This is a genomic window from Mesobacillus boroniphilus JCM 21738, from assembly GCF_000517385.1.
Classification (GTDB): domain Bacteria; phylum Bacillota; class Bacilli; order Bacillales; family Cytobacillaceae; genus Mesobacillus; species Mesobacillus boroniphilus.
Window position 1 is genome coordinate 1 of sequence record NZ_BAUW01000007.1, and the last position, 56712, is coordinate 56712.

58 protein-coding genes, 1 tRNA gene, 10 pseudogenes and 2 other annotated features (1 of these 71 only partly in view) are annotated in these 56712 nt (G+C 41.3%); of the genes and pseudogenes, 18 read left to right on the plus strand and 51 right to left on the minus strand.

The annotated features are described in order from the left end of the window. Positions 1-201: 201 nt before the first annotated feature. Positions 202-519 carry a hypothetical protein gene (locus JCM21738_RS03575; protein WP_023627773.1) on the minus strand — a complete coding sequence of 106 codons (318 nt, stop codon included), beginning with the start codon at positions 517-519 and terminating at the stop codon, positions 202-204. A 181-nt stretch (positions 520-700) separates the two neighbouring features. Here JCM21738_RS03575 and JCM21738_RS03580 point away from each other — a divergent pair, with 181 nt between their 5' ends. The 5 genes from JCM21738_RS03580 (at position 701) to abc-f (ending at position 3979) form a co-directional block, all read left to right on the plus strand. Further along, the gene (locus tag JCM21738_RS03580) at positions 701-976 is read left to right on the plus strand and encodes a hypothetical protein (RefSeq protein WP_035208900.1); all 276 of its coding nucleotides are present in this window, start codon (positions 701-703) and stop codon (positions 974-976) included. A gap of 31 nt (positions 977-1007) precedes the next feature. Further along, positions 1008-1541, plus strand: a complete 534-nt coding sequence (gene yidC, locus JCM21738_RS03585) for a membrane protein insertase YidC (RefSeq protein ID WP_369385613.1) — start codon at positions 1008-1010, stop codon at positions 1539-1541. Next, on the plus strand, positions 1517-1822 hold the full coding sequence (locus JCM21738_RS27025; RefSeq protein WP_369385615.1) for a YidC/Oxa1 family membrane protein insertase: 306 nt from the start codon (positions 1517-1519) through the stop codon (positions 1820-1822). Before yidC ends, JCM21738_RS27025 begins: the two co-directional genes overlap by 25 nt. Before the next feature lie 436 nt (positions 1823-2258). Beyond that, entirely contained in the window at positions 2259-2435 is a 177-nt protein-coding gene (locus JCM21738_RS27030; protein WP_369385616.1) for an ATP-binding cassette domain-containing protein, read from the plus strand. A gap of 20 nt (positions 2436-2455) precedes the next feature. Beyond that, on the plus strand, positions 2456-3979 hold the full coding sequence (gene abc-f, locus JCM21738_RS03590) for a ribosomal protection-like ABC-F family protein (protein ID WP_035208903.1): 1524 nt from the start codon (positions 2456-2458) through the stop codon (positions 3977-3979). Between the two features lie 80 nt (positions 3980-4059). Here the strand turns inward: abc-f and JCM21738_RS03595 are convergent, their stop codons facing one another. From JCM21738_RS03595 to JCM21738_RS03650, 12 genes and pseudogenes are all read right to left on the minus strand, one after another. Then, positions 4060-4461, minus strand: coding sequence for a fluoride efflux transporter FluC (locus JCM21738_RS03595; RefSeq protein ID WP_369385617.1), 402 nt, complete (start codon positions 4459-4461; stop codon positions 4060-4062). Further along, complete coding sequence (crcB, locus tag JCM21738_RS03600; protein WP_023627768.1) at positions 4406-4795, minus strand: fluoride efflux transporter CrcB; 390 nt, start codon at positions 4793-4795, stop codon at positions 4406-4408. The genes JCM21738_RS03595 and crcB overlap by 56 nt, the downstream gene beginning before the upstream one ends. 24 nt (positions 4796-4819) lie before the next feature. Then, positions 4820-5404 carry a GNAT family N-acetyltransferase gene (locus JCM21738_RS03605; RefSeq protein ID WP_023627767.1) on the minus strand — a complete coding sequence of 195 codons (585 nt, stop codon included), beginning with the start codon at positions 5402-5404 and terminating at the stop codon, positions 4820-4822. Between the two features lie 120 nt (positions 5405-5524). Continuing rightward, positions 5525-5731, minus strand: a complete 207-nt coding sequence (locus tag JCM21738_RS03610; protein ID WP_023627766.1) for a DUF6501 family protein — start codon at positions 5729-5731, stop codon at positions 5525-5527. A 69-nt stretch (positions 5732-5800) separates the two neighbouring features. Next, entirely contained in the window at positions 5801-5959 is a 159-nt protein-coding gene (locus tag JCM21738_RS24145) for a hypothetical protein (protein ID WP_156315499.1), read from the minus strand. Between the two features lie 152 nt (positions 5960-6111). Further along, positions 6112-6780 (minus strand): SOS response-associated peptidase, encoded by a 669-nt coding sequence (locus JCM21738_RS03615; RefSeq protein ID WP_023627764.1) that lies wholly within the window; start codon positions 6778-6780, stop codon positions 6112-6114. A gap of 105 nt (positions 6781-6885) precedes the next feature. Continuing rightward, on the minus strand, positions 6886-7155 hold the full coding sequence (locus JCM21738_RS03620; RefSeq protein WP_023627763.1) for a hypothetical protein: 270 nt from the start codon (positions 7153-7155) through the stop codon (positions 6886-6888). A 173-nt stretch (positions 7156-7328) separates the two neighbouring features. Then, entirely contained in the window at positions 7329-8423 is a 1095-nt protein-coding gene (locus JCM21738_RS03625) for a threonine aldolase family protein (RefSeq protein WP_023627762.1), read from the minus strand. Next, the gene (locus tag JCM21738_RS03630) at positions 8416-8943 is read right to left on the minus strand and encodes a GNAT family N-acetyltransferase (RefSeq protein ID WP_023627761.1); all 528 of its coding nucleotides are present in this window, start codon (positions 8941-8943) and stop codon (positions 8416-8418) included. The genes JCM21738_RS03625 and JCM21738_RS03630 overlap by 8 nt, the downstream gene beginning before the upstream one ends. An 8-nt stretch (positions 8944-8951) precedes the next feature. After that, on the minus strand, positions 8952-10592 hold the full coding sequence (locus tag JCM21738_RS03635; protein ID WP_031308523.1) for an AMP-binding protein: 1641 nt from the start codon (positions 10590-10592) through the stop codon (positions 8952-8954). 152 nt (positions 10593-10744) lie between these two features. After that, positions 10745-11314 (minus strand): FAD-dependent oxidoreductase, encoded by a 570-nt coding sequence (locus tag JCM21738_RS03640; protein WP_023627759.1) that lies wholly within the window; start codon positions 11312-11314, stop codon positions 10745-10747. 323 nt (positions 11315-11637) lie between these two features. After that, positions 11638-12770, minus strand: a pseudogene (locus JCM21738_RS03650) (MBL fold metallo-hydrolase). Positions 12771-13052: 282 nt separating this feature from the next. On the opposite strand from JCM21738_RS03650, the gene sda reads away from it, so the two are divergent. Together sda and JCM21738_RS03660 are read left to right on the plus strand one after the other, a co-directional pair. Beyond that, on the plus strand, positions 13053-13187 hold the full coding sequence (sda, locus tag JCM21738_RS03655) for a sporulation histidine kinase inhibitor Sda (RefSeq protein WP_023627756.1): 135 nt from the start codon (positions 13053-13055) through the stop codon (positions 13185-13187). Between the two features lie 290 nt (positions 13188-13477). Continuing rightward, positions 13478-14386 carry a nuclease-related domain-containing protein gene (locus JCM21738_RS03660; RefSeq protein ID WP_023627755.1) on the plus strand — a complete coding sequence of 303 codons (909 nt, stop codon included), beginning with the start codon at positions 13478-13480 and terminating at the stop codon, positions 14384-14386. Between the two features lie 243 nt (positions 14387-14629). Here JCM21738_RS03660 and odhB read toward each other — a convergent pair whose 3' ends face one another. The 5 genes and pseudogenes from odhB to JCM21738_RS03685 form a co-directional block, all read right to left on the minus strand. Continuing rightward, positions 14630-15922 carry a 2-oxoglutarate dehydrogenase complex dihydrolipoyllysine-residue succinyltransferase gene (gene odhB / locus JCM21738_RS03665; protein WP_023627754.1) on the minus strand — a complete coding sequence of 431 codons (1293 nt, stop codon included), beginning with the start codon at positions 15920-15922 and terminating at the stop codon, positions 14630-14632. Next, a pseudogene (gene sucA / locus JCM21738_RS03670) lies at positions 15909-18764 on the minus strand (2-oxoglutarate dehydrogenase E1 component). Before sucA ends, odhB begins: the two are co-directional and overlap by 14 nt. Before the next feature lie 271 nt (positions 18765-19035). After that, positions 19036-19272, minus strand: coding sequence for a hypothetical protein (locus JCM21738_RS03675; RefSeq protein WP_023627752.1), 237 nt, complete (start codon positions 19270-19272; stop codon positions 19036-19038). A gap of 200 nt (positions 19273-19472) precedes the next feature. After that, positions 19473-20531, minus strand: coding sequence for a tRNA 2-selenouridine(34) synthase MnmH (mnmH, locus tag JCM21738_RS03680; protein ID WP_023627751.1), 1059 nt, complete (start codon positions 20529-20531; stop codon positions 19473-19475). A gap of 143 nt (positions 20532-20674) precedes the next feature. Further along, entirely contained in the window at positions 20675-21253 is a 579-nt protein-coding gene (locus JCM21738_RS03685) for a CBS domain-containing protein (RefSeq protein ID WP_023627750.1), read from the minus strand. Between the two features lie 387 nt (positions 21254-21640). On the opposite strand from JCM21738_RS03685, the gene JCM21738_RS03690 reads away from it, so the two are divergent. Continuing rightward, positions 21641-22240 (plus strand): SAM-dependent methyltransferase, encoded by a 600-nt coding sequence (locus JCM21738_RS03690; protein ID WP_023627749.1) that lies wholly within the window; start codon positions 21641-21643, stop codon positions 22238-22240. A gap of 93 nt (positions 22241-22333) precedes the next feature. Here the strand turns inward: JCM21738_RS03690 and trpA are convergent, their stop codons facing one another. The 9 genes and pseudogenes from trpA to JCM21738_RS03730 form a co-directional block, all read right to left on the minus strand. Continuing rightward, positions 22334-23107 carry a tryptophan synthase subunit alpha gene (gene trpA, locus JCM21738_RS03695; protein ID WP_031308519.1) on the minus strand — a complete coding sequence of 258 codons (774 nt, stop codon included), beginning with the start codon at positions 23105-23107 and terminating at the stop codon, positions 22334-22336. Next, positions 23107-24309, minus strand: a pseudogene (gene trpB / locus JCM21738_RS03700) (tryptophan synthase subunit beta). Before trpB ends, trpA begins: the two are co-directional and overlap by 1 nt. Further along, positions 24310-24927, minus strand: a complete 618-nt coding sequence (locus JCM21738_RS03705) for a phosphoribosylanthranilate isomerase (protein ID WP_023627746.1) — start codon at positions 24925-24927, stop codon at positions 24310-24312. Next, positions 24917-25711 carry an indole-3-glycerol phosphate synthase TrpC gene (trpC, locus tag JCM21738_RS03710; RefSeq protein ID WP_023627745.1) on the minus strand — a complete coding sequence of 265 codons (795 nt, stop codon included), beginning with the start codon at positions 25709-25711 and terminating at the stop codon, positions 24917-24919. Before trpC ends, JCM21738_RS03705 begins: the two co-directional genes overlap by 11 nt. Before the next feature lies 1 nt (position 25712). Further along, positions 25713-26737: pseudogene (trpD, locus tag JCM21738_RS03715) on the minus strand (anthranilate phosphoribosyltransferase). Continuing rightward, a complete protein-coding gene (locus JCM21738_RS03720) occupies positions 26721-27323 on the minus strand; it encodes an anthranilate synthase component II (RefSeq protein ID WP_023627743.1) in 603 nt (200 codons plus the stop codon). The pseudogene trpD and the gene JCM21738_RS03720 overlap by 17 nt, the downstream one beginning before the upstream one ends. Then, complete coding sequence (locus JCM21738_RS03725) at positions 27307-28443, minus strand: anthranilate synthase component I family protein (RefSeq protein ID WP_369385618.1); 1137 nt, start codon at positions 28441-28443, stop codon at positions 27307-27309. Before JCM21738_RS03725 ends, JCM21738_RS03720 begins: the two co-directional genes overlap by 17 nt. Positions 28444-28448: 5 nt before the next feature. Beyond that, positions 28449-28700, minus strand: coding sequence for a hypothetical protein (locus tag JCM21738_RS27035; protein WP_369385619.1), 252 nt, complete (start codon positions 28698-28700; stop codon positions 28449-28451). A 58-nt stretch (positions 28701-28758) separates the two neighbouring features. After that, positions 28759-29014: a binding site (T-box leader), on the minus strand. Between the two features lie 59 nt (positions 29015-29073). Further along, positions 29074-29322: a binding site (T-box leader), on the minus strand. A 61-nt stretch (positions 29323-29383) separates the two neighbouring features. Continuing rightward, complete coding sequence (locus tag JCM21738_RS03730; protein WP_031308517.1) at positions 29384-30025, minus strand: MOSC domain-containing protein; 642 nt, start codon at positions 30023-30025, stop codon at positions 29384-29386. Positions 30026-30188: 163 nt separating this feature from the next. Here JCM21738_RS03730 and JCM21738_RS27640 point away from each other — a divergent pair. Then, positions 30189-31459: pseudogene (locus tag JCM21738_RS27640) on the plus strand (MFS transporter). A 297-nt stretch (positions 31460-31756) separates the two neighbouring features. Here JCM21738_RS27640 and JCM21738_RS03740 read toward each other — a convergent pair. The 7 genes and pseudogenes from JCM21738_RS03740 to JCM21738_RS03765 form a co-directional block, all read right to left on the minus strand. Beyond that, entirely contained in the window at positions 31757-32257 is a 501-nt protein-coding gene (locus tag JCM21738_RS03740) for an alpha/beta fold hydrolase (RefSeq protein ID WP_243462884.1), read from the minus strand. A gap of 242 nt (positions 32258-32499) precedes the next feature. Next, positions 32500-32589 (minus strand): putative holin-like toxin, encoded by a 90-nt coding sequence (locus tag JCM21738_RS27040; RefSeq protein WP_369385620.1) that lies wholly within the window; start codon positions 32587-32589, stop codon positions 32500-32502. A 160-nt stretch (positions 32590-32749) separates the two neighbouring features. Then, entirely contained in the window at positions 32750-33550 is an 801-nt protein-coding gene (locus JCM21738_RS03745) for a DUF2935 domain-containing protein (RefSeq protein WP_023627738.1), read from the minus strand. Between the two features lie 405 nt (positions 33551-33955). Continuing rightward, positions 33956-35813 (minus strand): annotated as a pseudogene (locus JCM21738_RS03750) (PTS fructose transporter subunit IIABC). 15 nt (positions 35814-35828) lie between these two features. Beyond that, positions 35829-36739 (minus strand): annotated as a pseudogene (gene pfkB / locus JCM21738_RS03755) (1-phosphofructokinase). Continuing rightward, positions 36736-37488 carry a DeoR/GlpR family DNA-binding transcription regulator gene (locus tag JCM21738_RS03760; RefSeq protein ID WP_023627735.1) on the minus strand — a complete coding sequence of 251 codons (753 nt, stop codon included), beginning with the start codon at positions 37486-37488 and terminating at the stop codon, positions 36736-36738. The pseudogene pfkB and the gene JCM21738_RS03760 overlap by 4 nt, the downstream one beginning before the upstream one ends. Positions 37489-37663: 175 nt before the next feature. Beyond that, positions 37664-38295: pseudogene (locus tag JCM21738_RS03765) on the minus strand (LysE family transporter). A 169-nt stretch (positions 38296-38464) separates the two neighbouring features. Between JCM21738_RS03765 and JCM21738_RS03770 the strand changes: the two are divergent. Continuing rightward, positions 38465-38548 (plus strand) — tRNA-Leu (locus JCM21738_RS03770). Positions 38549-38756: 208 nt separating this feature from the next. Here JCM21738_RS03770 and JCM21738_RS03775 read toward each other — a convergent pair. Next, complete coding sequence (locus JCM21738_RS03775; RefSeq protein WP_023627733.1) at positions 38757-38963, minus strand: cold-shock protein; 207 nt, start codon at positions 38961-38963, stop codon at positions 38757-38759. 413 nt (positions 38964-39376) lie between these two features. Between JCM21738_RS03775 and JCM21738_RS03780 the strand changes: the two genes are divergently transcribed. Both JCM21738_RS03780 and JCM21738_RS03785 read left to right on the plus strand, forming a co-directional pair. After that, complete coding sequence (locus tag JCM21738_RS03780; RefSeq protein ID WP_023627731.1) at positions 39377-39997, plus strand: LysE family transporter; 621 nt, start codon at positions 39377-39379, stop codon at positions 39995-39997. A gap of 430 nt (positions 39998-40427) precedes the next feature. Then, complete coding sequence (locus JCM21738_RS03785) at positions 40428-40739, plus strand: DUF6509 family protein (protein ID WP_023627730.1); 312 nt, start codon at positions 40428-40430, stop codon at positions 40737-40739. A gap of 32 nt (positions 40740-40771) precedes the next feature. On the opposite strand, the gene JCM21738_RS03790 is transcribed toward JCM21738_RS03785, so the two are convergent. The 3 genes from JCM21738_RS03790 to JCM21738_RS03800 form a co-directional block, all read right to left on the minus strand. Next, a complete protein-coding gene (locus tag JCM21738_RS03790; protein WP_023627729.1) occupies positions 40772-41119 on the minus strand; it encodes a hypothetical protein in 348 nt (115 codons plus the stop codon). A gap of 87 nt (positions 41120-41206) precedes the next feature. After that, complete coding sequence (locus tag JCM21738_RS03795) at positions 41207-41704, minus strand: metallophosphoesterase family protein (protein WP_023627728.1); 498 nt, start codon at positions 41702-41704, stop codon at positions 41207-41209. An 86-nt stretch (positions 41705-41790) separates the two neighbouring features. Beyond that, a complete protein-coding gene (locus tag JCM21738_RS03800) occupies positions 41791-42294 on the minus strand; it encodes a hypothetical protein (protein WP_052019556.1) in 504 nt (167 codons plus the stop codon). 158 nt (positions 42295-42452) lie between these two features. Between JCM21738_RS03800 and JCM21738_RS22195 the strand changes: the two genes are divergently transcribed. Next, positions 42453-42680 carry a hypothetical protein gene (locus JCM21738_RS22195; protein WP_023627726.1) on the plus strand — a complete coding sequence of 76 codons (228 nt, stop codon included), beginning with the start codon at positions 42453-42455 and terminating at the stop codon, positions 42678-42680. A gap of 2 nt (positions 42681-42682) precedes the next feature. Continuing rightward, on the plus strand, positions 42683-43204 hold the full coding sequence (locus tag JCM21738_RS27045) for a molybdopterin-dependent oxidoreductase (protein ID WP_369385625.1): 522 nt from the start codon (positions 42683-42685) through the stop codon (positions 43202-43204). Here the strand turns inward: JCM21738_RS27045 and ku are convergent. Next, positions 43101-43956, minus strand: a pseudogene (gene ku, locus JCM21738_RS03810) (non-homologous end joining protein Ku). The gene JCM21738_RS27045 and the pseudogene ku sit on opposite strands and share 104 nt — an antisense overlap. Before the next feature lie 137 nt (positions 43957-44093). Here ku and JCM21738_RS03815 point away from each other — a divergent pair. Next, positions 44094-45924 (plus strand): annotated as a pseudogene (locus JCM21738_RS03815) (DNA ligase D). A gap of 24 nt (positions 45925-45948) precedes the next feature. On the opposite strand, the gene dapF reads toward JCM21738_RS03815, so the two are convergent. From dapF to JCM21738_RS03840, 5 genes are all read right to left on the minus strand, one after another. Then, complete coding sequence (gene dapF / locus JCM21738_RS03820; RefSeq protein WP_023627723.1) at positions 45949-46929, minus strand: diaminopimelate epimerase; 981 nt, start codon at positions 46927-46929, stop codon at positions 45949-45951. A gap of 168 nt (positions 46930-47097) precedes the next feature. Next, positions 47098-47427 carry a four-helix bundle copper-binding protein gene (locus tag JCM21738_RS03825; protein WP_023627722.1) on the minus strand — a complete coding sequence of 110 codons (330 nt, stop codon included), beginning with the start codon at positions 47425-47427 and terminating at the stop codon, positions 47098-47100. Positions 47428-47514: 87 nt separating this feature from the next. Then, complete coding sequence (locus JCM21738_RS03830) at positions 47515-48225, minus strand: hypothetical protein (RefSeq protein ID WP_035208908.1); 711 nt, start codon at positions 48223-48225, stop codon at positions 47515-47517. A 203-nt stretch (positions 48226-48428) separates the two neighbouring features. Continuing rightward, complete coding sequence (locus JCM21738_RS03835; protein ID WP_256360171.1) at positions 48429-49268, minus strand: S8 family serine peptidase; 840 nt, start codon at positions 49266-49268, stop codon at positions 48429-48431. Positions 49269-49358: 90 nt separating this feature from the next. Continuing rightward, positions 49359-49679, minus strand: coding sequence for a DUF4870 domain-containing protein (locus JCM21738_RS03840; protein ID WP_023627719.1), 321 nt, complete (start codon positions 49677-49679; stop codon positions 49359-49361). A gap of 162 nt (positions 49680-49841) precedes the next feature. Here JCM21738_RS03840 and JCM21738_RS03845 point away from each other — a divergent pair, with 162 nt between their 5' ends. After that, the gene (locus tag JCM21738_RS03845; protein ID WP_023627718.1) at positions 49842-50966 is read left to right on the plus strand and encodes an amidohydrolase; all 1125 of its coding nucleotides are present in this window, start codon (positions 49842-49844) and stop codon (positions 50964-50966) included. Positions 50967-51237: 271 nt separating this feature from the next. Further along, complete coding sequence (locus tag JCM21738_RS03850) at positions 51238-51798, plus strand: GNAT family N-acetyltransferase (RefSeq protein WP_023627717.1); 561 nt, start codon at positions 51238-51240, stop codon at positions 51796-51798. A 54-nt stretch (positions 51799-51852) separates the two neighbouring features. Here JCM21738_RS03850 and JCM21738_RS24150 read toward each other — a convergent pair whose 3' ends face one another. Both JCM21738_RS24150 and JCM21738_RS03855 read right to left on the minus strand, forming a co-directional pair. Further along, positions 51853-52017 carry a hypothetical protein gene (locus tag JCM21738_RS24150; protein WP_023627716.1) on the minus strand — a complete coding sequence of 55 codons (165 nt, stop codon included), beginning with the start codon at positions 52015-52017 and terminating at the stop codon, positions 51853-51855. 191 nt (positions 52018-52208) lie between these two features. Beyond that, positions 52209-52988 carry an SDR family oxidoreductase gene (locus JCM21738_RS03855; RefSeq protein ID WP_023627715.1) on the minus strand — a complete coding sequence of 260 codons (780 nt, stop codon included), beginning with the start codon at positions 52986-52988 and terminating at the stop codon, positions 52209-52211. 171 nt (positions 52989-53159) lie between these two features. Between JCM21738_RS03855 and JCM21738_RS03860 the strand changes: the two genes are divergently transcribed. Beyond that, on the plus strand, positions 53160-53633 hold the full coding sequence (locus tag JCM21738_RS03860) for an Hsp20/alpha crystallin family protein (protein WP_031308510.1): 474 nt from the start codon (positions 53160-53162) through the stop codon (positions 53631-53633). Positions 53634-53699: 66 nt separating this feature from the next. Here JCM21738_RS03860 and JCM21738_RS03865 read toward each other — a convergent pair whose 3' ends face one another. The 5 genes from JCM21738_RS03865 to JCM21738_RS27060 all read right to left on the minus strand — a co-directional run. Next, a complete protein-coding gene (locus JCM21738_RS03865; protein ID WP_023627712.1) occupies positions 53700-54392 on the minus strand; it encodes a CAP domain-containing protein in 693 nt (230 codons plus the stop codon). 412 nt (positions 54393-54804) lie between these two features. Further along, the gene (locus JCM21738_RS03870; RefSeq protein WP_023627711.1) at positions 54805-55278 is read right to left on the minus strand and encodes a FixH family protein; all 474 of its coding nucleotides are present in this window, start codon (positions 55276-55278) and stop codon (positions 54805-54807) included. Between the two features lie 76 nt (positions 55279-55354). Then, a complete protein-coding gene (locus JCM21738_RS27050) occupies positions 55355-55495 on the minus strand; it encodes an ATP-binding protein (RefSeq protein WP_369385626.1) in 141 nt (46 codons plus the stop codon). Then, on the minus strand, positions 55444-56166 hold the full coding sequence (locus tag JCM21738_RS27055) for a HAMP domain-containing sensor histidine kinase (protein WP_369385621.1): 723 nt from the start codon (positions 56164-56166) through the stop codon (positions 55444-55446). The genes JCM21738_RS27050 and JCM21738_RS27055 overlap by 52 nt, the downstream gene beginning before the upstream one ends. A gap of 17 nt (positions 56167-56183) precedes the next feature. Beyond that, positions 56184-56712 carry the 3' portion of a hypothetical protein gene (locus JCM21738_RS27060; protein WP_369385622.1) on the minus strand. 44 nt of this gene lie beyond the right edge of the window, so the window shows 529 of its 573 coding nt (coding positions 45-573); its start codon lies off the right edge, out of view; it ends in the stop codon at positions 56184-56186.

Here is a 56712-nt window from a genome sequence, read left to right on the forward strand (position 1 = left end):
CGCTGAAAAGCTGTCAAAATACATGCAGTTTCATAAAAATTACTAAGTCATTCCGTAGCTATGTTGATTGCGAAACTAGAGAGCAGTTACCTGTTCAAGAAAACCAAGCAGGCTCTGAAATGTAGTAACCATACGCTTGTCATAACCAAATAACATTCTGATACCAAAAAGCCACGAACCTTGAGTCCATGGCTTTATGTCTTATGCTATATTCATATTTTCCTTGTAACCAGGCTCACAGTTGATGCACACAGCTTCGTCGTAATCATCAGTGTTTACGTCCTCTGGATTGTACTCGATCCCACATAATGGGCACTCTACCATTTCTTCCTCAATATATTCCGCTACATTTGAAATAGAATCATTGACCTTGAGCTCTCCCACCCAAACACCGTTGATGCTCGACATTTCTTTTTCAATATATTCATTCGCTGCTTCTTCTGTTTCCCATACACCATGGTCCCACAGCATTTCGTCAGCGTCACCTGAATTGATCATTAATCCGTATACTACTTTCATGATTGCCACCCCTTTTCGTATTGGGAAGTTTGTTTTATATACATAGCCACTATTCTAATTTTTGAAACCCCCACTATCTGGGAAGTGAAACTTTATAAATTTTATTTCGTATATATTATATGAATTGCTCAGAGCCGATTTTTCAAATATAATTGAGCAATGATCGAAAAGAGGTGATGGCATGCTATTGGAAATTTATGCTCAGTCCGTTGATGCAACGGCCGTTTACAGCGCTTATTTGACTTTGCTCATCAGCATGTCGATGTCCGTATTCTGGGTATTGCGTGACACCTCTATTATCGATTCATGTTTACTGCGGATCAGGCTGAAGCCATCCACTTCTGAAACAGCTTTTAAAAATAAAGCTGAACTTGGGTTGAAGTTTCACCTGCAATTTCTTAAGCGAATTAAAATTAAAATTGATCCGGGCGATGAGGACAGCCATTTTCTCCTTTAGTTAATAACTAGATTTAAATAGGAGGAGAAAAATGAAAAAACTTTTCACCATGATTATTGTTCTACTTATACCAGCACTATTAACTGGCTGCCAGGCGTTGACAAGCGAGGGATCGTTCTTCCAGTCAACATTCATCAACCCCTTCACCTGGCTCATCAAGCTATTTGCCGGCATCACTGGCGAAAGTTACGGTCTGGCGATCATTTTGATTACAGTGCTCATCAGGCTGGTGTTAATGCCCTTAATGTTAAAACAATATAAATACCAGCAGAACATGAAAGAAAAGATGGAAGTCCTCAAACCTGAAATGGATGAAATTCAAAAACAGCTTAAAGGGACTAAAGATCCTGCTGAGCAAAGAAAATTACAGCAGGAAATGATGGGGCTCTATCAGAAGCATGGGGTAAATCCCCTCTCTGTTGGCTGTCTGCCGATGCTGGTCCAGATGCCAATTTTGATGGGCCTTTATTATGCGATTAGCGGTTCTGCCGAAATCGCGAGCCACTCCTTCCTCTGGTTCAATCTGGGACATTCTGATATTTGGATCACGCAGCTGCCGGGCTGATTTACTACCTGCAGTTTAAGGTCTCGATGTCCAATGTAACGGAGGAGCAGAAAAAGCAGATGAAATTTATGGGGCTGCTGTCACCCGTTATGATTGTGATGTTTTCATTAAATGCTCCGTCTGCCCTTCCCCTATACTGGACAGTCGGCGGGATGTTCTTGATTATACAAACATTACTGGCTAGAAGGTCTATGCGCAAAAAGAAGATCCAATCAGGGTTGAGAACCAAGTTTAATATACTAATGCCTGGGAAATGCAGCTTCCCAGGCTTTTTAATATAATTAGAAAGAAAAAAAATTACACCTCGAGAATTGTTCAGCTCCAGCGCTTGTCAAGGCTGAACAAGGCGCTTACGGTTTTCCAAGTGGAATTATATGGTTGACACCCAACTTTTCATCAAGTTATACTTTGAATTAATGATATCTGAAGGGAATGGTAAAGAGCCGATGAAATACTAATCTTATTTTCTGCCCGATTTTTCTAATATGAAAAAACGTGTTGCCCGAAAATAGGATTAGTCTGCTCTTTTAGCTATTCCCAGTCGATTTATAACCTGATCAAAGCATGTTGCCTTTTGGCGTAACAATGCTTGTTTTGTGACGTTTGAATCTATTGTGAGTGTAGTGCAGAACCTTCCGGGTGACACCTGGGAGGTTTTTTGATGGATAAAATACTCACCTTCATTCAATAGTTACAAAACGAAAGGTGGAATTTTTTATGACAATCATGAAAATAAGAGGAATTCAGAAGAGCTTTAATGAAAAGCTCATATTACAAAATGCGGAATTTGATATAAAACAATACAGCCGTATTGGACTGGTAGGCAATAATGGCGCCGGCAAGACTACATTGGCGAATATTATATATGGGAGTATCATCCTGATAAAGGAATAATCGACACTTTTAAAAGCAGCTTGAACATTGGCTACCTTAAACAATCCACGGAATATTCCATACATGACTTTGATGACACCAATTCTCTTGCTGAAAACGGGCTCTTTCAGCTTTCAAGTCAGTTAGGTCTTAACAAGGATATTGATTGGGCTGATTCTGATTGGAGTAAGTTAAGCGGCGGTGAAAAATTGAAAATTTCACTTGCAAATATATGGGCAAGCAAGCCTGAACTTCTCATATTAGATGAACCAACAAACCATCTGGACCTGCAAGGATTTGAATGGCTGATTGACGAATTGAAAACTTTTAAAGGCGCCGTAATCATTATTTCCCATGATCGATATTTCCTCGACCGGACCGTGGCAGAAATTATCGAAATCGAGGATGGGTCAACAAAGCTATACAAAGGTAACTACTCTTCTTACCGTCAGGAAAAAGAAAGTTTATATGAAATTCAGCTTCATCAATACGAAATACAGCAAAAACACAAACAACAAATTGAACAGCAAATGGCTAATCTTAAAAACTGGTCTGAAAAAGCCCATCGGGATTCGACGAAACAAGGTTCGGCCTCTGAAAGAAGACAAATAGGATTCAAGGAATACCATCGTGTAAAAGCAAAGAAGATGGATAATCAAATAAAGTCGAAGATGAAACGGCTGAATCAGGAACTTGAAAAGAATGAGGTTACAGCGCCCAAGGAGGAAGCCAAGGTCCGTTTCGAGTTTCAGGATAGGCGAAAGAAAGGAAAACGCATTTTAGAAGCCCGAGAGCTTTCTAAATCCTTCGGCAGCCGCTGTTTGTTTAAAGAGAGCCATTTTTATATGAATCACGGAGAGAGGATGGCGCTGTTAGGGCCAAACGGCAGCGGTAAAACTACTCTGATTAAAATATTGCTTGGAGAAGAAACAGCTACATCAGGTGACGTTTGGATTAGTGAGTCGATAAGGATTGGATACCTCAGCCAGGATGTATCAGACCTCCCTCCCGTTAAAACGGCACTGGAATATACGGGACTTACAGACAGAGAATCAATCGGCAGAGCGAGGACTATTTTTGCTAATATCGGGCTCCCGGAAGAAAAGCTAAAAATCCCAATCATCCACCTGAGCCTTGGAGAGAGGACGAGAGTGAAGTTAGTGATGATGCTCCTGACAGAAATCGATTTGCTGATTCTAGACGAACCGACCAACCATCTCGACTTGGCCAGCAGGGAAAGTCTCGAAAAAACTTTATTAAATTTCCAGGGTTCTATAATGGTCGTCTCACATGATGTTTATTTTCAGGAAAAAATCAGCAATAAACTTCTATTGATTGAAAACGGAAAGATTAGCAGAAAAGAGTATGGCATGAAGGAATTCAACAACCATGACTCTTCTCCGATTGCAGGCAGCAAGGAAAAAGAAGAACAATTGATGGTCCTCCAAAATGAAATCAACGCCATTATTGGCAGACTGTCTTTCATGGCTAAGGGTGAGCCGGGATATGAGCAACTTGACAAGGACCTTGCAGAGCTATTAAGAAGGAAAAGAAATCTATCATAATCTTTATTCATATAGAAATAAAAACTGGCCCTGCAGATGTTAGATTGTGTGTCTAACATCTGGGGTACAGTTTCACATTCTTACAATAATCTTCCAATAACTAGCCCGGCGGCTGCACTTAAGATGCCGCCGACATATGTACTTACTACATACACCACCAAAGCTTTGTCTTCTTTGCTGTTGATTAGCTTGACCAAGTCAACATTCAGTGTGGAAAAAGTGGTGAATGCCCCCATGAAGCCTGTGGCAGTAAAAAGATATAAGGCCCCCTGAATTCCTTGACCAACTATCCACCCAAGCAGAAAAGACCCAAGGATGTTCACAGTGAGTGTAGCGACAGGCAGAACCGATTGTGGCATTAACTTTTGGACACCGAACCTTGAGAGGCTCCAGCCATTCCACCTAAAGCAACCAGAACAAACCCAATCATTTTCCCGCCTCCCTGCCAAGTCCTCCGCCAAGCTTATAACCTGCCGCTGCAAGGATCAACCCGCCAACCGCACTAAGAAGCACATAGAATATTGCCATCCCTATACTGCCGTTCTCTATCATTACCAGAGTTTCAAGGCTGAAGGTCGAGAATGTTGTGAATGATCCTATTAGACCCGTACCAATGGTTGCCGACAATACAGGATTCAGTTTTCTTCTTGCTATGATGCGGGCCGTGAACCACCCTAAGAACAAAGAGCCTGTATAATTGGCAATTAATGTACCCATGGGAAATCCGTTATTAAATAATTCGCTTGTGCTAAGACTGACCAAGTACCGCAAGAGGCTGCCTAACATTCCCCCAAGCCCTACTCCTAGATATACCAATGAAATAACCTTCCTTTTGCACTGCTATTTTCGGTTCAATTTTTCTTGTAATCCTGTCTTAATCTGTGGCCACTCTTCTTTAAGAATGCTAAAGACGACGGTGTCCCTGACATAACCGTCAGCGATAATTCGATGTTTTCGCAACACCCCTTCTTTTTGGGCACCGAGTCGAGCAATAGCATTTTTCGAGCGTACATTCCTGTAATCTGTACAAAATTGCACTCTGTTTACTTCCATTTTTTCAAAAGCATGTTGGAGCATGAGCAATTTTGTTTCTGTATTCACACTTGTTCTCCAGTAATCTGGACTGTACCATGTCCAGCCAATCTCAAGTGATTTATGTGCTTCTGAAATATCAAGATATCTTGAACTGCCAACTATTTTATCTGATTTATTATCGAGAACGATAAATGGTATTTGTGTTCCTTTCTCTCTCTCAACCATTGCCGCTTCAATAACCTTTTTCATGTCTTCTTTGCTTCTGACCTTCGAGGATGTAAATTCCCATATAGACTGGTTTTGCCCGGCTTCCCACAAACCATCAAGCTGACTGGTTTCCATCGGCAAAAGCTTTACAGTTTTACCTTCTAAAGTTACTTTTTTGTCCATCTTCCCAACTCCCAATTGGTTTTATATTCCTTTATAATACCACTGGGGAAGATAGTCTGGGAATTCCTTAAAAAGGATCCCAAACGAAAGGCTGCCCGGTCACCCGGACAGCCTGCGCACTTATTTTACCTCTTCAAAATATTCTTTGTAATAGCCGCCAACCTTGCCGGAATTATCAACAATGAAATAAAATTCCTCGGTTTCATTTTTCACTTCATACACCTTGCCAGTTGTCAGCTTATTATTTACAATGTATTTTTTTGCATTTGTGTGAACGCACTTAAGAGTCTTAATCGTTTCGCGTTCGTGCCAGTTCGTGTGGATCATCTTCTGCACTTCCTTTATATGAGTATCATACTCTATAGTATAAAGAAAAGATGACACAATAGGCAATAGTTAGCTGGCATTCGCTTCCTCGCCGGCTATTTTCAGACCACGGACTTCTGATTGATCAAACGTCATTGTTTCGCCAGTAATGACATTCTCCAAAGTTATATAACAAACATCACAGATTACATCTTTGCGAATATATTGTAAAAAAGAAAAAACGTTCATTTTTGTAAATCAATTCATAAAAACCTGTTTTAGAAAAACCATTCATGTTAACCCCTCTTTCCAGGATATTTTCATCTTGGTGTTTGGCTGTGTAATTCTATACCACAATCAAGACTTGTATTAAACCTCCCGGAGCTAAAGGTAAATTTTCCCTATAAACTGTTGATTGGAGCAATTAGTTCTTTTCCTTCATTTTTGGCCGAATTAATTTCGGTTGAAACTTGGTAAGCATCCATTGCTTCGGCATCGAATGGAACCAGCAGCTTTTTAAGATTTTGAGTTTGGTCCATAGAACGGTCAAGCCATATATCAAGCTTGTCTTCCGGAAGAATCACTGGCATTCTGTCATGAATCTTTTCGGTGATCTTATTCGGACTAGTGGTGATAATCGAGCAGGAAGTAATCTCCTTCCCATCCTTATTCCAATTTTCCCAAAGCCCAGCTAATGCAAAAGGCTTTCTATTTTTCATACCGAATCGGTAGGGCTGTTTTCGTTTTCCTTCTTTTTTCCATTCGTAAAATCCATCAGTAAGGATCAGGCAGCGCCTTTGTTTAAAAGCATGCTTGAAACTCGCTTTTTCATCAACTGTCTCCGCGCGAGCATTAATCATTCTGTAGCCGATTTTTTCGTCATCCGCCCAGAAAGGAATCAATCCCCACCTCATTCTTGTCCCTATCCTGCCTTCCCCATTATCAATCACTGTCAAAATGTCCTGTCCAGGAGCTATATTGTACCTAGCATCAAGTTCATCCCGGAAGTCGAACTGAAATTGTTCCTTCAATGAACCTATATCCTCAAATAATGAAAACCTTCCACACATTTTCTACCCTCCAACCGATGTTTTTTACTATAATTCCCGTCCTTTTCAGGAAGTAACATCTTCTGTCGTAAAAAAATAAGCCATGCTTCTTTGAGCCTGACTTATCTATATTTTTTCAGCATTCAGATTCTTTTTCATTTTTACCCTAAGTGCAATATTCGCTGCTACCAGGAATGGAATGATTGATGAAATTGTAAATCCAAGTGCATAACCTGATATACTTTCATTCAAAACTCTATCATTAATGCTAAAACCTAGAAATGTTATACCGATGCCATCCCCATCCACATGGTCAATGACCGACCAAAGCTCAATCCCTTTAATAAGGAATAAAACACTTATGATCGACAGCAATAAAACCCATAGCCATCTCATACGACCATACCTCCAAAATCCCTAAACCCTTATACAAGTTCAGGTGTATACACTATATTATAGGGAGTTATGGTATTAATTAATATAAAGCCGGCACAGTTGTAACAAAATGTTCAAAATGTTGTTCTTATTTTCGTCAATAAGGTGCTAATTGTTTGCAAAATTAAAAACACTCAAAAAGAAAATTTGTTCTTCATCAATCTATCCAGCTGCAGAAATGCATTTTTCACAGCTGCTTTTGGAAATTCTTGATAACGGTCCCCAATGCTCACCTCAAAATAAGATGAAGATTCCCCAGTTGCCTTCAGGTGATTAATGATTCCCACTCCTGTTTCGCGTATCACTTCTGCCAAAATTGGTTCTATCTCCTCTTTAGAATGAGGAAAATGGACATGAAACATGTTTGAAACAGGAATTTTTGGCAGCGTGGTTACATTGTGACAAGAATTATAAAAACCTGCAAGCTCCTTTGCATTTTCATAATACTCCGTCATTTTGTGTAATCTCTGATCGAAATAATAGTCTGCTGAAATAATATATGGGTACAAGCTAATCAAATCGCCGCCATATCTTCTTTTCCAGACCTTTGATTTACCAATGAACTTATCCTCGCCCGCCAGGATTGCACCGGCAACCCCTCCGATTCCCTTGTAAAAAGAGAGATAGACACTGTCAAAAAGTTCGCACACTTCAGTTACTGTCTTCTCATAATAGGGCAGCACTTCCAGGAGTCTGGCTCCATCAAGGTGAAGCTTGATGCCATTCTTTCGGCAATATCTTGAAATTCCTACTAGAGTTTCATAGCCAGGCAGTTGTCCGCCTATTTCCCTTTGCGGCAATTCCAGCAAAAGGCAAGCAACATCCTCATCCATGGATACAACGTCATCAAGCTCGATAACACGTGTTTCGTCTGCAAGCAAAATTGTCTTGATATTATGTAATTCCTTTAGTCCATCCTCTTCATGAATTTCAAGGTGACTTAACGGATGGTAGGCTACTTTTTGCAATCCTATTTCTTCACACCAAATACGCAATGCGATTTGCTGGGCCATCGTTCCGCTCGGAAAGAAAACTGCCTTCTCCTTGCCCAGGAAAGCTGCGATTTTATCCTGAAACTCTTCGATTACCTTTCCAGTTCCGTAAATATCACTATCAAGCTGTCCGTCGATATTTTCAAATGCATCCTTTAGTACTTGAACGTTTCGTCTGCCATTTCCTGGCAATTGGTATGTCGATTTATTAAAAGCATCCTGTAATTCATTAGTCATTGTTTATTCTCCTGTTCAGGTTATTAACCCGCCCCATCATAATCATATTATAATACTTTCCGTCAGAAAGCAGCTTGTCATCCTTCAGGATACCCTCGACATCAAATCCAAGCTTTTGATAAAGTCTCAGAGCATTTTCATTGGACTCCATCACATTGAGAGTCATTTTTCTAAACCCGTTCTCGCCTGCCAAGGAAATCGACTCCTGCAACAGGTTTTTGCCGACCCCATAGCCCCAGAATTCTTTCAAAACACCTACGCCGAGTTCCACCTTGTGCCTAAACCTTTTCAGATCATTACCAGCACATCTTGAAAACCCAATTAGCCTTCCATTCGTTTCAGCTACCAAAAATATGTTTCTAGCACTCTCACTGTCTGCTTTTATAATAGATTGTAAGCCCTGCGGATCAATGAATGCCTCTCCTGGTTCCCTGTCAAGATTTTCCGTTTCACCATCGATTTGCAGTCTTAAATCAGACAATGCTGCTGCTTCCGCTTCTACTGCTGATCGGAATTCCATCCTCTCTTTTATACATTCTTGAGCTCTTCGACTACTTCCATCGCCTGTTCTCTTAGCTTGAACTTTTGAATTTTTCCTGAAGCGGTCATTGGATAGCTTTCGGTGAATTCTATATATCTCGGAATTTTGTGCTTCGAAATTTTGCCTTTGCAATATTCTTTGATTTCTTCAGCTGTGGCTGATTCTCCATCTTTTAAAATGATCCATGCCATGACTTCCTCACCATATACACTGTCAGGGATTCCTACGACCTGCACATCAAGGACTTTTGGATGTCTGTAAAGGTATTCTTCGATTTCGCGTGGATAGATATTTTCCCCGCCTCTGATGATCATATCCTTTAGTCTGCCGGTTACACGGCAATAGCCATTTTCATCCATTACTGCCAGGTCTCCTGTGTGGAGCCAACCTTCCGCATCAATCGCTTCCCTCGTTGCGTCAGGATTTTTATAATATCCGTCCATGACATGGTAGCCACGTGTGCATAGTTCCCCCTGAACTCCCCTTGGAACTTCCTCCATCGTGCCTGGCTTGACGATTTTCACCTCGACCTCAGGCAGGGCTTTTCCAACAGTTTCAACCCTCAATTCTAGTGGATCATTCGTCCTTGTCTGCGTTATAACAGGAGAAGATTCGGTTTGACCGTAGGCAATTGTTATTTCCGTGGCTCCCATTTTTTCATTTACAGCTTTCATCACTTCAATCGGACAATTGGATCCAGCCATGATACCTGTTCTTAAGGAAGACAGGTCATATTTTTCAAACTCTGGATCATTCAGCTCGGCGATGAACATGGTTGGAACACCGTGAAGCGCTGTACATTTTTCTTTTTCAACAGTCTCAAGAACTGCTTTTGGACTGAATTCCTGTACCGGAACCATTGTTGCGCCCACTGTTGCACAAGCCAGCGTACCCATGACACAACCGAAGCAATGGAAAAATGGCACCGGAATACAAAGTCTATCCTGATCCGTAAGTTTCATTGCATTTGCAACATTAAACGCGTTATTGACAATATTGCTGTGAGTCAGCATTACACCCTTTGGAAAACCAGTCGTACCTGAAGTATACTGCATATTGATGACTTCACTCTGCTTCAGGGTTGCCATTTGCTTGTCGAGTTCTTCCTCTGTCACACCATCGGCCATATCCAGGATATCCTGCCAGCTGTATGTCCCCGGGAAACGCTTTTCTCCCATTACAATGACATTTTTTAAATAAGGCAGAGTGCTGCTTTCCAGCTTGCCTGGTTCACTCGTTTTTAGCTCTGGAACAATTTCGTACACCATGTCAATATAAGAAGCGTCTTTATATTGTTCCATCAATATAATTGTCGTGGAATCTGACTGTTTTAGAAGATATTCCAATTCAGCAGTCCGATAATTTGTGTTGACAGTAACAAGAACTGCACCCATCTTTCCGGTTGCAAACTGGGATACCACCCATTCCGGGGTATTAGAAGACCAGGCAGCAATATGCTCACCTTTTTTCACTCCCAGTTTCATCAATCCTCTGGCAGCTTTGCGGCATAACATATTGAACTCTTTGTAATTCATCCTCAGGTTACGGTCAGCATAAACAACCGCTTCATGTTCTGGGTACTTTTTGGCTTGAACCTCCAATAATTCACCTACAGTATATGGCAGCAAGTTCTCCAATCTTTTAACCTCCTAAATAAGTTAAATATGTAAGCGTTTAACTATAACTATATCATCTTAGTTTGAATATTCAATATTTTTGGAATGTATTCCTCCCTTTTTCCTAAAATAAAAAAAAACAGGGAAAATTCCCTGCTTCATCATTATTTATCGTGCCACATATAAGTTTTTCCAGTTTCCTTTGACACTATCGATATACCTATAGAAGAGCCATGTCCTGCAGCAATGACAGATTGACTCGAGAGACCCGCTAACAAGCTAGTGATATAAAGGTTAGGGAGTTTTGTAGTTCCATCCTGATCAATGCCCAATACCTTTTTAATTTTCCCGCTTGGTACCTTCTCATTTACTGCCAGCTCGAACCCAAGGCTTTCAAGCAATGAAGTTTGAAGATTCGTGGCAATAACCAAATGCTTTGAAACAATCTCTTTGCCGTCAGTCAAAATAACCGAATAGACGTCATCATTCTTTTTGACAGTTTCCACTGCCCCCTCAATCCATTCAGTGCCAGCAGCGATAGCCTGGTCTTTAATGGTGTCGAGGAGTTCTAAACCGGTGATTTCTTTGATTCCTGGATAATTAAAAAGTTTCGAAACTTGTTTGATCTGGGATTTCCCTGAATCGATGACTGCAGTTTTCAGCCCGCCCTGGGCAGTGTAGATTGCCGCCGATCCACCTGAAATCCCTCCTCCAACCACTAATACATCTAGCATTTAATACTCCTCCTGATTCAACTGTTACCAAAGTATGTAACCTCCCTTTCATTAAAAAGGGAGGGAAATCACTATCAAAATAATTTAGAAATCAAATAAATGACTCCTGCCAGGAGCCATACGTACGTGGCCGGTCATATAGGGGGAAAGCCGGAAAACTTTCCTTTTCCCTCTTCACCTGTACGATTTGGTCCAATGCCTCAGGACCCGCCTGCACAATGTTTGTTTTCCTTATTCTCTTCCAAATTCTCACCTCACAAGCATATACGAGCACATCAGTAATGATAAAAAGAGGAAAGCACTGCTCTCCTCTATTTTTATTTTTAATGAGTGTGGTGAACAGCGCAGCGGTTAGGGCCGATTTCAAGCTCCATCGCTTCTTCTGCTGTCACTTCTTTTACACCCCGGTTGATCGCAACAATATCTTCAAAATTCGGTGGTGTTTCGCTGGATGCTGATTGTGCTACATGGTCGACAAACTCTTCAACTGTTTTGCCTTCCATGATTTCATTTTGCTTACGGATCAAACCTAATTGGCTTCCAATGAAACCTTCTGCATTTACTTCGTCATCAAATGCAGCATAGTGACCAGGCAATACAATAACGTCATCCGCAATTTGAGATACTTTGCTGTAGACTGTTTCATAAAGATCTTTTGCCCACTCAACAGCTTTTCCGCCTAAATCAGGACGGCCTAGACCATTAACAAAAATAGTGTCTCCTGAGAATAAAAGTTTATTATTAACAAAGAACGAAACACTTCCAGGAGTATGACCTGGCGTCTTAACAGCCAATACTTCGAGTGTGATATTCTCAAATTCAATTTTATCATGCTGCTCCAGCGCTTCAAAGTCAAAGACTGCGCCTTCACTCTTCATCAAATAATATTTTGCACCAGTGTTATCAGCTAGCTGCTTGCCTCCTGATAAGTGGTCAGCATGCAAATGTGAATCCACTATATGAGTGATTTTTACATTTTCCTTTTCAGCAATTGCAGTGTAACGGTTTGTAAACTTGATGGGTCCACTACAAGTGCCTCGTTTTCGGATAAGACCATATAAGATAGGCAGCCTTTGCCGACACGGATAAATTGAAGGACCTTAATTTTGTCATCTTTATATACTTCAACTGGATATAAGTATTCGCTCCATGACTTCATGCCGCCTGAAAGGTAAGAAACTTCAAATCCAGCATCAGCAAGCATTTCAGCCACCATTACTGAAGAGCCTTCTTTAGCACAAATCACTACGATGTCTTTATCCTTTGGAAGCTGATCAACAACTTCATCTACACCATCGATTAAGTCGAAGTAAGGGATATTGAGGTATTCAATATTTTCTCCTTCAACCTTCCAGTCTTCAAAGTCCTTTACATTTCTTACATCAAAAATGAAAAACTCTTTCTTGTTTACTACCCATTCATTCAATTTTTCAGCATTGATAGCCTGCATTCCCATAATAATTCCTCCCATGTAAAAAATTGATAAAGTCGAGTATCAAATCCCCGCCTAATACCCTTATGGGTATATATTATAATTTCGAATAATAAAATGCAAGCTTTTTTTGTTTAATAATGTGACTATGGTGTTTTGTTCGTTCGCTGTCTTACAAAACAAGAAAATATTTCTAAAAAAAATTGTTCATAATGGGTTTTCAAATCCTAAATAAACCTTTACAATGAATGAAACTATACAATATAGTTTGAAAATTCAATCCATTCTTACCGAGGAGGAATGCAAATGAAAATTATGAGCAATGAACAGTTGGTGGTCTCGTATCGTGATGCATTAAAGTCGGAAAGTGATAAAGAATGGGCAAAAGTTTTGAAAACAGAAATATCCAAAAGAGGACTAAGGCCGTTTAAAAACCGTTAAAGCGAAACATTTTGTACACCAGTGACAAAGCCGCTTGCTGCCATATAGGCAGTTGAGCGGTTTTTTGTTTCTTTGATAAACGTAAAACTAGCATTTGCACGGTTATCCGGGGAGAAAGCAAGCTCCTTTCCTTCACATTACACGGTGAAAATAAGCTGCGTTGGTGCCACATTACACTGTGAAAAGTCAAGATCCTTTGCTTCCATAATATATTGATGAAAGTTAACAAAAAATTCACATATCTGATTGTGAGTATAGCTTAAAATTAGCTTATAGAGAGGAAGTGGACCATGCTACTAAAAGCACGCACTGAACCAATGGAATTAATCGTATTACGGCATTTAAACAGACGAATGGAGTTATCTTCGCAGGATAAGTTCCAGCTATGGACTATGGAGAAGGGGTTTACCGGAGAAGTGTTATTCGACCAGTTGACCGAAACCATCGCGGAAGAAAGGTATATCATCGATGATCTCCTGCTTAAAGTGAACAATTCATTTTTCCAGCTTGATAAAGTAATCATTTCGCAGGATGGAGTATATCTTATCGATATTAAATATCACGAAGGTGATTACTATCTGGAAGGGGATAAATTATATTCCGTCCGCAGTAATCGAGAATACAAAAACCCCATCATTCAGTTGACTCGGAGTGAGACTCTTTTCCGCCAGCTGCTACAAAACCTCAAGATGAATCACCTAGTCCGTGCCTCCGTCATATTCAACAATCCTGAGTTCACCTTATACCATGCCCCAATGGATCAACCACTCATTCTGCCAACACAAATAAATCGATTCCTAAAAGAGTTAAACAGTACCCCCTCTAAATTGGATGAAAGCCACAAGAAACTAGCCCAAGCATTGCTTTCCCTGCATCAGGTGAAGAATCCATTCGCCACTCTGCCTGATTATCAATATGAACGACTGGAAAAAGGGATGCTTTGCTGGAAATGCGGGTCTCTGAATACCGAAATCAGTGTTTACGACCTAGTTTGCGGAAAGTGCGGTACACGTGAAAGAATTGAAAAGGCAATCGTACGGCATATAGAAGAAATCAAGGTGCTGTTTCCTGAAAAGAAAATCACCACGCAAACCGTCTATGAGTGGTGTAATGGGAAAGTTAGTAGGAGAACGTTTTTGAGAGTGTTGAAGAAGAACTATAGAGCAGTTGGAATGACTAAGGATTCCTATTTTGAGTGAATTAAGAAAGGGTCTGGATCAGGGAGCGATTCTTAACAGATTTGAGGAAATAATAATAAATTCTTGACAGCTTTGGACGCTGGACCCTGAAACCTGTCACAATAATCATGTTTTCTTGACAGCTTTGGCCCTACACCCTGAAACCTGTCACAATAATCACGTTTTCTTGACAGCTTTGGTATTTCATAGAGTTCAACCGCAAAAAAGCACTGCCAATAAAATCCCCGGCAGTGCTTCTAATAGTTATCCCTGTAACAACAGTGATTCTGGGTCTTCCATCAGTTCCTTAATGCGCTTTAAGAAGGTGACGGCTTCTTTGCCATCAACAATCCTATGGTCATAAGATAATGCGATGTACATCATCGGCCTGTTTTCCATTCGTTCTTTATCGATCGCAACGGGGCGCAGCTGGATTGTGTGCATTCCGAGTATCCCTACTTGCGGACCATTGATGATCGGTGTTGATAGCAATGATCCAAATACGCCTCCATTTGTAATCGTAAAGCTTCCTCCCTGTAGATCCTTCAAGGAAAGTTTATTTGTGCGAGCCTTTTCAGCTAGTTCGTTAATATCATTTTCAATCTCGGCAAAGTTTTTCCTGTCTGCGTCCCTAATGACTGGGACAACAAGTCCTTCATCTGCTGCGACCGCGACTCCAATGTCATAGAACTTTTTGAGGACGACTTCGTCTCCCTGGATTTCAGCATTCAAGTACGGAGTCTTTTTCAATGCGGCTACAACTGCTTTTGTAAAAAATGACATGAACCCTAAGCGAACATCATTCTCCTCATAGAAACGGTCCTTCCATTTCTTTCTTAGCTCCATAACAGCCGTCATATCGATCTCATTGAAGGTCGTAAGCATTGCTGCTGTCTGTTGAACCTCAACCAGCCTGTTGGCAATAGTCTGGCGTCTCCGTGACATCTTGATTCGCTCAACCCGGCTATCATCATCTGATTTGCCGGCAGGAGCAGCCTTTGGAGCAGCGGTTTTTTCACCAGCTGGCTTTTGGTTATTTTTTTGCCCTGGAGAATATGACTCTACATCCTGTTTTCTCACTCTGCCAAGCGGATCCTGGGAAGCTACCTTGCTCAAATCAATGCCCTTTTCCCTTGCCAATTTTCTTGCTGCTGGTGAAGCGATAATCCGCTCCGACGCCACATCGTTACTAGACTGGTCAGCAGCAGCCTTGTTCTCATTGTTTTGTCCCTCGACCGAGCCATTTTCATGCTTAGCAGGTTCATCCGGAGATTCGGTTTCCCTGCCCGCTTCTGTACTATGCTGATCGCCTGCTGCGCTGCCCTGTTCGCCTACAATGGCGATTGCTTCGCCAACCTTCACTGTATCCCCTTCTTCAGCGAGGAGTTCAGTTAATACTCCATCATAGTCAGAGATAATTTCGACATTAACTTTATCGGTCTCCAGTTCAACGACATATTCACCTTTCTGGACTTGCTCACCCTTTTTTTTCAGCCATTGGGCAATCGTTCCCTCGGTGATTGATTCAGCTAATTCAGGAACTTTAATCTCTGCCATTTTCATTTCCTCCTCCATTTGTCCTTGTCAGTGCGTCATTTATAATTCTTGCCTGCTCCAACTTGTGGATGTTTGGATCTCCCTCTGCCGGACTTGAACGTCTTCTTCTGCCAAAATAGGAAACTTCCAGCCCGTTCGGCGCTGCTTCATTGATTCTTGGCTCAACAAACGTCCATGCTCCCATATTCTTCGGCTCTTCCTGAACCCAGAAAATTTCTTTTAAGTTCGGATAACTTCCTAATTTTTCTTTTAATTGTTCAAGCGGGAAAGGATAGATTTCCTCGATTCTCAATACATGAAGCCATCCATGCTCTTCCGGCTGTATCTTTTCAGCGATGTCTATGCTCATTTTTCCAGTGCATAATACCACCCGCTCCACTTTTTCCGGCTGGCCGCCAAGCTCTGGCTGTTCGATGATCGGCTTGAAGCTGCCTTCTGCCAATTGTTGTGGATCCGCTGCAACCGTAGTGTTTCTCAACAGACTCTTAGGTGTCATCAAAACCAGCGGGCGAACAGCTTCCTTCCTTAAAATCGCCGCCTGTCTCCTAAGAATATGGAAATATTGAGCCGCAGAAGAAAGGTTCGCAACTGTCCAGTTATTTTCAGCCGCGAGTGTTAAAAATCTTTCTACTCTTCCGCTGGAATGCTCCGGCCCCTGACCTTCATATCCGTGTGGCAGAAGCATGACTAGACCTGATTTTTGTCCCCACTTCGCCCTGCCAGCAGCCACGAATTGGTCGAACAGTACCTGGGCAGCATTGGCAAAATCACCATATTGCGCTTCCCAAAGGACTAAAGTTTCTGGAGCGAATACGTTGTACCCATATTCAAAGCCCACTACAGCCGCTTCAGAAAGCGGGCTATTATGAATAGAGAAGGACGCTTTTGCTCCCGGCAAAACATGGAGCGGTGAAAATTGCTCGCCAGTTTCGCTTTCATGCAGAACAAGGTTTCTCTGGGCAAAGGTTCCTCTCTCAGAATCCTGTCCAGTAAGTCTGACTGGTGTTCCATCTGTTATTATGGAAGCAAACGCCAAAGTTTCTGCCAGGCCCCAATCTATTTTACCGCCCTTAGAAAATGCATCCTTTCTTCTTTGGAGGATCTTCTCTAATTTATTGAAGACATTGAATCCTTCTGGCCAATTTAGGAGTTCACTATTTATTTTTCTTAGTATCTCGATTGGCACACCTGTTTCTATCTGTGGTATTCCCATTTCCACTTCATCAGGGATATCTGTTTTCGTTCGTTACTTCCTTTTCTTTTTTTGGAACTTTTTCGTATGCTTCTGTCAGCCTTGTTGATACTTTCTGTTCGATTTCAGTTCTTGTCTGTTCCGACATAGCACCTTGGTCTATGAGTTTATCACCATAGATTTTTTTTACCGTAGGATGTTTGTGGACAAGCACATACATTTCAGGATTTGTCGTCATTGGCTCATCCATTTCGTTATGGCCAAATCGTCGATACCCAATCAGGTCAATCAAGAAATCCTTCCCGAAAATCCTTCTGTACTCAAATGCCAGCCTGGCTGCCATCAAGCATGCCTCAGGGTCATCTGCATTGACATGAATGATCGGGATTTCATATCCCTTCGCAAGATCGCTAGCATAACGAGTGGAACGAGAATCCATTGATTCGGTTGTGAATCCGATCGTGTTATTTGCGATAACATGAATCGTTCCGCCAGTTTTATAACCGTGCAAACGGCTTAGGTTCAGCGTTTCAGCCACAATTCCCTGACCCGGGAATGCAGCATCACCATGGATAAGGATAGCCATTGCTTTTACTGGGTCATATTTCGCGTAACCCGGTTCATTCCTGTCATCCTGCGCAGCGCGCGTAAAGCCCTCAACACTGCACCGGCAAATTCCAGGTGACTAGGGTTATTGGCCAGTGTCAATCTAGCATTCGCTGTGTTATCCGATTTAATTTTCCGGTCGAGGCCAAGGTGATATTTAACATCGCCAGTCCAGCCGAAATTAATTCCAATCGAACCTTCTGAAGGAACAAGTTCTTTGTTTGGAGCATGCTGGAATTCAGCAAAAATCATTTCATATGGTTTACCTAAAACATGGGCAAGGATATTCAACCTTCCCCTATGGGCCATGCCAATATTGATTGTTTCAACACCATTATTGACTGCTCCACTGATGACTTCATCAAGAAGCGGAACCATTGAATCCAAGCCTTCGATTGAAAACCTCTTTTGTCCGACAAAAGTTCGGTGCAAATACTTTTCGAAATTCTCAACCTCTGTAAGACGTTCGTATAATCTGGTTTTTCTTTCATTTTCAACTTTAGGAATTAGTTCACCAGACTCAACCTTCTGCCTCAGCCACTCCTTTTCAGCCATTTCATTTACATGTTCAAATTCGTAAGCAATCGTATCGGAGTAAACCTTCTTAAGAAATTGAAAAGCTTCTTTTCCATTTTTAATTGATGAAGGAGCATTAGGGCATATGAGCTCAACAGGCATATCCGTCAAATCAGCTTCAGCTAATCCCCATTTCTCATAATCCTCAAGTTGCGGATCTTTGCTGCCAAACTGCAATGGGTAAATATTTGCAGATAAATGGCCGTAAGAACGGATATAATCAGCATATCTTAATACAGCTGCGATTTTCGCCGGAGATCCTGCCGTCTTTCCTGTAGAAATAACTTGATTACTCTCATTTGAAAATGAAGTTTCAAGTTCAGAATTTTGTTCAAAATATTCCCTGATATCGGCATCAACGGAATCAGGATCTTGTAGGAACATTTCATATAATTCTTCGACATACCCTTGGTTCGGCCCATGAAACCCCGGCCATTTTGCCCTGTTTCCCGAAACTGGCTTTTTCACAAAAAAACCCCCTTGCCAATTCTATATTCACTATTTATTTGTTACCCTGTAGTACTCATTTTTAACTGCAAAATCAAAGAATAATAATATTATTCAGACATCAACCGTTTACATTAATATTCTAACATGATATTTTATTTTAACCAAAGGTTTTGACTATCGTGATAGTGTTATTTCAATAACGGACTTTTATTATTTTAGAAAAACTACTCCATTTAAAAAAAGACAAAAAAAAACCGGTTAAACCGGCTTTTGAATTTGTTGCTTATATCTATAAACTCATCAAAGTAGCATACATATTTTTCGGTGCAAAGAGGTTATTTCTTTTTTCAATCTGACTAGGCTCGATCATTTCACTATGTTCTACAGGCAATTCAATATGCCCGCATGTAATGCACTTTTGAAACCTTGATCCAGCGGTAAAAGTATCTACACCATCATTGGTAGTGAATCCAACACTCTCTTCGTGCAATGAAAAACGGTGGTTGCAATTTTTCGATTCGCGCATATCTCATCCTCCTATTTAAATATCCACATTCTAATTATATAACAAATATTCGGATATTTTACGTGACAAAAATCATAATTTTAAGGTCAATCTGTTAATTAAATTTCACCGCAAAATGAAAGCTTCCAGGCCTAGAACAAAAAAAGAAAAAGGAAAGCAGTTAACTGCTTTCCTTCTTTAATTACCTTTTTTAATCCATTTTAAACCGCAGTTGAGTCAGAAAATGTCTTCTGTATTTCTTTTACAATATTAACTATAACATCCGGGTCGTCTGAATCGATTTCTTTGAACGGTCCCTCATATTCCAGAAGGGCATGGTTATAGCGCGGATCATAATAATGTACCAGTAATATCTTAATTAATTCTTTATAGTTTTTTTCTTCCATGGCAAATGCGAGGGATGGTGAAACATCATGATTTATTCGCTTAATTAGTTTCGATACCTTCTCCCTGACTTCCTCTTCAAACCAGGCTTCTCCCTGGAAAGGTTGTACATATTCATTGTATATCCGTTCGACCCTTTTAGGTATTGAGCTTTTTACAAGGTAATGTATTCCATTCACCTTTTTCTCCAGCATTTCTTCCGGCTGAGCTGCACGCCCGATTCTTTTGCTCTCCGCTTCAATGATAAAGTAGTTGGAACCTTTTATTTCATTCAGCCTTTCAAATAACAAAGCATCAAATGTTTTTTGATTGTGTGCCTCTCCCTTGCCAATCATGCCAAAAATGGATCCTCTGTGGTTTGCCATTTTTTCCAGGTCAACAACAGGATATCCCTTATCCTGGAGAGCCTGCAATATGTCGGTTTTGCCAGTACCAGTCATACCATGCAGAACGATGACTTTTTCGGGCATAAGTTGAGGAATCCTTTCCAGAATATATTCCCTGTATGCCCGATAACCGCCCTCCAGGCGCAATGCAGGAATTCCTGCGTATTCAAGGAAGGATGCTACAGACTTGCTCCTCATCCCGCCTCTCCAACAATGAATTACAGGCTCAGCACCTGACTTCTTGAGGTCCTTAATTTCACCAAGCAAGTGTGGAAGCTTTGGAGAAACAATCTCCATAGCACGCCATTTGGCAGCCTCTTCACCAGATTGCTTATAAAGCGTCCCTATCTCTTGCCTTTCCTCATCTGTGAATAATGGTATATTGACCGACCCGGGTATTGCCGAATCACGATGCTCGATTGGCGCCCTGACATCGACTGGTATAAATTCTTTTGAGCTGAATAATTCTTGTACCGATATGTCCTTCATTTCTCGATTGACCTCCATGGTCGCATGTTTGAAACTACATTTATTTATTGTACCTAAAACAAGCAGAGTTTTCACCATTATAACCTTAAAATAAAAAATCCTTTCGTATTTTGAATAGAAAAAAAACCGCAGAAGGTCTGCGGCTAACACGAAAACTTTTTGCCCACGAGTGCGCTGACTGCCTTGCAGAATTCTTTCCACTGTTTTGGAAAGGAGTCCAGGCCTCTGCTTTCATAGGTTTTTCCTTTTGTTTTTAGTTCTACTGACCAACTGGTACCATCTACTACAATACCTTCTGTTTGATAATCTTCTTCCCACTCCCATATCCTCAAAAGATACAGTTTCTTTTTAAAATCCTCCACGCTGCCAAATGTTCCTGCTTTAAGCGGTCCTGAAGCTTTCGAGTCCAGATGCCATTCAAAGTAGGTAAAGGTATTCTTTTTAAAATCGATCCTCACCCTCATTTCTGGGCCGGGATATCCATGCAATACAACCGTCATCATAACTGGTTCTTTATCAGGCCTTATCGAAACGATATCATCTTTTACCAGGAATAATTCGTTATTGCTGCTGACAAGCGTTTGTATATATGAAGGTTCAACTAAATCCTGCCTCTCACTAACAATGCTATGATCCTGCTCACTCATTTCCTGGCATATCACTGGAATCGAGGCATTTCCCTTTTTTTCTAAAATTTCGAGAATCGCTTCGTACATTTTCATCTCGCTCAACGTCCTTTATTAGTAACTGAATATATTGTCATTTTCAATTTCAACCATCAAAACTTTAAGTAAAGTATATACAACAAATATTCGAATGTACTGTAACAAATCGCACGCTTTTTTAAAAAAATATCTTTTTTACATGTGACAAATTCAGTCAATTTTCTTCAAGAATTATCACCTTAATGTAGTATATTGTTTATTTCTGCGCTTTCCCGAGAAATAATTTTCAGAATAGACTGTCTTTATGGGGAAGGAATCATTCATTGCTCTTCCCTTAGCTAATTAAAGATAAAACTAATAGGCAACAAAAGGGTGTGAAGTTTAAAAAGAAGCGATAACTGGTATAAAAGATAAAACCACAAAAACAAATCAGGAGTGACTGAAATGATTGATTCAATGGCGAAGCAGTTCGAGAAGCCAAGTGGCATTCTTGGAAAACTTGCAGGGACGATAATGTATTTTGAGAATCGAAAAATTAATAGGTGGAGCATACAAAAGCTTCAAGTCCATAAAAATGACCGTATTTTAGAGATTGGCTTCGGACCCGGATATGGCATTAAGACTTTGATGTCAAACTATCGCGGTATAGAAGTAGATGGAATAGATATTTCTAATAAAATGAAGAACGAGGCGACAAAGAGAAATAAAGAGTGGATTGAACAAGGTAAAGTGCATTTGACTGCAGAGGATGTTGCTGACTTTCAACCCGAACATAATTACAATAAAATCATTTCTGTAAATAATTATCCTCTTTGGGACCAGCCACTGACTTCCCTAAGTCACCTGCTCCGCTTGCTGAAGTCTGGAGGAAGAATCGTCCTTACTGTCCAGCCGCGCGAAGAAGGATCAACGGCTCAGACAGCAAAACAATTGGGGGCAAGAATGAGAAATGATTTGCTTAATACCGGATTCAAAAACCCGGAGGTATCCTATCTGAAGGTAAGACCTGTTTTGACGGTTTGTGTCACCGCTGAAAAGAAATAGCCGCTGCTTGATATGCAGCGGCTATTTCTTTATCTTTTTGGTAATCGTTGGAAGCTTATCTTTCTGCTCCCGGTTCCTGCTTTCCAAAAAATTCTAGGTCAAACTAATCCCTTCAGCTGTACTCACGAGCTGTTTTATTCCCGCCAAATCTTCTTGTTCAAATAAATTTATTATCCTGCTACCGACTATCACGCCATCACAATACTGGTAAACTTCTCTGACTTGTTCAGCATTTGAAACCCCGAACCCTGCCAGCACCGGGACTTGGCTGACATTTTTAACTGAACTTAGGAAAGCAGCAAGGTCCTCGCTGAAATTGTTTCTTGCACCTGTGATACCTGTTACGGTTACGGCATAGATGAACCCCGTTGCCCTGGAGCCAATTTCTTTTATTCTCTCAACTGGAGTTGTGAGCGTCACTAGCCTGATTAAAGAGATTTCATGCTCATCAAGCGCTGGAAGAATGAAATCTTCCTCCTCAAGCGGTAGGTCGGGGATAATGCAGCCTGATATACCAGCGTCCGCGGCATCCTCGGCAAACTTTTTGATTCCATACGCTACAAGTGGATTCAAATAAGTCATCAGAATAAGAGGGATTGAGATTTCAGCTTTGAAAGTCTGAACCTTCTCCAGCACCTTTCTCAACGTAGTTCCATTGTTAAGCGCCCGGATACCAGCTTTCTGAATGGTGGGCCCATCTGCAACAGGGTCAGAAAAAGGGATGCCAATTTCTACCGCATCGGCCCCGCATTCCTGTAAAAACAGCAGCTTTTCCTTAAGGGATTCAAGCCCTCCATCTCCAGCCATTATATATGGAACAAAAGCCTTTTTTCCTTTTTCAGTCAGTGCCTTTTGAATTCTATCCATCATTCCATTCCTCCGATCCTGTCCATTATTGTCTGTACATCTTTGTCACCACGTCCTGATAAGCAGACAATGATACTCTCATCTTTCCTCATCCCAGCGGCCAGCTTGACTGCATACGCAATGGCATGTGCGCTTTCCAGAGCAGGGATGATTCCCTCTAATTTTGAAAGCAGTTGAAAGGCTTCAAGTGCTTCGTCATCTGTTACAGATTCATATGTTATTCTATTAATATCGTGCAGATAGCTGTGTTCAGGGCCGATGCAGGGTAATCCAGGCCAGCTGATATCGAGTGTGCTTCTTGAATTTGACCGTCCTCATCCTGGAGAAGATACATCATCGCTCCATGCAGCACTCCTGGTTTCCCCTTTGTTAGTGAAGCAGCATGCTTGTCAGTTGCCAGGCCCAGGCCTGCAGCTTCAACACCATAAATAGACACGCTATTGTCCTCAATGAACGGATAAAATAGACCAATGGAATTGCTGCCTCCTCCTATACACGCAACAAGTGCCTCAGGAAGCTTCCCTTCTTTTCGAAAATTGCTGTTTCGTTTCTTTACCGATGACACTTTGAAAGTCACGGACCATTTTTGGGAATGGATGCGGACCCATTACAGATCCAAGTATATAGTGAGTATCGCGGACATTTGTAACCCAGTAGCGAAGAGCTTCATTCACCGCATCCTTCAATGTCCCGCTCCCTGCATCTACACTGATGACTTTTGCTCCAAGAAGTTCCATTCTGAAAACATTTAATTGCTGGCGTCTGATATCCTCTTTGCCCATAAAAATCACACATTCAAGATCGAGCAGGGCACAGACTGTTGCAGTAGCAACTCCATGCTGTCCAGCCCCTGTTTCAGCAACGATTTTACGCTTGCCCATCCTTACTGCAAGCAACGCCTGACCGACAGTATTGTTGATTTTATGTGCTCCTGTATGGTTAAGGTCCTCCCGCTTTAGATAGATTTTTGCTCCACCAGCATGCTCTGTGAGATTTCCAGCCAGATATAATGGCGTTTCCCTCCCAACATAATCTTTCATTAATTTTTGCAAGTCGGCGTGGAACTCTTCGTCTGCCATAGCTCTGCTGTATTCCTTCTCCAATTCAAGAACAGCATGCATCAGCGTTTCGGGTACGAATCTTCCTCCATAATTTCCAAAGTGCCCTTTTTCGTCCGGCAAATTATAAGTCTTAATAGTCATTCAAACTTCCTCCCTCTCTTTTTTCGCATTATTTATAAAATCTTTTATTTTAGCTAAATCTTTTTCTCCGTTTGTTTCGACACCACTGCTGACATCAACCATCAATGGGTTGACCTTTGCGATCGCTTTGCTGATATTCTGTGGGTCCAGTCCACCCGCCAAAATGATATTTGTTTTTGACTTGCCGATTGCTTTTGCCAGATTCCACTCAAAACTAGAGCCGTTTCCTCCCCGATATTCTGCTGGAGGGCTGTCAAGGAGGATATAGTCCGCTTTTATAGTGTCAATTTTTATAAGGTCTTTTGGCGACTTAACAGAAAGAGACTTAATTAACGGCAGCCCAATTGAACGATAGTCATCAGGGACCTCATCACCATGAAGCTGAATATGTGTCAGGCCAGCAGTGTCGGCGATTTGCATTATTTCTGAAGCACCCTCGTTCACAAAGACTCCTACCTTCCAGACATGTGCCGGTAATGCTTCAATGATTTTTTTTGCATTTAAAGCTGTTATTTTTCTTTTGCTGTCTGCAAAAATGAAACCAAGAGCGTCAGTCCCGCATTGAACCGCATGCTGTGCTGCTTCAGCTGTTCTTATTCCGCAAATCTTAATCTTCATGATGACCCTTCACTACTGGAACAGAGAATGTCTGGAAAGTTTCAATAAGATCAACAGATGTCATGAATGTCTCTCCAACCAATACCCCGCTCGCACCAGCAGCTGCTGCACGGATGATGTCGTCCCTTGTTTTCATGCCGCTTTCACTGATCAGAAGCGCTCCTGCTTTTTTCACAAGCGGTCCGAGCTTCTCGGTATTTCCGAGATTGACCTCGAATGATTTTAAATTACGATTATTGATTCCGATAATTTCAGCTTTTATATGGAGAGCTTTTTCCAGATCTGTTTCATCATGGATTTCAACGAGGCACTCAAGCCCTTTTTCATAGGCATACTCGTAAAGCTCTGCCAATTTCTCTTGAGACAAAGCCGATGCTATGAGCAAAATGACATCTGCTCCTGCGGAACGGGCCAGGTCTATTTGAATTTGGTCAACGATGAAATCCTTGCAAAGAATCGGAAGGTCCACTGCTTCTCTGACTTTTTTCAAATCAGTGAAAGATCCTTTAAAACCTATTTCATCCGTTAACACCGATATAGCCGATGCACCTGCCTGGGCATATAGCTTTGCCTGTTGAGCAGGATCTAAAGAAAGATTGATGTCTCCTTTCGAAGGTGAAGCCCTTTTAAATTCTGAAATGATGGTGACATTGTTTGCCTCTCTTAAGGCTTTAAGCAAAGAGCGTGGCTTCGAAGAAATTTCAGATATATCCCTGGCTGACTTCCTCAGCTCTTCCACCTCAACTTTTTTTCTTTCAATGATTGAATCAAGTATTGTTCCCATCTCATCCTACCGCCTTTTTATTTCGATTGCTGATGCTGATTAAATTCTCCAGTTTGGCCAATGCACTGCCTGAATCGATGCTTTCCGCTGCCAGGTCCACTCCTTGAAGAATCGATTCTGCCTTCCCAGCGGTATAAATTCCAAGACCTGCGTTCAGCAGCACTGTATCCCGGTGTGCTCCTTTTTTGCCTTTAAGGACCTGGAGCAAAATGTCTGCATTATCACGAGCATCCCCTCCCCGGATCCTGTTGTTATCGTATACTGGCAAGTTCACTTCTTCAGGCTGAAGCCTGATGTGCTTGATTTCTCCTTCTGAAACGATGACCATTTCGTTTTCACCTGCAAGAGATGCTTCATCCATTCCCCCTGCTCCGTGAATGACGATGGCTCGCTTCCTGTTCAGGTTTGCCAGCACATGGGCAAACTTATCGAGCAAATCCCTTCGGTAAATTCCAAGCAGCTGGTAATCAAGCTGGACAGGATTTGTCAAAGGTCCAATTAAATTGAAGATCGTCGGGATTTTCAGGTCCCTTCTTACCTTCATGATTTGTTTCAGTTTTGGATGGACATGGGGAGCAAAAAGAAAGGCGATCCCATTCTGTTCAAGAATCTCTTCTGTTACTTCTGGAGAGAAGTCAAGGCTGACACCGAGCGCCTCCAATACATCCGCGCTTCCTGTCTTGCTCGATACACTCCTGTTTCCATGCTTTGCTACCGTAATCCCGGCTCCAGAAATGACGAAAGCTGAAGTAGTACTAATGTTGAAACTTTTTGATCCATCTCCTCCTGTTCCGCAATTATCCAGAACATTCGGTATATTTTTTGTAAAATTGAGTGCATGCTTTCTGATCGCTTTTACCAGCCTGATACTTCTTCAGCGGTTTCTCCTTTTGACTTAAGTCCTGTCAAAAATGATGCGATTTCTGCATCTGTTGTATCCTGAGTGAAAATTTCCTCTACAGCTTCTTCCATTTCAATTTCCTGCAATGATTTCCCTTCAACCAACTTCTCAAGATAATATTTCATAAGCTTTTGTCTCCTTTCTTATTTCAGCAAGAAAATTCGATAGCATTTGCTTTCCGCTCTTCGTTCCTATTGATTCCGGATGAAACTGAAGTCCATATAACGGATATTGTTTATGCTTGATAGCCATGATTTCCTGGTCATCAGCCGCTTCAGCCAGCACCTCAAAATCTTCATTAAGCGTCATACGGTCGATTACCAAAGAGTGATATCGCATAACTTCAGGATGTTCCTCGAGATCATTCATTAGTGAAGTGCCAGTATGCAGAAGTTTGGACTCCTTGCCATGCCTGATTTTTTTTGCCTTGATGATTGAACTGCCAAATGCATGGGCTATCGCCTGATGGCCAAGGCATATCCCCAGAATCGGGGTAGATGGCGCCAATTGTTTGACAGTTTCGACACAGACCCCTGCTTGTTCCGGTCTTCCCGGGCCGGGAGAAAGGACAATTGCCTCAGGTTCCATTCGAGAGATTTCCTGGACCGTTATTTTATCATTCCTGACTGTTTTCACTTCAGCACCCAGTTCGTTTAGATACTGATAAAGGTTATAGGTAAATGAATCGTAATTATCAATCAGCAGGATCATTGGCTGCCTCCATCAATGCTTTTAGTTTATGGTTGGTTTCATCAAACTCTTTTGCCGGGTCAGAGTCATATACAATGCCTGCTCCTGCCTGGAGATACCCTTTGCCACCCTTGACAATCAATGTTCTGATTGCAAGGGCAAAATCCATGCTTCCACAAGCAGAAAAGTAACCTACCGCTCCTGAATAGACACCTCTTTTTTCAGATTCAAGCTCATTTATGATTTGCATCGCCCGAATTTTTGGAGCCCCTGACACGGTTCCTGCAGGCAGGCATGCCGCCAGTCCATCAATCGGATGGGCATCTGGCAAGAGCCTCCCGCTCACTTCCGAGACGAGATGCATGACAAACTGATACCTTTCTACAGCCAGGAACTTATCAATTTTGACACTGCCGACTTCACAAATCCTGCCTAAATCATTCCTTGAAAGATCGACGAGCATCTTATGTTCAGCTAGTTCCTTTTCGTCCTCTTTCAATTCCAATTCCAGTTTTATATCCTCATCTGCGGATATTCCCCTCGGCCTAGTACCTGCAATCGGGTTGGCAATCACCGTTCCATTCCGGTATTTCACGAGGCTTTCAGGGGACGTGCCGACAACAACATAATTTTCAAAGTCAATAAAGTACATATAAGGGGAAGGATTATCCACTCGCAGCTTTCGATAGAACGAAAACGGATTTCCTTTTGCATCCGCTGCTAGCCTTCTTGATAGCACAACCTGAAAGATTTCTCCCTCTTCGATCATGCTCTTTGCGGTCCTGACCGATTTTTCAAACTCCTCCCTGTTTTGCGATTCTTTAAAATCTGAAAGTGAAAATCGAACGACTGTCTGCTTTTTGACTTGCGAATCAAGTTCTTTTTTTCGTTTCTTTACTTTCTTAATAAGATCGTCATTGCTGTAGCCTGGAAACGGAATGCCGATCAGGTTGATTTTTTGTTTAAGATGATCAAATACGATGACTTCATTGAAGAACATCAAATGCGCTTCTGGCATATCGAGAGGATCTTCTTTCAGCGGCCCAATGTCTTCAAAATCACGAATGAAGTCATAGCTTACAAACCCTACACCTCCTCCTATAAAAGGAATATCAAATTCAGGGACTACTTTAGGAAGCATTTCTTTCAGCGCCTTTGAAAATGAACCTGTACTCGTTCCTTAACGCCTTTCCTTGCCAGATAAGTCTCTCCCTTTTCGCTCAAAAGCTCGTAAACGGGATCACAGCCAATGAAAGAAAAACGGCCGGAGTCATTATGTTTATGGGAGCTTTCCAGAAGGAATTTTTTCTTTCCCGAAATCCTTTGAAATACAGATATAGGGGTTAATGTATCTCCCTCAATTTCCTCGATAAAAACATCTGGTGCTTCTACATTCATACAAATCCTCCTTTAGAAAATAAAAAAGTCCCCTATACATGCACAAAGATTGTGCTGTATAGAGGACGATTACGATTGGACCGCGGTGCCACCTCATATTGGAGCCTTGAGACTCCCTCTCTTCAGGTACAGGAAACCAAAAAAACATTTCGTTATACCCTATCCTTTTAACGGCGGAATCCCGGGCAAGCCTACTATTATTTCAGGCTGCCTCTCGCAAGGCCATTCGGCAAGTATTTCTGTACCGGTTCACACCACACCCGGCTCTCTGTAACAGAAAAAACTTGCTTACTCTTCTTGCTCATCGAGTTTACATAATAAAATTATTGGTATATGAGGATAAACAAAAAGGGCCCCCATCCTTATTTATTAAAATAAGGACGAGATACCCGTGGTGCCACCTTAATTAGCTGTAAAAACAGCTCACTTAACAGCATCGAGCATTGAAATGCTTAATGCCTGCCTTTTGTAACGATAAGGCCATTTCGCCAAAGCCTACTGCCGTATGGGTTCAGTCTGGAAGCTCGGAAGTCCATTCGCTGGTACAGTTACACTGATTCCCACCAACCATCAGCTCTCTAAAGTACCTGATCCAGTTACTACTCTTCGTCATCGCTCATTATTTTATTACTCACTATATTAAAGCGGTGATTCGAAAATGTCAAACAAAAAAATGAAATATCTTAATTTTTCTGCATTAAAAGTTTCTTAAGGTTTTTCCTCCAGTCTTCTGCCAGTTCATCGATTTCCAATAGCTCTCCAATCGCCTGATAGTCCTTCCTCTGGTGAAAATAAATTTCATTGGCCCTTAAGATTGAAAAGTCATTTTGTTTCCTCTCCAAAAAAATAATTTCGGAGTCTTTAAGGACTATTCCCTCCTGAAGAACGCGGAAAAAATAGCCGGTATAGCCAGTTTCGACTACTCTTTTTAGCAGACGGTCAATTTCGTTATTCTTTGATATTTTGGAACACGGTATTCTTCCCTGGGTAACCTGGATAACAGCTTCTCCTAGCTTATATGTATCACCTATATAGATATCGGATTCCAACATTCCTGATGATGAAATATTCTCGCCAAAGGTTGGAGGTGCTAATTCCTTACCGAATTCATCAGACCATTTTGAATAATGCTCTGCGGGATAAAAACAAACTGCTCTGTCAGATCCTCCATGAAACTCTGTTGCTGCCACGCCATCTCCGTGAAAGGATTCCTTTGATAGAAACGCTTGTGTCACGCTTTTTTTCCCAATCGCTGATCGTTCTTGTTTGCCGTCCCAGGTCCTAAGCTCCGGCTTTCCAACATTCAGGTACAATATTTGTGCCATGTTTCCACCAACCTTCAAACCTTTTCCAATTATTTTATCCTTTTCCCTATAAAAACTCCATAAAGATTTTTCAAAGAATATAACTTTCCCATAAAAAGACATCTGTTTTTTCTGATGTTTAAGTCCACACTAAAAATAGTATGAAAAAAGGCAGGTTACGATCATGAATCATATTGAAAACTTGTTTCCTAAAGCCGGAGGAGTTTCGAATAAGAAAGAGAAGGATTCGAAAAATGATAGTGCCAATAATCAAAAATGGGCAATTGTCTCGATCGCATCCATTCCACTTGTGATGACACTTGGAAATTCGATGCTTATCAGTTTTGCCTGTCATGGAAAAGAAGATGGGCATTTCTGCCTTCCAATCGAGCCTGATCATAACCGTTTATTCAATAGTAGCGATATTTTTAATCCCGTTAGCCGGGTATTTATCTGATCATATTGGCCGAAAGAAAGTCATTATTCCAAGCTTGATCATCACTGGAATTGGCGGAGCTATATCAGGATGGGCCTCATGGCAAATGAACGATGGATACTGGGTTGTCTTAATCGGAAGAGCTTTGCAGGGCGTGGGAGCAGCCGGTGCTTTTCCAATCGTTTTGCCATTGGTTGGAGATATGTTCAAAAATGATGATGAAGTAAGCGGAGCGCTCGGAGAAATCGAAACTGCAAACACACTTGGAAAGGTTCTAAGCCAGTGTTAGGGTCATTCCTGGCAGGCATCAACTGGTTTATTCCGTTCTTTTCAATACCCGTTTTCTGTGTCCTGTCAATAATCATGATGATCTTCCTGGTAAAAAGTCCGAAAAAGAAACAAGAACCATTACCATTCAAGGATTTCATAAAAAAATAAAACTGATTTTTACTAAAAATGGGCGTTGGCTGTATGCCATCTTTTTTATTGGTGCTATTGTCATGTTCGTTTTGTTTGGAGTCTTATTCTACCTGTCCGATATTCTGGAGAACAAATATGGAATAAAGGATTTGAAAAAAGGACTGGTTCTTGCCCTGCCATTAGGTGCGCTATGCCTTTCATCATTTATCACAGGCAAAGTAATAAAAAAGAATATGGTCCTTATGAAATGGATTACGTTCTCCAGCTTACTTTTGCTTGGTATAGCAGTGGCCCTCCTGAGTTTTTCGAGGGAGTTGTGGTTTCTTATATCCATGTTCCTTGTTGCCGGCATCGGTATAGGTGCAAGCCTGCCGCCAATGGATGCTTTAATCACTGAGAGTATTGAAAAAGAAGAACGTGGTACCATTACTTCCATATATAGTTCAATGAGGTTCATAGGGGTGGCCGCAGGTCCTCCCGTCATCGCTCTAATGATGGAAAATTCAAATAAGCTAATGTTCATTATCCTAACCGCTTTAAGCATTGCCGCCGCTCTAGCAACATTTCTTGCCATAAAACCAGATAAACAAGAGGCGTAAAAACGCATTGTATAATTAACAATGCGTTTTTCAACGCCAGTCAGATTGCTCTTCCAAAAACTTCTCTATTTCAGCATTGAATTCCTGCCATTTCTTAACAGGAACTTGATGTGAGACCTTTGGAATAATGGCTTTTTGGAAATGTCCCAGCTCTCTTTCATAAGCTTATGTGCTGGTTGATGAAATCTCTGGAACCATAAACAAGCAGCAATGGCACATTTAAATTTTTCAGTCTTTCGCTGCAAGAGTAGTTCAATGATTCATGATAAAAGTGGAACCATGTATTCATATCTGTTTTCAACATATGTTCAATGAGTTCAGCCTGTAATTCTTATCAAAGGTATGTACGGTTGCAATCACCTTTGCCAGGGTTTTAGGGGAATTTTTCACGAAATACATTCCCATTAAATGCTCATATTTCAATGCAGGGGACTGTACCTCTGCAAAGCCGCCAGAAAGGATAAGCGTTTTAGTTCTTTCCGGGTAAGTCAGGGCAAATTCCTGTGCGATGCTGCCTCCGGAAGAATAGCCGCACAACGAGACTTTTCCCAGTCCTATAGAATCGACCAGTCTCAAGACTTCTTCGGCATACTTTTGGATTGTAATCCTTTCTAGCACAGCTGTTGAGTCACCATGGCCGCTTAAGTCGGGAAGGATTAGTCTATATCGTTGGCTCAGTGGCCATTGGTATCGAAACACCTTCCTTCCCATTCCCGGTGGGTGTAGAAAAATGATTGGACTTCCTTGCCCAATCTCTTCGTAAAAGAGATCGCCATACTCTAAATTGCATAAAGTCATTCGCCATTCACTCCTTATGCATGGATTAACATAACTTCCTCAGTATAACCAAATGGCAAAACATCTCATGCATTAAGGTGTATAATCGTGACATTGACTGACCTGTATGGTATTCTTGTATTGTATATTTGTACAGAATGACTGCCGGTGTTGGCCCGCCGACAGTCTCCGCAATAGCCGTTTCCATAGAAGATCGGCAGAAAAGCAGATGGACCTCTCACTGTATTATGGTTAAGAGAGGTCTATTTTTTTTGGCTTAACGTCAGGATTGCGAGGATTAGACTGGCAAACGAAAACATGGCCATAAAGGTCTCGAATACTGTCATAGGCATCACCCCCTTCCTTCGGGGCTAGCCGACCCACCTTGAGATCTGACTATTGCTTCTCAAGTATAACATAACCTTGTCCAAAACTAGAACATATGTTCTTTTTAAATGTGAAATTAGGGCTAAGATACTAGATGAATCGGAACTCATCCAGTATCCGCGAGGTTCAGTCTGTCATCAATCTCGGCTTGCCAGGATCACAGTCCGGCTGATTCAGCGAGGCAGCTTCTGCAACTTTAGATAAATAATAGCACTCTTCCCTGAACATATGATCAGCCATCAGCGGTGCAAAGCTTCCCAATGCCTGTTCAGTTAACTCGAGCTCCTTTAACTCATCAAGAAATTTCATGAACAATTGAATTTCCAATGAAACCTCTTGATTCATTCTTTGCAAAGCTGGAAATGAAGTTAAATTCGTTCGCAGGTAACCAGTCATCTCGACTGCTTTTAAATAGAAATCTTCAAAATGCTTCATGTATTTTTCACTCTTTGCCTTCAGTCGCTTTTCAACCTGATCAAGGTTACTTTGAATAGCACCTGCATGGCCTGCCGCATCAAGCAGCCAGACAGTATGATGGTGCAATTCGTGAAATACCGGGGGTACCTTACCCCTTTTAAGATACTCAAGAACTCTGATATATTCCTCAACCTCATTGACCATATGGTTGATAAAAGTAGGACCAAAATGAATTTTTACATTGCCTGTCAGCATTTTCTCAATAAGGTCGAGCTTAAATCGCCTGATTTTCTTCGCTTCTTCGTCAGCTCTCATGCTCAAATGAATCAGATCCGTAGTTTCCACCCTTTGAAGCAGCCTGTCAAAAGTATTAATAAAGTACTTTGCCGTTTCAATTTCCTCCTGCTCTACTGGTACCAGCGCCTCATGCAGGAATCTCCCGTGGTCACCAAGAACCTGTAGCCAAAAACGGTGTTCATACAAGGCAGCACTGTTGAAGTCCCTTACCATTCCCAATCCCCCTTCACAAATCACTTCATAAAAGCTTATATGCAATGCAATGTAAATATTCATGCCAAACAAAAAGCGCAAGCGCTTCGTTCAGCCCCGACAAGCGCTGGAGGGCCGACCAGGGAAGTCGTTCTTTGACTTCATTGGGCGGACCGAAATCGAAAAGCGGAGGCGACTGCCCAACTCCGACAAGCGTTGGAGGGCCTGACAGTGAAGTCGTTCTTTGACTTCATTGGCAGGACCGAAACGTCTCGAGGAGTTAGGAGCCGCAGCTAGACAAGCGACTCGAGGGGCTAGGCGCGGGAGCTGGATTAAGAAAACCCATTATAGTTTTCTACATTGAAAATAATTTATAATTTCAAACAAAAAGGCCTACAGACTTTTTTACTCTGCAGGCCTTACGCTTTATTTTGTAACTGGTTTCTTTAATATTCCAAGCAAAATTGCTGTGACAACAGCACCGATGAGAATTGCGGCCAGGTATAACAGCCATCCTCCTCAACGAGTGGTACTACGAACAATCCGCCGTGTGGAGCTCTCAGTCCAATGTTAAACATCATCGTCAATCCGCCGGCAACCGCTGAACCAGCCATCACTGAAGGAATTACGCGCAATGGATCTGCTGCTGCGAATGGGATAGCGCCTTCTGTGATGAAGGAAAGTCCCATGATATAGTTGGCCTTCCCGGCATCCTGGTCTTCCTTTGTAAACTTCTTTTTAAAGAAAGTTGTCGCAAGTGCGATACCAAGCGGAGGCACCATACCTGCTGCCATTATCGCAGCCATTGGCTCATATACACCGTTTGCAAGCAAGCCAGTTCCAAAAACATAGGCTGCTTTATTAACTGGTCCGCCCATGTCGAATGCCATCATTAATCCCAAAACAATACCAAGCACTACAGCATTCCCCGTTCCTAATCCAGAAAGCCAGTCTGTGATTGCCTGATTCAGGGCACCGACTGGTTTGTTAACCAAGAACAACATGATGAATCCTGTTAAAGCAATACCAAACAATGGATACAATAGAATTGTCTTGATTCCCTCAAGTGAAGCAGGCAACCCAGCGAATAATTTCTTGAGTCCCAATACTAGATAACCAGCAAGGAAACCAGCTGCCAAACCGCCAAGGAAACCACCGCCTCCAGTTACAGCAAGCAATCCACCGACCATACCCGGAGCAAAACCTGGTCTATCAGCAATACTCAGTGCGATGAAGCCTGCAAGAATTGGCACCAGCAAACCGAAGGCACCGGCTCCTCCGCCAATATCCATTAGAGCTTTGGCAATTGGGTGATAAGATGGATCATCCGGATTAAAGGCATTATAGCCGAACATGAATGAAATTGCGATTAAGATACCGCCCCCCACAACAAATGGAAGCATGTTCGATACGCCATTCATCAGATGCTTATAGACTCCGCCACGCTTTCTTTCTTTTCTGCCGCCGCATTCCCTGATGCCTTGTATAGAGGCGCATCTTTCTTAACAGCTCTTTCAATCAGGTCCTTTGGTTTGCGGATTCCGTCTGCAACAGGCACATCAATTAATGGCTTTCCTGCGAATCGGTCCATATCAACCTTTGTATCAGCGGCAATGATGACTGCTTCAGCGTTTTCAATGTCTTCTTGTGTCAGGACATTCTTTGCTCCGCCCGAGCCATTAGTTTCAACTTTGATATCAACACCCATTTCAGCCGCTTTCGCTTTTAGTGAATCAGCAGCCATATAAGTGTGAGCAATTCCAGTAGGGCATGCAGTTACTGCTACAATGAACTTTTTATTGTTCCTTTCATTCTTCTCTTCGGTTTCTTCCTGATCGTAGCTGTTAATGATTCCAATGACATCATCAGCTGTTTTTGCCCCAAGAAGTTTTTCACGTGCATCGGCATTCATCAAAATGGAGGAAAGTCGCGCAAGTGCTTCAAGATGAGTGTTGTTTGCGCCTTCAGGTGCTGCAATCATGAAGAATAGATGTGCAGGCTGTCCGTCTAACGACTCATATTCGACCCCAGCCTCTGACCGGCCAAATACAATTGCCGCATCCTTCACGACTGAAGTTTTCGCGTGTGGAATAGCAATCCCGTCCCCTACGCCTGTGGTGCTTTGTTGCTCACGTTTTAAGATTGCTTCTTCAAAAGCATTGCGGTCTGTGATTTTCCCCGCCCGCTCCAGAACTCCTACAAGCTCATTCACTGCATCCTGCTTTGATACAGCAATCATGGGTAACAGAATCGTCTCTCTAGTCAGCAGTTCTGTAATTCTCATGTTTTCTCCCCCTTACTAGTTTTTTTGTATTATTACTTCTTGAAGAAGTTGTTCAACTTTATCATTTGTACATAATCCGATTGAAAACGCAGTTGCGCTTCCAGATGCAACACTATAGCGGAATGCTTCTGTTCGATCACCAGTTTTTAAATAATGGGCCAAGAAACCAGCAACCATTGAATCCCCGGCACCTACTGAGCTTTTGACTTCACCTTTAGGAACAGAGGCTTTGTAGGCTTCGGTTTCATTTATATAGACGGCACCTTTTTCAGCCAGTGAAACTATGACATTTTTAGCACCAGTTTCAACTAGTTTTTTTCCATAAAAAATGGCTTCGTCAGCATTGTTGATTTGCCTGTTGAACAACTGCCCCAACTCATGGTGATTTGGCTTGATCAGGAATGGCCTGTAGTCAAGAATCCTTTTTAGCAAGTCGCCTTCAGCATCTACGATTACTTCTGCTCCAGTCTTCTTGCAGATTTGGACAATCGCTTCATATATCGATTCAGGCATGCTGGAGGGAATGCTTCCAGCAAGAATCAGGTAATCGCCATTTTCGAGCAGCATGATCTGCTCCTTCAATGACTCTATTGCCAATTTTGAGATTTCAGGGCCGCGGCATTTATTTCTGTTTCTGTTCCGGCCTTAAGCTTAACGTTAATACGTGTATCACCTTCGACATTGACAAATCTTGTTTGCACGCCTTCCTGGTTAAGAAACTCCTCGACATACTTGCCGGTGAAGCCTCCAATAAAACCTGTTGCCTTGCTTTCAACTCCAAGGGAACGAAGGACCCTTGAAACGTTAATCCCTTTACCGCCTGGAAGCTTTGTTTCTTTTGAACTTCTATTCAAACTGCCTAGTTGGATTTCATCCGCTTCAATGATGTAATCCACTGATGGATTAAGAGTAAGAGTGTATATCATGTTGTCACAACCTTTATTGAAGTTTTGCTCGTATATTGCCCTTTATGATCTTCATCAATTGCATTGGTGATGATCGTTGCTTCATGCAAGTCTGCTATTTTCGCGAACGTAATCTCAGAAAACTTACTGTCATCAGCAAGCACAAACGATTCACGGGATAAAGTGATCGCTTTTTGCTTGATCATTGCTTCTTCCTGATCTGGTGTCGTATACCCTGAATGAGGATGGATACCATTCACTCCGAGGAAGCATTTATCAAAGCGGTACTGTTCAAGGCTTGCCAGAGCTCCTCTTCCGATGATCGCATTCGTTTTTGGCTTGGCATATCCGCCTATCACATATGTTTCAATATTTCTTTCAAGCAGCTGCGGTAAATGCATGAGTCCATTGGTGACCACTACAATATCTTTAACCTGAAGAGAATTGATTATCTCGAAAACAGTTGACCCGGCATCAAGATAAATACTGTCACCTTCTTCCACAATACTTGCAGCATATTGAGCGATTTGCTTTTTTTCCTGAAGGAATTTGGTGGATTTTTCATCCATGCTTGGCTCCTGGAGTTTGCCCATTAACCTGGCTGCTCCTCCATGAACTCTTTTCAGGAATTTTCCTTCCTCAAGGATTGTAAGGTCACGGCGAATAGTAGATTCAGATGCCTCAGTAAGATCAACTAAATCCTGTATTTTCACTATTGGTTTCTCTTTAATCAGCTGTAAGATGAGCTGGTGGCGCTCAGGTGTTAACATGAGCCATCCCTCCTATTTGCTTCGTATTTTCATCATAATGTAATCGATTTCAAAAATCAATCATTTTCTTTCAAAAACAATCATTATTAATCAAGTTATATAATAAAATGAATGTTTTTGGAAGTTATCAGAAAATAAAAAAACCTCCGTATTAGAGGTTTTCTTAATTGTGTCACTATAATATTAACGCCTTGATACCCTGGTATCCAAAATAAACTCCAAAACCAAGCAAAGAGATTCCGGATAATATCGAAATAGCCCTCAGACTGCTATAATTCAAAAACCTCCTGAATCCGGTCGTTATTGCCGCGACAAAAATATCCCACAATGCCAGGCCAAGAAAGATCATGCTGCTATAAATCAGCAGGTCTGTCCGTCCATAGTTGCTGGCGGTTTTTGCAAGAACAGAACCATATATACCCAGCCAGAAAAGGATTGATAAAGGACTGCTGATCGACATGAAAAATCCCGTAAGGAAACATTTTAGCAACGACTCTCTACCACGGCTGAAAGCTAGATCAATGTTATTCGCTTTTACAATACATTCAATACCAGAGTAGATGAGGACGAATCCGCCAAATAACCAAAGGAATATTTGAATAATAGGCATGTCCAAAAAATTCACAAGACCTAAATAGATTAACAGCATAAAAATAGCATCGGCAATCATTGACCCTGTCCCTACAATCCAGCATGCCAGAAACCATTTTTAATTCCCTTATCCAGCCTGGCGGAATTTACCGGGCCAATTGGGGCTGCCAATGTTAATCCAAGGAAAATATAACTTACTAGTAAACTGACACTCAAGACCTCGTCCTCCAACACACAAAAACTTTGTACATTGTATGTTCGAGAATCCAGTCTAATACTACCTGTCCAATTTTTTAAAATAGAGTTCCTCATATAATCATAAGCAGCTAGAGTGAATTTCTAATTGTAATCGATAGTATATATGCTATAATTATTATATAAATACGCGGGTGTGGCGGAATCGGCAGACGCGCTAGATTCAGGTTCTAGTGGTGGCAACACCGTGGAGGTTCAAGTCCTCTCATCCGCATACAAAAAAGGTGCCTATACAAAGGGCACTTTTTGTTTGGAAAAACTCTTTACATAAAATTTATTGCTACTCCACAAATAGTGTACACAAATATTTACGACTAATGACTTATGAAGCGTATAGAACAGAGTCTCAATACCTCGGGGGGAACAACCCTAAAAAAAGCAAAAACAGCCTGAATATCATCCAGACTGCTTTTTGTTTATGATTATCCGATTAGATTCTGGCTATGATTGTTAACCACTTCAAGAACCTTAGTTGTCTGCTCCATATCGTTTTGACAAATTGGGCAAGCGGGGACATTGCTGCTTTTAAAGTTGTCGCGAACCCAGCAATTGCAATCATCAGAAGTACATACCCATACTTTCGTTTCAGCGGTTACGATCTCTTCAGGCGGTTTTCTTCCAAATGCCATTTCCTCACGCTCCTATAGGTTTATTTATAGTACATTTCGATTTGGTTGGCTTTCGACAAGTTGTTTGTCCGGATCACTTGAAAAAGTGCAAGCAACCAAATATTCGAAAAGACCTTATCATCGTTCGATTGATAAAAAATTCATTTATTATAAAAAGCTGGCAAATGATACTTTTTATAATAAATGAAGGATCCGAAAGTTGATATCTATTCCATTCTACCACACTTTCTTATTTTTACCAAAAGTGACATACCGGCAGTGCATGTGCAACAGTTACTAGTATATTCTTTACCTCTAAAATTTATTAAGACTGACTGACTAAAAAAATATTCAAATTAGGTTGTACGTCTTCAGATGTCTGAATAGAAATAGTACAAGCGAATTACGCTTTGACTATTGGAGGTATTTTAAAAGTGAATGTCTTCTTAGGCTACATTTTTCTCGGATTATCACTAGCCGCCCCGATTGGGCCAGTAAATGCAGCACAGATGGACAAAGGAATCAAGAGCGGCTTTTTTCAGGCGTGGCTTCTTGGCCTGGGCGCCCTGACAGCAGATATTATCTATATGCTCACTGTCTATCTTGGAGTTGTTAAATATCTAGAGACTCCGTTCATGCAATCTTTCCTTTGGCTGTTTGGATTCTTTGTGTTGATGTATACAGGCGTTGAAACAATCATAAACGCTGGAAAAATCGTCATGGATAATAGAAGTGAAACTTCCGGTTTCAAGTCTTTTTTATCAGGGTTTGTCATGTCGATTTCAAACCCGCTGACAATCTTATTTTGGCTGGGAATTTACGGTTCTGTCCTTGCCAAGACCGCTTCCTCCTATGGAACCGGGGAACTTGTCATTTACAGCTTTGGCATCATACTAGGCCTTATTCTCTGGGATATCATTATGGCCGCTGTTTCCAGCAGCTTCCGAAAGCTACTTACAACAAGATTACTGACTATCATTTCCCTTATATCCGGACTATCATTAATTGGCTTTGCCCTGTTTTTTGGCTATCAGGCATTGAAGTTGTTTCTTTGAAAAAGGTTTGCCCTGATGTTTGGGCACACATATCCTGAAAAGCTGTCACAATAACAACCGAATCTTGACAGCTTTGACCTCATATCCTGAAAAGCTGTCACAATAACACCGGTTTCTTGACAGCTTTGACCTCATATCCTGAAAAACTGTCACAATCACACTGGATTCTCTTTGTTTATAATCGCAGGTGTGGTATCGGTCTCTATCCCAGCGCATGCAACGAGGGGTATAAAGACTGGTTATATTCTCAGTTTCTGTCCGAGCTCATTAAACAGAGGACACAAAAAGCAGATATGTTCCCGGTTTCAATTTCCACATAACTGAAAGCTTCTCTCTATCCTGCATTCTTTCTCTTTGCGGCGGATTCCTTGATTGTTTTTGATGTTTTCGATATATAATAGAGGTGACAAACTTAAAAGGATGAGCATTCATGAATATTACCGGACATACTGTCGAAATCCTTGAAGATCCATTCGGGCTTCTTACGGGGACTAGATATGAATACTTTTTAAATATCGAGGTAGATGAGGAGGACGAGCTCTTTACTGAAAAAGGCCTGCTTTTGAAGGTGCTTTTTCTGGTAAATGGCGATGAAAGACGGATCCTTCAAAGCTATTTCATTGAACAGGAATCAGAAAAGGTTCTTGATTTTGAACTTGAGGATGATGAAGTGGCACAAGTTAAGAGCTATTGTGAGGAAAACTTGCCTGCCGAGGATGAAACGGATGAGGACACAAATTAAAAAGAGCAGATTTCTGCTCTTTTTTATTGATTTTATACTTCTACTGTCTTACCTTCCTCAACGATATGATAAAGGAGGTGGGCAAGGTGTTGAACAGGTCCAAATTCCCCCTCTTCCACGTTAAGCTCTTCCGTGAAGTCCAGATCATTCAAATATAATGCTGAAAATTCATAGAAATCCTTCAGTCCAAAGCCGTAGCAATTCGATGGCTCCTCGTTCTGGTCCTCATATTGAAGCATCAAATAATATTCTTTGCCATCTTTATCTTCTGCATCAAAAAAGACAAAAAAACCTATATTCGTATCCAAATCAAACAAATGACGTGTTCCGCCCTCAGTAGCCTGGTCATAATCCTCACTGCTTAGTTTCTGGACCTTCATCGCTTACACCTGGTCTTCTGCGTGAAATTTCACTTCAAAGGTTTTCATTATTGAATAACACTCCAGTCTATAATTTGCATATGTTGATTAATTCTTATCTTTGAAAAAGATATGCTCGGCCCTGATTTCTTCTCCGACAGTCAGGATACCATAAGAGAATTCCTGCTGTCTTCTTTTATCAGTCGGTGAGCCGGGATTCAAAACTATTACGCCATTGATTTCCTTCAGGACAGGTATATGCGAATGACCATAAACAATGCAATCGACCTCGTCATCCACGAATGTTTCTATTGCCCTTTTTTCAGTAGTTTTCCCGGTGCCGTGTCCATGGACAATCCCTATATGAAAATCGCCAGCTTTTAATATTTCTTTCGTTTTGAGCATACTTTCGAGTTCAGGGCCATCCACATTACCGGTAACTCCAATAACGGCCCCATACTGTTTAAGCTGATTATAGAGCTCCTCGGTCTGCCAATCACCAGCATGAATTATGTAATCACAGTCTTCCAAATCAATGAGCAGCCTCTCAGGTAACTTCTTTGCCTTTTTCGGCATATGAGTGTCAGAAATGACCACGATTTTCATGGCTGCCCTACTCCCTTCGCCAACTGTTCTCTGCTATTTTACCCTGGTGGAAACGGATTAACCATTCTCAGGGTCTTTATATTTTGTCACATTAAAATAATCACTCGTCCTATTATAACTGTTGAACTCAATATCAAGGTCATGAAAATATCTGTGAAGCTGAAGTAATATATTCTTATCTTTTTTCCATCTTCAATGGTCTTGGAGTAATTTAAAATGGTATCAAAATCAGCTTGGAGCGCAGTATTGTCTGTTTCAACTGTTACCAGAACAGATAGGATTTCAGAAGCGATTTCCCTCTGCTCCTCCCAATCAACAGATTCTATTCCTCCCCAACCGAGAGTATCATTATATTTAGTATGAAATTCACGAATGAAGCTGCCAACTGTTGAGTAGCTTTCTTGCTCAGACTCTTCCTGGAACACCGCGACAGTCTGACCTCCGTTTTTAAGATTGCTTGAACCGCTTTTGCCCCTGACTTCTTGAAGATTACCTGCCTCCCACATTGAATAGCCAGCATATAGACCAAAAGCCAGCAAAAATAGACTTGCAGGTAAAATCATAAGTTTCCATTTGCTTTTCTTTTCCATCTGACTGCCCCCCCGTTAAAAACTTATCGTTCTTACACCGCAAATAAAACTAGTCTTAATATTATTTGACAGCCATCACAAAAAACCTTTTATTTCCAGTTCACATCTGGTTCTTCCATAAATGTCCCAAAAATAAAATAACATTGAGGAGGAATTGTATGTATTTTCATTTCGGAAAGGTACGTCCACACTTAACAACCTGTAGTGTTAACCCGGAAAATCAGGAAACCGCAATACACTTTATTTCTTTTATTGAACCGGTTGCTGATTCCCTATTTTACCGCAGGAATCATTTTCCTTACCCGATTTTAACACCAGAGTCATTCACACTGGAAATTCCGGCTCAGTACATCATGCTTTACTTATCAATTACTCTGATCTTCTAAAACTGCCTTCCAAATCCAAAAGGGTATTAATTGAGTGTTCAGGTAATAAAAGAGCATACTTTGAGGAAAAAGTCTTTGGAGAGCATTGGGAAAATGGAGCGATGAGTGAGGGTGTTTGGAAGGGAGTACCTCTCAAGACCTTGCTTGAGTTAACTGGAATTAAAACAGGCGTAGCTGAGGTCCTTTTTAGTGGAAGGGATTCTGGGATTAAAAACCGCCAATATATCCCCTATGAAAGAAGCTTGCCAATTGCCAAGGCACTTCATCCTGAAGTAATGATTGCATATGAGTATAATGGGAAACCACTCTCCCATAAACAGGGTTTCCCTTTCCGGCTTATTGTTCCTAGATGGTACGGAATGGCTTCTGTCAAATGGCTTAATGAAATCATTCTTGTTAAAGACAATTCACCTTGTTTCCTTAAGCTTGTTTCTTTTCCTTTGCCTTCGGTTTTGCTGCTGTTTTTTTCTTCTTTGCTGCTGGAGCTGCCTCTTTTTTCTTTTCTGGTTTGGTACGGTCAATAGAGGCCTGAAGCGCGGCCATAAGATCTGTAACATTGGAAACAGGCTCTTTTTCTGTTGGAGTGACTAGTTCTTTGCCAGTACGCTTTGCTTCTATTAGCTCCAATAAAGCGGTACGGTAATCATCCTTGTATTTATCTGGTTCAAACTCAGTTGTCAGCTGATCAATGAGCATGATGGCAGTGTCCAGTTCCTTTTCCGTTACTTTATCTTCTTCCGGTACATTCGGCACATCTACGGCATTTCTTACCTCATCGGGGAAATGGATGGTTTCCATTACGAGCGTATTATTATAGACACGCACTACTGCAAGTTGCTCTTTTGCCCGGATGATTATCTTTGCAATTCCAACCTTCTGCGATTCCTCCAGAGCCTTCCTGAGAAGAGAATATGCTTTGCCGCCACTCGCTCGGGGACATGAAATAGCTGCGCTGAAAATAAATCGGATCGATTTCAGTTATTTTTACAAAATCGATAATCTCCACGGCTTTATCTTCGTTTTCCTTCCTCAAAGCTTCAAGGTCTTCTTCTTCAAGGACGACAAACTTTCCTTTCGTATACTCGTAAGCCTTCACAATATCTTCGTTTTTCACTTCAACATCACACACAGGACATGTTTTCTCATATTTAATTGGTGAGTGGCACTCTTTATGCAGGGTACGCAGTTTGACGTCTCTATCCTCAGTCGCGGCATGAAGCTTGATTGGGATATTGACGAGCCCAAAGCTGATGCTCCCTTTCCAGATTGTATGCATTATGTTCTCCACCTTATCGTTTTATTACTAATGTGCTTAAGAATGGATTTATCATGCATTAAAACATTTGCCAGCGTACTAGTTTGAGGTTAAACAGGAACAATATAAATACGACTGGTGAAAGGATGGGGAAAATGCTGAAACCAATGCTCCCTACACTGGCGTTCGAAACGCCACAAGGGGATGAATGGCGTTATGAGATTAAATTTGATGGCTTTCGTGCCTTGTTGACCTGGGATCAGGAAATTGAACTGACAAGCCGAAATGGGAAACCGCTGCTTCCGCTGTTCCCGGAATTATCGGCGTTCCTGGCTGCTAATAAGGACAAGTTCCAGCCACATCTTCCTCTTACGTTTGACGCTGAGCTCGTTTACCTGGAGAATCCATATAAGGCGAATTTTGGCGCAATCCAAATCAGGGGAAGAATGAGGGCTGAGGGAAAAATAAAAGCAGAAGCAGATAGGAATCCATGCAGACTGATGGTGTTCGACCTTTTGAGAATACAAGGAAAAAATATAGCATCTGAAAGTTACAAAGACAGACGGATAAAACTTCAATCACTGTTTTCCGAGATAGGTCTGCCACTCTCTCCCAACCAACAAAACCCGGACTTGGTACAACTTGTCCACAGTGAAGCGGATTTGAAAGGCTTATGGGAAAAAGTCGTCATCTACGATGGAGAGGGTATAATTGCCAAACAATACAATAGCAAATGGGAGGAAGGCAAACGGACGGAAGCTGGATTAAGACAAAAAACTGGAAGTATGTCTCCTGCTTTGTGACGGCATATGAGAAATCCAATGGATACTTTTATATCTCCATTTTTAAAGACTCAAAAATTCATCAAATCGGCCTTGTGATCTTTGGCTTTAAGCCAGAAGAAAAAAATGCTCTCCATCAGATTATCAAGCAAAATAAAAGTGGCGAAGATGATCAATTCATTTATGTGGAACCCGGCATATGCCTTGATGTGAAATATTTGGAAATCTACGAGGAGCAGCTTCGTGAGCCTCATTTCCATCAATTCCGGTTCGATTTGAGCCCAGATTCTTGTACGTATGAAAAGTTCGTTTTCCAACAAAAGAACCTGCCACCGGATATTAAAATCACCCATCCAGACAAGCCAATTTGGAAGAACCGCCGATTCAAAAGGTAGATTTCATACATTACTTAAGGGAGATTTCTCCCTATATGCTTCCTTTCCTGGAAGACCGGCTATTAACAGTGATCCGCTATCCTCACGGCATGTTTGGCGAAGCCTTTTACCAAAAAAACGTTCCTGATTATGCACCAGACTTCGTCGAAACTTCGAACTCTGAAGGCATTGAGTATATCGTCTGCAATAATATGAAAACTTTGCTTTGGCTCGGAAATCAAATTGCCATTGAATTTCATATTCCCTTCCAAACGATCAGCAGCAAAGGGCCTGATGAAATCGTTTTTGACTTGGATCCACCCTCAAGGGATCATTTCCATTTGGCGATTAAAGCGGCTGTTTATATTAAAGAGGTATTAGATGAACTGAAACTGATCAGCTTTATAAAAACCTCTGGGAACAAAGGACTGCAGGTGTACATTCCGCTCCCGGATAATACTTATACCTATGATGATACCAGATTGTTCACCGCCTTTATAGCGAACTACCTTGTTTCAAAATATCCTGAATCGTTCACGATTGAACGGTTGAAGAAAAACAGGGGCGACCGCTTATATATAGATTACATCCAGCATGCTGAAGGCAAGACAATTGTCAGTCCATATTCTGCCCGAGGTAAATCACATGCTGGTGTAGCCACTCCCCTATTCTGGGAGGAAGTGAATGAAAATCTTAAGATTGAGGATTTCCATTTAGGAACAATCATCCAGCGCGTACAGAGGTTAGGATGTCCGTTCAGGACTTATTTTGCAGCTAAAGCAGAACAAAATTTCGAACCGGTCCTGAATGTATTGAAGGCAAAAAAATCCTGAGGAAGCCCCTCAGGATTTTCTTCATTAAAATTGGTTTAGATACTTTTCAGCATGCTCCTGAAGCTTGCTATACAAGTTTTCCTCGTTGTAATCTTCTTGTTCCAGAATCTCAGTAAGTAGTCCTTCTTTTGTAAAATCAACCTCAATTTGAGCTGAATAGACAAAAGTGGCATTGCCAATCAAATCGATTGTATAAGTCTCGTCTTCTTTATGGACAGCGCATTGAACCATCCCGCCATTATTGTACACATTTATTGGCTGGTCAAGTTCATTCTCCCCCATCAGGCATGTGACAAGTGTCGAGGCTGACATCGCTGTCCCACAAGCATTCGTATAGCCTACTCCTCGCTCAAAGGTTCTCACATAGATACTCCCTTTTTCAAGGAGCCTGATAAAGCTCACATTGACTCCGTCAGGAAATAAATCATTAGGGTTGTTTACCTTTTCACTCAATCTCGTTTGCAAATCGGATTCCAATTGCTCTTTGCTGACTATAGCCGTCAAATGAGGATTAGGGACTGCGAGTGCTGTAAACGTCAATTCCTCAGATAACTGCGTAATCTTCTCCTGAATCAGTGTCTCCTGGTCAAGATATAACGGCAAATCCTTCAAATCAAAAGTTACCGGCGAGATTTCCACCTGATAGGTTGGGATATCAATGAAAATCTCCTCATGCTTCTTCACCTTGAGGTTCGCTTTCATCGTTTCAATCACAGCTTCCTCCACGCCAAGCTTCTCGCATACATAACGGCCTGCGCAGCGAAGACCATTGCCGCACATGGATGCTTCTGTGCCATCAGAGTTGAAAATCCGATATTGGGCATCTGCAACCCTGCTTGGACGGATAAACAAGATTCCATCTGCACCTAGTGACGCTTCCCTGTCACAAAGCGCTAATGCAAGATCACGCCTTTTAAAATCATCAAATTTATAATTCCGGTCAGTTTCATCTATCAATAAAAAATCATTATTTGAACCATGACATTTAATCAAATCGATTATCATTGTAACGCCCCCAAAATACTTCGTTATATTACAAGATGCCATAAATAATGGAATTGTTCAATATTGAAGATAATAAGGATGTAAAATAAGTGTTAGCTGGCATGGCTTCTGCTTTTACCTTTTGGCATATAAAAAAGAACCAGCTTTAGATTGCTGGTTCTCCTTGAATTAAGATGCCATCTTTCTGCATTCTTCTGCGCATTTAAAGCATGCTTCAGCACATTTTTGGCAATGGTCATGGTCATGCTTTTTGCATTCATTGCCGCAAGCTTCACATATTTCCGCACACAAACCGCAAATCTGGTTCACAAAGTGGCTGTTTGTCTGCATAGCCGTAACTGCCATGCCACATATTTCAGCACATTCCCTGTCCATTCTGATGCACTCTGCCATCATTTTTACATTCTCTTCTTTTAAACAGGAATCAAAACAAACATTGCACGCTTCAATACATTCTATGCATGCCTGGATACAATCCTGGTATTTTTGGTTTACCATGTCCCAACCTCCTTATAGTCTCTATCTATTTGTTATCCTCTTGGGATTAAGATAAACGAAACTTTCGGAAATGGAATAATTTTCAAACTAATGATCGTAATACATATAGAGGCTGGCGAGAGCAGCAAATACAGCCAGGCGTTCTTCCTCCATCGAATAGTCGAATGTTACCACTGGGGTATTTGCTTCTTTGAAAAACCTCGTCCACTCCAATGGCATCCAGCCTTTCCGCAGCGTCGCGGTCGAAATGCCGTCTTCTCGTAGAAGCTTAAAATCACGAATGGAGCCTGGGGTCTTAACTATTTTCAACTTTCTTCCACCACCCAAGACAACTGAACCAATTGTCTCTTTGTCTTTCTTTTTCTCTAAAAATATACCAATTATATCATTGTGCTCATTCAGCATTTTAAAGCTATAACGTTCCTGTTTCAGTCTTCCTTGAAGATTTCCATTGGAGTCATAGATTCCAATTTCTTTCATTATTTTTTTATCTAGAAAATAAGGGATGAACCACCGGTAGCTTTTAGTAGTGATTTCTCTTAATTCTCCAGCCAGCATTCCGTCTGGAGTAAAAAAGAGGAGTCGTACTGCAGGCGCAGGAGCAAAAACAATAAGCAGGTTGTTTTGCTTTAAGATTTGTTTATCATTATATCGGTGAAATGCTTCTGTGCTCTCTTCTGATTTGTTTTTATATAAAATAAAGCGATTGTAATGCAGGAAGACTAAAAACAAGAATGGAACTGCCACAAGGAACAGAGGTATATTCCAGGAAAACAGCAGGCTTGCCGCCAAAATCATCGTAAGAAGCCCAGCTGATATTATAGAGCCATTTAAACTGATATAGCTGTCTGATTGTAAAATTGCCGAATACTCATATCTATTATCTCCTTGAAGAAACTCTATTTCGTCATTCTAAGTCTATTAATCAAAGAGCCCAATCATTCTACCTTTTTTCAATATAAAAACCGGACTGGAAAGTTCCAGTCCGGTCTTGCAATAGATTATTTCAATTTCAGTGCATTTACTGCATTGATCAGGCCATGTCCAGTTTGCTCGTCATAACCCGGTTTGAAAAGGTCTTCAGCTGAGTTCTGGATGATTGCCTTGACTTGAGCAGGAGTAAGTTTATCTTTGCCATGCTTCGCGATTACGACACCTGCAAGTGCAGCAGTTTTTGGCGCTGCCATTGAAGTTCCGCCTTTATAGCCATATCCGTGACCAGTAACCTCTTTATTAGCATTCAAAACTGGAACTGTGCTCAAAGCTAGGTAGCTATTAACTCTTCCAAGACCTGTTGAAGGATCATAGTTTGGTCCAAGGTCGCCGCCCGGTGCCATTATATCAATTTTCCCAACGCCATAGTTTGAGTAGAAAGCTAGATTCTTCAACGCGCCGCCAGCAGATACTCTGATCATTGTCTGGCTGCTAGGACTTCTGTGTGTTGCACCTGTATCATCGCCTGAAAATTTTCCTGGACTGCTAAGGTCCACTCCGTTGTTCCCGGCAGAACCAACAACTGTTACACCTTTCTTGATTGCGTACTGGATCGCGCGATTGAATAATTGAACATCTGCTACAATGTCCTTCGTGGCATACTCAGGATCCTGGAACCAGTCGTAGCCACCAAGCAACATATTTACTACATCGACATTATCGTCTGCAGCTGTCATTAAAGCTTCAGCAATATGGGAAGTTGCTGCTCCGCCTGTTGGACCGAATACTCTGTATGAGGCCACTTTTAGATCTGGTCCTACTCCAAGAGCTCTTCCTTTTGCCGCAATTGAACCAGCAACGTGTGTGCCGTGGCTGTTCTGGTCTTTGAAATAATATCTTGTTGAAATATGTTAAAAGAACTCATGATAAAAACTTCTTGAGCAGAAGGTTCAGGTATTTCAAATACTGCCCTTTCATTGTATTAAAAATCTTATTTGTTACAGGAGCCTGAAAATGAATGGAATTCGATATTCCTGACCTTCATATGCTTTTATCGCACCTACAATGGTAAATACCATGGCTAAAATACCGATCACCCACAGCATAAAGATCCCAATCAACAAGATGACAAGAATACCGCTGACAATTCCATATACAGTATAAGAAATAAAAAAGTTCATATATTCCTTTCCATGGTAATCAATATAGCTGGAATCATCCTTTTTAACCAGCCAGATAATCAGCGGTCCAAGAAAAGCAGTAAAAAAGCTAATAACATAAATGCCTGCTGCAATAAGTCTTTCATCATTTTTCGGCATTGTTTCCCCTCCAATACTCTTATAATTAACTTTACGGAAAAACAGTAAAAAAGTTTCATTAAAGATGAACTTTTTCATTATAATGAAAATTAAGGGTTTTCCTTTTAGAAGGAACAAAGTGTAGCTAATGTGCAAGAAAATAAAGACAGGATAGGATGGAAAATGAATAGGATACTACTTAAGAATGCAAATGTAATGCCAATCACCTCTGAGCCAAAGTCAAATTGTGATGTTCTCATAAAAGAAAGAAAAATTATAAAAATAGAATCTGAAATTACGATTGAACCTGGGTACGAGGTTATTGATTGTAACAACAAATTTTTGCTTCCAGGCTTCATCGATGTCCATACTCACCTCGGCCTTTATGATGAAGGTACAGGATGGGCGGGAAATGATGCCAACGAAACAATTGAGCCTATGAGTCCCCACGTTCGGGCGATTGATGGAGTCTACCCGCTCGACCCTGCATTCGGCGATGCACTTAAATATGGAATTACCACGGCACATGTTATGCCTGGAAGTGCGAATGTAATCGGCGGAACGACTTCTGTCATTAAAACGGCTGGAAAAAACGTTAAGAACATGATTATCCAAGAAACAGCAGGACTTAAAATTGCACTGGGTGAAAACCCGAAACGAATTCACAGTATGGGGAATAAAGATTCCATCACCCGTATGGGGATAATGGGGATGCTAAGGGAAGCTTTTTACGAGGCAATGAATGCTGAAAACCCTGAATCCTTGAGAGTTAGGCCGATCATCAGTGCGTTGAACAGGGAAATCCCTGTAAGGATTCATGCCCATAGAGCGGATGATATCATGTCTGCGATCCGATTTGCTGAGGAATTCAATCTGGATTTACGGATCGAGCATTGTACTGAAGGCCATTTAATTGCAGAAGAGCTGGCCGGCCTGAACTTAAAAGTTTCAGTAGGTCCAACACTCACCCGCCGTTCGAAAGTGGAACTTAAGAATAAGAGCTGGAAAACTTATCAGGAACTGACTGACCATGGTGTTGAGGTATCTGTCACTACTGATCACCCATACACCCCAATCCAGTACTTAAACCTTTGTGCGGCCATCGCAGTGAGGGAAGGATTATCTGAACAAAAAGCACTCGAGGGAATCACGATTTTGCCAGCAAGGAACCTGCGGGTTGATGACCGTGTCGGCAGTATCGAGCCTGGGAAAGATGCTGATTTGGTCCTTTGGAATCAACATCCTTTTCACTTCAGCGCAAAGCCAATGTGGACGATGATCAATGGCAAAGTTGTTTATCAGATTTAGTCGAAAATCGCTGTAGATTCTTGGCAAAAAACACAGAAAAAAAGGGTGAAAAACCTATTTTCTTTTTTAAAAATATCATGTATTATACTCTTTGGAAATAAAATTTCATAAAGCAAAGTGATTAGGGAAGGCAAATGGTGCGCCACCAGTATCCTGGTTCTAGTGGGTTCGATTCCCACCCCGAATTTTTAGCAACTTACAAAAAATTTCGAGGGTGGCCGTGTAGTTACATTCGCACGGGATAGGAATGCCCTGCGTGGAGGGATACAATATGCTCAAGAAACGCGATCTACATGATTGCCACGAATTATTTGAGCTGATGGCGCATCCGGAGGTCTTCCCTTTTGTGCGCCAAAAGGCACATTCATATGAAGAATTTGTATTTATTACAAAGCAAACGATTGAAGCAGAAGAACAAGGAGAATTAATTTCCCGTACCATTCTTGACGAGTGGGGAGCTCCAATTGGCACGATCAATCTATTTGATATTCAGGAAGGAGCCGGTTTTTTAGGCACCTGGCTGGGGAAACCTTTCCATGGCAGAGGATACAACAACTTGGCCAAGGATGCTTTCTTTCAGGAATTATTTTATGATATTGGGATTGAGACCATTTTCATGCGTATCAGGAAAGTTAATATCCGCTCAATCAAAGCTGCAGAAAAGCTGCCTTATGTTGTGAAAGCAAACGAAACCCGCAAGCACATATATGAGCAGTTAAATGCTAATGGAGAGATTTACGACCTGTATGAAATTCCTAAGGATCAATATACACTGCATCTAAAAAGGTCTGGTGTCCAAGAAGAAGAAGCTGCACAGTTGTTGGAGGCATAATTCACCAATATACAATATACAAAACGCCCTGAAAAAGAAAAGACAGGGCGTTTTCTAATTTAACAAATCCTGCCCATTCGTTTCTTCCCGTTCCGATAAGGAAGCCTCTGACAGGAATGCTTCAAGTTCGGCATCTGTCAATGTTTCATACCGGCCATCCTCAAAGAAAACCTGCGTCTGATTTGGATTGATCCTATTCATGTTAAATCCTATTCCCATTTTCATCACCCCGCAGAATTAAACTAAATACTATCAATTATTAGATAATTCAACTTGAATTGACTGCTAATTGTCTTTAGTTTTCCCAAACTGCTTCTCGTTATGCAATTAGTTTTTTCATAAACGATCCTCCATAACCCGTTTTCTTATCATAATAAAAACGCCATGATTGGCGTTTTTGATGGTTCGTCCTAAAGGTTTCCACGCAGAGCTTTCCCCAGCACATCTTTGCCGCCGGTAACAGGGATGATACTTCCCGTTATAAAGCTGGAATCATCATTCGCAAGAAAGCTGATAACCCTTGAGATATCTTCCCCTGTACCAGGCCTGCCTACTGGTACGGAAGAGTCGCTGGCACTCATGGATTCGCTGATCGATCTTTCTTTCCACTCGCCTGTGATGTCACCAGGGCAGACCATATTGGCTGTAATCCCGTTTTCCGCCTCTTCCAAAGCAAGGGTCTTTGTCAATGAAGCCAGTCCTGACTTGGCCGCCGCAAACGCAGACCTGTAAATCCACCCAGGAGTTGACTCCACTCTGTCGAAACCAACCGTAATGATCCTCCCCCACTTTCTTTTCCTCATAGAAGGTATCAGCAAATTTGATAAATAGAAAACGGCGTTTAAATTGCCATTAATTAGGTAAGTCCATTCATGTATCTGATAATCAGCCATTTTCTTTCTTTCAGAAATATATGGTCCTGCATTATGAACAACTATATCAATCGCAGTGAATTCCTTCAAAGCCTGCGAAACAATTTTTTCACAATCTTCATAATTTGTTATATCTCCCTGAACACAGATATTCTTTGTGTTGAACATTTCTGATAATTCCCCCGCCAGCTGTTCGGCCTCTATTTTGCTGTTCCGATAATTGATAATTAAGTTTATACCTTCGGCAGCAAGCTGCAGTGCTGTTCGTCTTCCTAAACCGGTGGCACCTCCGGTAATCAAAGCCGTTTTATTTTCCACAACCTGTACCCCTCATCCTCATTAGATTACTTATCACTATACTAAAAAGAAGAAAGCTGTTTTGCAACTTTTAGCCTTCATATATTGATAACAATTTGACTTTAACCGCTGGGCCGATCCCTGCATATAATGTCCATATCGAAGATGATCTGCTTGAAAGGCGGGATATAATTGTTTCCATGGAATCTATTGCCGTTCGACCGAAATTCACAGAGGAAGTTTTTGGAGATGAAACCGGATGAAATCGAAAAATATGTCCAGCAAATGATGGGCAAAATGCTCCAGCCAAATATGCAAGGGATGTTAAAACCTGAAGAATGGATTAAAGGGATGCAGCAGCAACACACACCTGATCCAGCCAAACCGACTACCGGATTAGGCGCGGAAATGTTTGAAACTCATGATTTTGTTTTTGTCAGGGTACCGCTAAATGAAGAAACCTGGCTTAAACAAATGAAGCTTTTTTATACTTCTAACCAGGTAATCATCGAACATATTCCTGATATGTCAGATAAACACACATTAGTATTGCCAGCAACCGTTAAGCGGAAGGGAGCGGCAGCCAACTACAAGGATGGAGTTTTGGAATTAAGGCTTCATAAGATCGTGGATATGCAATACGCAGAAATCGACATTTCCAAATGATTGCCACGGAATCTACGAAAAGAGCATAAAAAAAGAACAGCCTGATGGCTGCTCTATTACATTTTATTATTTTCCAATGAACATTTGTGTCCAATAGTTTCCTGTTGCCACATGGCCTACACCAATGTGTGTATAGCTTGAGTTTAAGATGTTTGCACGATGGCCAGAACTATTCATCCATGCTTTCACTACTTCCTCCGGTGTACGCTGGCCCATAGCAATGTTTTCACCTGCTGAACGGTATGAGATTCCAAACTTCTTCATCATATCAAAAGGTGAACCGTAAGTTGGGCTAGTGTGGCTGAAATAGCCTTTACTTTGCATATCGCGGGATTTTTCCCTCGCTACTTTGCTTAGCTCAGTATCAAGTGCAAGTGGCTTCAAACCATTCTTGGCTCTCTCCTGATTTGTCAACTCTACTACTTTTTGCTCATAAGCACTAACAGCTGAAGATACCGGTGCTGCAGCTGGTTCTTGAGCAGGTGCTTTAGCTGGCTCCTGAACTGGTGCCGGAGCTGGTACTGGAGCTTTTACAGGCTCCTGTACATTAGTGTTAGTTGGCTGTGCTTGTTTCCATGAAAATTGGTAGTTCTTAAAATACTTTTGTAAGATAGAATTGATTTGTTCATTGCTAACATTTCCACTTTGATAGTAGTAAACCTTTGACTGTATAGTAGATGCATCTGCTTTATCCATGGCTGGATTGGCAGCGAATAAGGCAGCTGCAGCGAAAGCTGTAAGAATCATTTTCTTGTTCATTCTCGAATTCCTCCCGAAAATTTAGTTTGTCTCTCTCTTGCAAACTAATCATATCATGGGTTTTTTGTAATAAACCTGGATTAAAAAGGAAACACTATTATTCTAGTAATAATAATTTTGTTAAATTCTTCATATTAAGCCTGAGTTGCAGAGATTAAAAGGCTTTCAAAGATTTTTTTCATACTAGGGATTGATTCTAGTTTTTTCCTTTTCGTATTTTCCACACCAGTTTACCCAAAAAGAGGAATAATAAAGATATTGACAGCCTTTAAGATTTACCTTCTACATGACAATTTTTCGTTCATATGACAATCATTATTGTATGTTACACGAAAAAGTTCAATCCTCAGTTCTTACGTCAATTAGCTGGAACTATAATGGCATGAAAAAAGCGGCAATCGCCGCTTTTCCCTTAATGTCCACTCTTTTCATCTTTCTGTGTATCATGCTCTTCCATATCATTCATTTCAGTGGATTTTCCATTTTCCTCTGGCTCGCTTGGGTTGCCGATCACAAATTCAATCTTAGGCATATTGTGCATGCTGCGTGCTGTAACGTGAGCAATGATATAGTAGGTTCCTTCCTCCCCAAACGATTTATCCAAGGAATAAATCCCGTTTTCATCATGTTCGACCACTATCTTTTCATGTTCTTCTGCTTGAGAACGCCAGATTTCGAATTTCACTTCGTCGGCATCCTTAACTTCTTCTGTTCCATAAGTAACCTTGGCCTCGAAAGTAATTTCTTCATTTAATTGAGCTTTTTCAGGATTTGCTGTAAGCTCAACTTCCAAGAATTGCGGTTCTTCTTCTACTTCCTGCTGTGCACAAGCTGTCGCTAACAAACCTAGCAAGACTGGCATTAATGTAACCAACAATCGTCTCATTCAATTTACCCCTTAAATAATTTTATGTTATCGTGGATCCATATTTCGTAAAGATGATTAACTTTTTTAACAATCTCTATAATTCCACGGCCGGAAAATAAAGACTAATGGTCGTTCCTTTTCCTAGCTCACTTGCTATTTCCATTTTACCATCATGTAGCTTAATTAATTTATCAACAATCGCCAGACCGAGTCCAGTACCACCATCTGCCTTGATCTCGCCTTATTCACTCTATAAAAACGTTGAGTCAGCTTGTTGATATCCTCCTCTGGTATGCCGGTTCCAGTGTCTGCAATTTCAACTTTGCAGCCGTAAGCGTGCTTAGAAAGCATGATTGAAATGCTGCCGCCGCTTTCTGTATAGCGTATCGAATTGTCGATAATGTTCTGGAAGATCTGTTCGAGTCTCCCTTCATCTCCGTAAATGATGATATCTGGATCAAGATCGAGTGTTAGCCTGATATTTTTTTCTTTCAAGGCTGGACCATACTTGATTATAAAATCCTCCATGAGCTGTGCCAACGGGAAAGGATTTTTTATTAACCGGTATTCATCGGCGTCCAGTCTCGATAAATCGAGTAAATCCTCAACAAGCTTAACCATCCTGCCAGATTCCCTGTTAATAAGCTTTAAATATTTATTCTTTTCTTCCGTTTCTTTTATCATACCAGTTTCCAGGGCTTCGCTATAACCTTTTATATAACTGATTGGTGTCCTGAGTTCATGAGAAACATCCGCGAGGAATTCCCTCTTTTTCTCATCCTCTTTCTGAACAGACTCGGACATATGGTTGAAGGCTTTTGCAAGCTGGCCAATTTCGTCGTCTGATTTAATATTGACCCGTGCTGAATAATCTCCTCCAGATACTCTTTCGGCTGCCTCCTTCATGGCAGCAAGAGGCCTCGTTAGCCTGTGAAGCATTTTAAAACCCAGGAAGCAGCAATAATTATGAATAATACACCGCCAATCAGCCATAAAAAAGAAAAATCAACGGTTAACTCAGAGATCTTAGCGAGGGGAACATATAAATAAATAATTCCTTCAAGCCGGTTGTTATCAAGGAGTGGAATCGCCACAGCAAGAATCTTCCTGCCAAACCTTTCCTCAAATCCTGATTTCATGACCGGTTCACCTTTCAAAAGCAATTCACGCTCTTCCTTCCCTATCAATGTCTCATAGTCAATTGAATATGGGAGGCAGGCGCTTAATTCTTTTGGGTTATTGACAAGAAAAACCTCGGATTCCGATTTTTCATTATACCATTCTACCTGCTGTTTCATTTCATCGGTCAATGGGCCGCCTGTATAGTCGCTCGCAAGGCGGTTCCCTTCTTCTAGCAGAGATTCTTCAACTATATCGACATATAACTTTTCATAAAAAAGATAGGATAAAAAGAAGGAATAGAATACAGTCACCAGAATTGTGGCAGTAACC

Bases quoted from the DNA above. Each gene is read 5' to 3' on its own strand.
- JCM21738_RS03575 (WP_023627773.1), bottom strand. From the start codon at position 519: ATGAAAGTAGTATACGGATTAATGATCAATTCAGGTGACGCTGACGAA.
- JCM21738_RS03580 (WP_035208900.1), top strand. From the start codon at position 701: ATGCTATTGGAAATTTATGCTCAGTCCGTTGATGCAACGGCCGTTTAC.
- yidC (WP_369385613.1), top strand. From the start codon at position 1,008: ATGAAAAAACTTTTCACCATGATTATTGTTCTACTTATACCAGCACTA.
- JCM21738_RS27030 (WP_369385616.1), top strand. From the start codon at position 2,259: ATGACAATCATGAAAATAAGAGGAATTCAGAAGAGCTTTAATGAAAAG.
- JCM21738_RS03605 (WP_023627767.1), bottom strand. From the start codon at position 5,404: ATGGACAAAAAAGTAACTTTAGAAGGTAAAACTGTAAAGCTTTTGCCG.
- JCM21738_RS03610 (WP_023627766.1), bottom strand. From the start codon at position 5,731: ATGATCCACACGAACTGGCACGAACGCGAAACGATTAAGACTCTTAAG.
- JCM21738_RS24145 (WP_156315499.1), bottom strand. From the start codon at position 5,959: ATGAACGTTTTTTCTTTTTTACAATATATTCGCAAAGATGTAATCTGT.
- JCM21738_RS03615 (WP_023627764.1), bottom strand. From the start codon at position 6,780: ATGTGTGGAAGGTTTTCATTATTTGAGGATATAGGTTCATTGAAGGAA.
- JCM21738_RS03620 (WP_023627763.1), bottom strand. From the start codon at position 7,155: ATGAGATGGCTATGGGTTTTATTGCTGTCGATCATAAGTGTTTTATTC.
- JCM21738_RS03625 (WP_023627762.1), bottom strand. From the start codon at position 8,423: ATGACTAATGAATTACAGGATGCTTTTAATAAATCGACATACCAATTG.
- JCM21738_RS03630 (WP_023627761.1), bottom strand. From the start codon at position 8,943: ATGGAATTCCGATCAGCAGTAGAAGCGGAAGCAGCAGCATTGTCTGAT.
- JCM21738_RS03640 (WP_023627759.1), bottom strand. From the start codon at position 11,314: ATGCTAGATGTATTAGTGGTTGGAGGAGGGATTTCAGGTGGATCGGCG.
- sda (WP_023627756.1), top strand. From the start codon at position 13,053: ATGAAAATTATGAGCAATGAACAGTTGGTGGTCTCGTATCGTGATGCA.
- JCM21738_RS03660 (WP_023627755.1), top strand. From the start codon at position 13,478: ATGCTACTAAAAGCACGCACTGAACCAATGGAATTAATCGTATTACGG.
- odhB (WP_023627754.1), bottom strand. From the start codon at position 15,922: ATGGCAGAGATTAAAGTTCCTGAATTAGCTGAATCAATCACCGAGGGA.
- JCM21738_RS03675 (WP_023627752.1), bottom strand. From the start codon at position 19,272: ATGCGCGAATCGAAAAATTGCAACCACCGTTTTTCATTGCACGAAGAG.
- mnmH (WP_023627751.1), bottom strand. From the start codon at position 20,531: ATGAAGGACATATCGGTACAAGAATTATTCAGCTCAAAAGAATTTATA.
- JCM21738_RS03685 (WP_023627750.1), bottom strand. From the start codon at position 21,253: ATGAAAATGTACGAAGCGATTCTCGAAATTTTAGAAAAAAAGGGAAAT.
- JCM21738_RS03690 (WP_023627749.1), top strand. From the start codon at position 21,641: ATGATTGATTCAATGGCGAAGCAGTTCGAGAAGCCAAGTGGCATTCTT.
- trpA (WP_031308519.1), bottom strand. From the start codon at position 23,107: ATGGATAGAATTCAAAAGGCACTGACTGAAAAAGGAAAAAAGGCTTTT.
- JCM21738_RS03705 (WP_023627746.1), bottom strand. From the start codon at position 24,927: ATGAAGATTAAGATTTGCGGAATAAGAACAGCTGAAGCAGCACAGCAT.
- trpC (WP_023627745.1), bottom strand. From the start codon at position 25,711: ATGGGAACAATACTTGATTCAATCATTGAAAGAAAAAAAGTTGAGGTG.
- JCM21738_RS03720 (WP_023627743.1), bottom strand. From the start codon at position 27,323: ATGATCCTGCTGATTGATAATTACGATTCATTTACCTATAACCTTTAT.
- JCM21738_RS03725 (WP_369385618.1), bottom strand. From the start codon at position 28,443: ATGCTTCCTAAAGTAGTCCCTGAATTTGATATTCCTTTTATAGGAGGA.
- JCM21738_RS27035 (WP_369385619.1), bottom strand. From the start codon at position 28,700: ATGAATGTAGAAGCACCAGATGTTTTTATCGAGGAAATTGAGGGAGAT.
- JCM21738_RS03730 (WP_031308517.1), bottom strand. From the start codon at position 30,025: ATGGCACAAATATTGTACCTGAATGTTGGAAAGCCGGAGCTTAGGACC.
- JCM21738_RS03740 (WP_243462884.1), bottom strand. From the start codon at position 32,257: ATGACTTTATGCAATTTAGAGTATGGCGATCTCTTTTACGAAGAGATT.
- JCM21738_RS27040 (WP_369385620.1), bottom strand. From the start codon at position 32,589: ATGCCTATGACAGTATTCGAGACCTTTATGGCCATGTTTTCGTTTGCC.
- JCM21738_RS03745 (WP_023627738.1), bottom strand. From the start codon at position 33,550: ATGGTAAGGGACTTCAACAGTGCTGCCTTGTATGAACACCGTTTTTGG.
- JCM21738_RS03760 (WP_023627735.1), bottom strand. From the start codon at position 37,488: ATGTTAACACCTGAGCGCCACCAGCTCATCTTACAGCTGATTAAAGAG.
- JCM21738_RS03775 (WP_023627733.1), bottom strand. From the start codon at position 38,963: ATGGCATTTGGAAGAAAACCGCCTGAAGAGATCGTAACCGCTGAAACG.
- JCM21738_RS03785 (WP_023627730.1), top strand. From the start codon at position 40,428: ATGAATATTACCGGACATACTGTCGAAATCCTTGAAGATCCATTCGGG.
- JCM21738_RS03790 (WP_023627729.1), bottom strand. From the start codon at position 41,119: ATGAAGGTCCAGAAACTAAGCAGTGAGGATTATGACCAGGCTACTGAG.
- JCM21738_RS03795 (WP_023627728.1), bottom strand. From the start codon at position 41,704: ATGAAAATCGTGGTCATTTCTGACACTCATATGCCGAAAAAGGCAAAG.
- JCM21738_RS03800 (WP_052019556.1), bottom strand. From the start codon at position 42,294: ATGGAAAAGAAAAGCAAATGGAAACTTATGATTTTACCTGCAAGTCTA.
- JCM21738_RS22195 (WP_023627726.1), top strand. From the start codon at position 42,453: ATGTATTTTCATTTCGGAAAGGTACGTCCACACTTAACAACCTGTAGT.
- dapF (WP_023627723.1), bottom strand. From the start codon at position 46,929: ATGATAATCGATTTGATTAAATGTCATGGTTCAAATAATGATTTTTTA.
- JCM21738_RS03825 (WP_023627722.1), bottom strand. From the start codon at position 47,427: ATGGTAAACCAAAAATACCAGGATTGTATCCAGGCATGCATAGAATGT.
- JCM21738_RS03830 (WP_035208908.1), bottom strand. From the start codon at position 48,225: ATGATTTTGGCGGCAAGCCTGCTGTTTTCCTGGAATATACCTCTGTTC.
- JCM21738_RS03840 (WP_023627719.1), bottom strand. From the start codon at position 49,679: ATGCCGAAAAATGATGAAAGACTTATTGCAGCAGGCATTTATGTTATT.
- JCM21738_RS03845 (WP_023627718.1), top strand. From the start codon at position 49,842: ATGAATAGGATACTACTTAAGAATGCAAATGTAATGCCAATCACCTCT.
- JCM21738_RS03850 (WP_023627717.1), top strand. From the start codon at position 51,238: ATGCTCAAGAAACGCGATCTACATGATTGCCACGAATTATTTGAGCTG.
- JCM21738_RS24150 (WP_023627716.1), bottom strand. From the start codon at position 52,017: ATGGGAATAGGATTTAACATGAATAGGATCAATCCAAATCAGACGCAG.
- JCM21738_RS03865 (WP_023627712.1), bottom strand. From the start codon at position 54,392: ATGAACAAGAAAATGATTCTTACAGCTTTCGCTGCAGCTGCCTTATTC.
- JCM21738_RS03870 (WP_023627711.1), bottom strand. From the start codon at position 55,278: ATGAGACGATTGTTGGTTACATTAATGCCAGTCTTGCTAGGTTTGTTA.
- JCM21738_RS27055 (WP_369385621.1), bottom strand. From the start codon at position 56,166: ATGAAGGAGGCAGCCGAAAGAGTATCTGGAGGAGATTATTCAGCACGG.